The sequence below is a fragment of the Lysinibacillus sp. FW301-JW8 genome, from assembly GCF_058788755.1.
The window spans coordinates 1-49,214 of sequence record NZ_JBYTBB010000043.1 but is presented as its reverse complement, the minus strand read 5'-3'; the positions used below and the strand labels follow the sequence as shown (position 1 = coordinate 49,214).

The window sequence follows — 49,214 nt, the reverse complement described above, 5'->3', positions numbered from 1 at the left end:
TGGAACGGAAATCACCTTCATTTTAACTAAATATTCACAAAAAGTCCCTTGACTATTTAATTTTTCAACACTATGAAGCGACTAGAATCTACTAGTCGCTGTCATTGTTTATTTGGATTTCGTTCAATAAAATCAGTAATTTCATCCTTTAAATGATAAACCAATGTAAAATAATGATGCTCGTTCATGTCTCCCTTATCTCGCCATTTTTGCATTTCTTGATAATGAAAAGTCACAAAATAGCTGATGATTTCACGGCGCTCTATGCCCACTTTATCAGCCATCTCAACGATGGACAGGCCCTCTTTCCAATATTGATCATATACCTCTTGCGAAATACCAAGCACCCTACAAATAGCATTATAATCGTATTTCACGTGATAAACGACCTGACCCTCCTCACCATTCGCATGTTGTTGAATGACATTATTAGCATAGCCGACTGGTGCAAAGGACATTATAAGTATACTGATTAGCATTAAATTTTTTACTACTATTTTCATGCTAGACCTCCTTCACAATTTAGTGTGTGAGGTTTTAAAAATCATATTCCTTATTAGGATTTTTAAGTTGACTACTACCAATATTTAATATAATGAAAAACATCACGATCTATTTTCATCCCAAGCTTTTCATATAGCTTTTGAGCTTGTATATTATCAGTCGCTGTTTCTAAGGTTATATAACGCGCATCCTCATTTTTACAGTATGCATAACATTCCTCAATTAACCGCATTGCTACACCTTGCTTTCTCGCATGCTCTGTCACAAATAAATCATTTAATAGAAAGGCTTTTTTCATCGCAACTGATGAAAAAATAGGGAAAAGCTGGACAAAACCTACTGGCTGAGCATCTAAATACGCAAGAAAAATAATGGATTCCTCCTTCTGCAAACGCTCCTTTAAAAATTGCTCGGCTTGCTCTAAATCTGAAGGTTGATTATAAAATTCTCGATAGGCATTAAATAATGGGACTACCTCTTTAACTGTTGCAAGTGTTACTGTTTTCATTTCCATTGCAAATCTCTCCATTTCTTTTTATCAGTCTTTCTTGTATGATAATAAAAAACATTCTGACATATAAAAAGTGACAATAATAAATATTTCAACATGTCAAAAAGGAGCCTTATGAATGATTTTATTTTTTTCTTTACAGATAAAGAGGCAAAATATAAGCAAATTTATCAGCAAATCAAAACTTTAATTGAGCAAGGTAGCTTAAAAACAAACGATACTCTTCCTTCTATTCGTAGGCTGGCAGATACACTACAGGTGAGTCGCAATACGACCTTAACTGCCTACGAGCAACTTGTCGCAGAGGGATATATACGAGGAGAAGGACGAAAAGGATATTTTGTCAATGAATTTGAGCAGGTATTTTTTCATGAGGAGACACAACCAGGCATTCCCAATAAAAAGCAAGTCACTGGAAATATCATCATTGATTTTCGAGCAGGTGCTGTCGATCAACAGTATTTTCCGTTAAAGATTTGGCGACAAATGGCCAATCAAATATTACATGAGGAAGAATGCTATACATATGGGGATCCGTTTGGTGAACCTCGATTAAAGGAACAGCTTGTGGATTATTTATTACAATCTCGTGGTGTTCATGTTGATTCAGGGGACATTTTAATTGGTAGCAGCACACAGCAAATGTTAATTTATTTAGGCTTTTTATTAAAAGAGAATTTTGAAAGTATTATTTTAGAAGATCCTGGTTATAACGGAGCACGTGAAGCCTTTAAATTACATAACTTCAATATAGAGTCATTACCTGTTTTGGAAAATGGTGCACAGCTTCAGCATTTAACCCATTTACAGTCACGTCTAATTTATATTACCCCTTCCCATCATTTTCCCTATGGGGTTTCACTGAGCATCCAGCAGCGACAAACATTGATTCAGTGGGCTAAACAAATAGATGGCTATATTCTCGAGGATGATTATGACAGCGAATTTCGCTATACACAGCAGCCATTCCCTGCCCTTGCCTCTATTGATAAATCGCGTGTGATCTATATTGGCACATTTTCTAAATCCTTTTTACCAGCCGTTCGCTTAAGCTATATGGTGTTACCCAAATCATTTGTCTCTACATATAAAGAACGCTTTCAATATTTTGAGCATAACGCCTCTTCTCTTCATCAATTAACAATGGCAGCATTTATGGAAAAGGGCGAATGGACAAGGCATATTAAACGAATGCGGATTACCTATAAACAAAAGATCAATCTTCTTGTACGGGAGCTTCAACAACAATTTGGAGACAAAATTACAGTATTAGGTGCACAATCAGGACTCTATATTTTAGTGAAAGTACATACGCAACTTTCTGAGCGTCAACTCATAGAAAGCGCTGAACGATATGGCGTGAGGGTATATCCAACCAGTCCCTTTTTCCTTAAGCAAACAAGCATTGAGCCTATCATTCAACTAGGCTTTAGCAAATTGCAGCTAGATGAAGTTGTTTTAGGGGTGCAACTATTAAAAAAAGCTTGGTTAACATAATAAATAAGCCATAGCAACCATGTTATGGCTTATTTGTGTTTTCCTCATGATCTCGATAATCATAGGTTTCATTTGGTACATCCAATGTCACGCCGTTTATTTTGACAGTATCATCTTCTATCCATGAAATATCGGCTTCATTCTCCCGATATTGCCAATAAATCTTCTTTGACTTCTTATTTTCTTTATTAAACACTAATACATCCAAAACCGTATAGGACGTAGTGGCCCCTCCATCTGAAACATAAGCATTCACTGTATAGGTGCCATCAGGAGAAGTGGATTCCGCAATCAATTCCTGTTTAAACCTACTCCAATCAAAAAACAGCCAATAAACCCCGTAGCCTATAATGCTTACAATAAATAGGAACCAGACACTCAGTACAATTAGCACTTTTCTGTATACTTTTTTCTGCTCTACCCTCGCAGTCATATCTAAAAACATCTCCCCATTTTTTTTTTATTTAATAACGAAAATAAGGATGGATTTGTTTCCTTATTTTGATGAATTCCTAAAGTAGCGTGCTTAAAGCATTCTGTTCAATTTAGGACGTAGTAGGATGGAGCAGTTCACTATTCGAGCTGAGCAATTTTCGGATTGACCCGAGCATTTTTTGGATCGACCTGAGCGTTTTTCTTCTCAACCCGAGCAATTTTGATGTTGACCTGAGCAGTTTTCTTTCAACCCGAGCAAATTTTAGGTTGATCTGAGCGTTTTCTTCTCACCTCAAGCAAATATGGCTTTGACTTAAATATTTCTAAACAAAATAAAACCCTCACGCTCAAAAAGGTGAAGGTTCATACTCTTACTATGTATTATTTTTGGGCATATTTTTGCAGATGCTTCGGAACTTCACGTACGTCCATTAAAAATGGCATCATCAGAACTAAAGCAAATAAGTAAATCGCAACACCAATCGCCACTGCTGAGCTTTTTACCTCTTCGTCAATCACATACGGCATTGTTATATAAGGTACAAAGACTAATAATAAAATGGAAATGCGTGTCATAGAAGTTAGCATTTGCTTTTTCCCACAGTATGGACAGCCTATAAAGCGAGAAAATGATACAATTGACCGCATTGACTGTTTCCACGTCCATTTTTCCTTACATGTATTACATTTTGGCATATCATCTATCCCCTCCATTCACTAATTATGCCATAATTACCATTCTAGAAACATATAAAAAAGAATTTGCACAAGTTAAACCCTGTACAAATTCCCTATAAAGGTTAAAAATAATCGATAAATGTTGGAATACCGACAGGGAGTACTGTCTCTAACAGTGCAATGTCAATCGCATTGCCCTGTAAGCGTTCGATTTTTTCCAAATAGCTTGGTCGTTTATAGCCTAGTAGCATTGTGGCTAATGTTTGCACAGTTAGTTGAACAGCATTTTCGGACAGTGTTTCGCTGATCTTATCAACGGTAACCTTTCCTTCCTGCATCGTAATCACAAATGTGCCGTTATTCCACGCTACAATACGATCACTAACAGCCAATCGTAACTGAAAATCATTTCCCACAAATGGATAACGTAATAAAAATTCTTTGACATCTACGATACGTGCCATAAAATAAGGGGACACTTTTTGTATGATCTCACTATCCTCCAGTAAAAAAGCAACAGCTTCATTGCCAGTCGTTTTGCCATAAGCATTATAAATCATTGAGCTATGAGCAGAGACAAAATTCCATAAGCCTTTTCGTGCCTCTTCCTGTAAATAGACAATTTCATCAATGTAATAATTTTCCTCCATAATGCGATAAAACATATAGCCCTGTGGCACATCATCCTCATCATAATATACGGCTGCCTGAAGATTGACATCGCTATCAATAAACTTTTCTTCCCAAAAGTCTTCCTGAAACTTCTCATTCCAAGCAATACTATTGCGTACCATCACACCATGCGTTTTTTGGGCATAGCTTGCATAAATCGCTACAACATCCTCATGCTTTGGATCAACTCGACGTATCTTTCCATTTAATCCTGCATAATGTGGTAGCTGTGTATCCTTGACTTGAAATTCCACAATATCGCTCATAATTTCCCAGCCCTTTTTTCGGTAGTACGGGATTGAATATGGAAATAAATAGGATATATATTGCCCCTCATTTCGCATGCGCTGTAGACACTCCATAATCAGGCTCTCCATTAATCCATGTCTTGAATATTCTGGATATGTTCCGACAGCCGTGATTCCACCCATTTCGTAAATCCGACCATGAACATTGACCTCAAAAGGTAGGCTTAGAATTTGAGAGACAAGGTGTGTACCATCAAACCATCCAATTGCATGTCCTTCATCGAATTGCTTGCTCTTTGCATTGACAAATCGGCGATCCTTATGAATGGACATGGACATTTGAAACACATAATTGAGTAAATCTATAGATTGTGCCATTTCATCTAATCGAATTTCTCGCATGATTAAGCCTTTTCGTTGATTCATGATTCCCTCTCCTCATCAAATAACTCTGAAAAAATGGTTTCTGGTGCATTTAAAAAGCGCTTCGTAACAATGTAATGTATGGTTTCCTCATAACGGATAGACTTAATTTCCTCACCATCGAAACTGTAAATTGTTGCATTTGGATAGCCAAGTAAAATTGGTGAATGTGTAGCGATAATAAACTGTGCCTCATGCTCTAAATCCTTCATGATTTTAAGGAGACTTAGCTGCCTTGTTGGAGATAGTGCCGCTTCAGGCTCGTCTAATAAATAAATGGCCTTACCTTTAAAGCGATGTATAAATAACGATAAAAATGATTCCCCATGTGATTGATGGTGTAAAGACTTGTCACCATAAGCTGCATATTTGTTTGGATGCTCTAACGAATCAATATGACTGGCAAATTGATAAAACGTTTCAGAACGTAGGAAAAAGCCATTTGAAACCTTCGGCCACCAAGATAATCGAATATATTCCCCAAGTGAAGATTCCGCTTTATGTACCTCATATAAATTTTGTCGCCCACCACCTGCTGTATTAAAATCACAGCAATCAGCAATTGCCTCCAGTAGTGTTGATTTACCAGAGCCATTTTCACCAACAAAGAAGGTGACATTTGTAGGAAACTCAAGCTCCTGTAAATCCTGCAAGCTTGGAATGTTAAAGGGGTAAACATGCTTACCTTCGATGTTGTTCTGTAACACCTTACATGATTTTAAATACATTTCGTTTCCTCCCTTACTATTATTATAACGCGGTCACGCTACTCTGAAACCGACTTTTTTTCCAAATACAAGCTACAAACACCTAAAATAAATAATAAACTGATACCAATAAAGGAAATAGGTGACCATGAGAGCCTTGAATCAAATAACTGAAAGAAAAATGTGAATATTGGAACAAAGCATAAACTCATCATTACAATCAATGATGTACAATACTGAATGCCTATCTGTAATAAATACATCGGCAGCATGACACCCACTACTGTGACTGCAAGTATCCACGAAATATTTCCCGAGAAATATTTAAAAAATATGTCGAAAGCTGCAGAAAAAGATAATAAAATTATGCCATAATAGCGATTTGCTAAAATCATGGAAGTAGTCCAACCAGCCTCACTTAATCGCTTCGAATAGATTGTACAAAGAACTGCTCCAATCCCACAGCCAACACTTGCTATTAATGCCACAATGACAGGCAAAGTTAGGTCCATTTGAACAGCAGATTTCCCACTAATAACAGCTACTATTAGTATAGTACAAGCGATAAATGTTCCAAAAGCAATTACCCATTGTACCCGAGGAATGGATTCCTTAGCAAAAACAGCTACTATTAAGACAAACAACGGTCCTATGCCCATTTCAAGTGCACTTACAATCGCGGACTCAACGTTTTTTAAGGCAAAATAAAAGCCCATAAACGTTATCACAGTAGCAGCGTTCAACTTCACCACATCCGTAATATTTCCCTTCCATACATTCACTTGCCTTCGTTTTCGGGCAAAGAATGAGAAATAAATCGCTGTAATGAAAAAACTAATGCCCGTAAATAAAAAAGTTGGTACCTCCTGCACCTGCTTGGCATAGAACACCTGGCTCATTGATGTTAGAAGTGCTGACAGAACAAGTGCAATTAAACCTACTGTTGTTGCTTGCTTTTTTATCATTTCCACTATATTTCCCCCTTGAATAAATTCCAGTTCCTCTCCCCATTTTCCAAATAAAAAACTTCGTCTCCAATAAATATAGAGACGAAGTTATCCGCGGTACCACTCTGATTAGCTAGAAAGCTCACTTGACTATAACGGTAGCAGCCGTTTATGCCTACTTTCTTCAGCATAAAAAACTCCTGGATGAGTTCATAAATGGTTTGCGATGATTTTCACCTGCCATCATCTCTCTAAAACAAACTACATTCACTACTACTTCCAATCATTGTTAAATTATATTCGATACATCATAATTCATCTCATCCGTTTCGTCAAGTCTCTCTGAAGTATGTGCAATATTTTAAATACACCTTTATGTTGGATCATTATGACTCTAATAGATAGCATTTGATTCCAGTTATTGTGACTTATAGCAAATGTTCTACTTCCCAGCTGATTGTCATACATTGAGTAAAACCTTTTGAACCTTATTTTAAGATGGAATGTACCTGAAAAAAGAACAAGGGAGAAAAGTGATATGTTTGTAACTCATTTTTATGAAGGCAAGACATCTGTATTAAGTCAGCTTCTCGTCAATCTACCTACTGTTGAAGAAAATATTAAAATTAAAGGACGAAAAGCAAAAATAATTGAGGTTAATCAAATCAACAACAATAACTACCAAGTACGAGTCATTTTTGAAATTGTACCTAAAAAACAGCCTCTTAAAGAACTTGGGAAGAAAAAAAGATAGCCATTTATAGTTTAAGGCGTAACGCTATCGTTGATAAATCCAATGATAGCGTTTTAAATTTCTTATAAATGGGTATCAAAATAGTATGTTGCAAACTGTTCTCAATTCTTTTAAACCTCTTTGAGAAAAAAAGTTGACTTTTTAATTGATAACAATTATCATTATCAATAGATTATTTCTTTTCTCCAAATTGCTTAATTCAGAATCCCCCTCTTTTTTGAAATAAGCATGTATCAAACGGATATTCTTACATCAGACTAAGAATATCCGTTTTTAACTGTATTCTGTTTATTTTAATGGAATATTTACATAAACAAAGGAGCTGTTTTACATGGATTATCGTATTGAAAAAGACACTATGGGTGAAATTAAAGTACCTGCTGATAAAATTTGGGGTGCTCAAACACAGCGTAGTAAGGAAAACTTCCAAATTGGTACAGAGCAAATGCCAATCGAGCTAGTACAAGCGATGGCTATTTTAAAGAAAAGTGCTGCTATCGCGAACAATAAACTTGGAAAGCTGTCAGCTATTAAAACAAATGCTATTGTCCAAGCAGCTGATGAAATTTTAAATGGTCAATGGGACGATCAATTCCCACTTGTTGTATGGCAAACAGGTAGCGGTACACAGTCGAATATGAACGTCAATGAGGTTATTGCGCATCGAGCGAACCAGATTCTACAGGATGCTGGAGAGGCTGATCGTGTTCATCCTAATGATGATGTCAATAAATCACAAAGCTCAAATGATACATTCCCTACAGCCTTGCATATTGCAGCCGTATTAAAGGTTGAGGATTATTTATTACCACGTCTTCGTTTATTAAAAGCAACTTTAGAGGAAAAAGCTGAGCAATTTAAAGACATTATCAAAATTGGCCGTACACATTTACAGGATGCTACTCCCCTTACATTAGGACAAGAGATTAGCGGCTGGGCTGCAATGCTCTCAAAATCCGAGCATATGATTATCCAAAATATTGATTACATGAAAGAACTTGCGATTGGTGGTACAGCTGTAGGTACGGGCATAAACGCACACCCAGAATTTGGCGACCGAGTAGCATCAGAAATTAGTGAGCTAACGAATAGACACTTTACTTCTGCGGCAAATAAATTCCATGCACTAACAAGTCATGATGAAGCTGTCGTTGCCCATGGTGCCTTAAAAGCACTTGCAGCAGACTTAATGAAGATTGCCAATGATGTACGCTGGTTAGCAAGTGGGCCTCGCTCAGGAATTGGTGAAATTACCATTCCCGAAAACGAACCAGGCTCCTCAATTATGCCAGGTAAGGTCAATCCGACTCAAAGTGAAGCCATGACAATGGTTGTAACACAGGTCGTTGGAAACGATGCAACAATTGCCTTTGCCGCTTCACAAGGAAATTTCGAACTAAACGTCTTTAAACCTGTCATTATTTATAATTTCTTACAATCCACTCGTCTATTAGCAGATACAATGAAATCATTTAACGACCATTGTGCAATAGGCATTGAGCCAAATAAAGAAGTACTTGATTATAATTTACAAAATTCACTAATGCTTGTAACAGCATTAAACCCTTATATCGGCTATGAAAATGCAGCAAAAATTGCGAAGAAAGCACATAAAGAAGGGACAACCTTAAAAGAAGCAGCCATTGCCTCAGGATTACTAACAGAAGAACAGTTCGATGAATATGTAGATCCTGCGACAATGATTTATCCAAACGTAAAATGATGTAAGTGCAATGTCGTTATCGAAGTCGACCCACCATTGATATACCAATGATTTTAGAATCTCGCCTCATTTTGTATAATGCAAGATAATGCATATAAATGCTTTGTTTTGGGGCTAGGTGGGGCTAATAAAAATTAGGCGAGCGTGTGTATAGGAATGTATGAGTGAGAAAGATTGGGGCTAACCGCTTCAATCTTTTTTTAAATAAAAGGATTGATATAATAAACATTTAAATTTATAAGGGGACGGTTAAATGAATTTAAATCTTAATACAGAAGCAGTTTTTCATCATCTGACACCTCAAACATATATGTGAGGATGGAAACATGGATCATCATCAGTCTACTTCATAGAAAAGAATGATGGCAACATTAATGATGATTGGAATCGTAATACACGAAGGCTTGCCGGTGAGAATCATTTTTATTCTCGCAGAGCAGGTTCATTATATAGAACAGAACAAGATTGTCTTATTTTTTTAAGCCTTTAAATGGATATGACATTATACATAAAGGTATACATTTAACAAGTGCATTATACTTGAATGATCATTTTATAGACTACGAGTATTGGGATATATACAAAATCGGTGTAAAGATAAGTTCACAGGAAAAGAATACTTAAAAGAGGCAATTTTGAATATTCATGTACGTGATATTGAAGCAGGTTGGGATCGTCAATATGGAAATAATCGGAACTCCATAACTGAAGGTATCTTAGACAATCTAAAAAAATATCCAAACCAAGATGTAATACCAGTTGTAAAAAGATTCATCAAAAGAGAGTATTATTAAGCAAATTTAAGTTTGATTTCTATAAAAAAGTTTGGTTCATTTTCTATCAATTTTGTTCAACAATCGCTCCCTTTAGTTGAACAAAAAAGTTAGTATTTCAATCAATTTGCACTGGTAGTTGATTTAAAATTAATTTCACTACACTATCTTGTGACATATCACCAGTCAATTTCATTTCTCCAGCTACGCCAAGATAATCATTTGGATTCCACCAGGCACGTAAAGAATCCTCTCCGAATTCCATCTTTTTTTCCCTAGAGCTATGTCGTAATACTGTCTCCTCAAAAGATAAATCAAAATAAAAAACGTAAGCCTCTTGGTCATAGAACTGAATTAAGTTTTTTAGCATTTCACCGTAACGCTCTTTATATAAAATCCCTTCCACAATAATAAATTCACATTTATCTTTGCCATATTCCGCAATTTGGCGAATTAAATCAATGGAAAGATTCCCTTCTCTATCCTGAACCTTCAGCATTTCACGGCGAATAACATCCTGGGAAATCAATAGCGTTCCATTCCCCAAATAATTTTGAAGACTTATCCCAGTCGTTGTTTTTCCACTTCCTGAGTTTCCCCGTATGATAATTAGTTTTGACTCCATATTCCCCCCCCCCCCCCGCGGTCATTAATAACATCTCAGTAAATAAAAGCATATATCCAAAGTTTATTATTCCATTAAATGGCTTGATTATTGAATTGTCCCAATCCATCTTGTCAATATAATTGTATCAAACCTTTTTACAAATTATCGAACTTTATTACAAATGATCAATCTTTATGTTAAATCTACACCAAATCCATTTTGCTTTTTTCAACCAATATAAAAAGCAACCACATTTCTGCAGCTGCTTGATTATATATATTAATTATTAATAGCATGTTTTAAAAGAATAAATGATTAAGATTCAAATTTGACCGATTCAGGCTTACTCCTACAATGGATTTCAGCATTTCAACGATAGGACATGACGTTTGGACATTATTAACATTAAGACCACCTATCACGAAATGTTTTTTTACGGATTATTTAACTAAAACACCACGTTCGCCATCCATGTAACGCAAAATCAACACTACACCACAGAATATGTAAGATTTTTACGTTCTTTCATTGAAGTTTAACAACACTTATTTCTTTATGTACGGATGTCTGAAAAACAAAAATAACGGTAATGCCAATGATAAACCAACTGTAAACAAAGTTAATAGACATATCCACTTTTCTTTAATGTTATACTTTCTTGACTCATTAAACATAAAGATTATAAAAACAAAGCATGAAATAAAAAAGTCAACAGCGAAGAAGGTCGATATAGAGTTTGTAAATAATAAATCTATTAGTAACCCTAAATCAAACCCGTTTTCGTTTAAGAATTTCACCAAAAAATAATACGGAAATACTGTACCAATAATCGCAAATAGCAAGTACACTTTTCTCATTTAAAATAAACTCCCCCTACTCTACGATTTTCACAAAAATTATACTCCTTAATTAAACTCTTTTAGTTTAATAATACCTCATATAAAATAAATTTGGATAACAATTTCTATTTACCACTCAAGCCAATTATCTAACGATGGTTCATCATGCACTATTGATTGTGGAAGACTATCTCTTTCATTTAACCAGTTATAGAAAGCTACTGGAAGCTCTCTATCTGCCGTTTCTTCTATATGTGATATTTCTCATCTTATTATTAAACGCTCCATAGCCTTACTATACGCCCCTGCAAATACGGCTCTTTTGATATTTCTAGCAAACTTCAATATTATTAATGTTGGAGAAGTAAATGATTAAAATAATTATTTTAGAAAATTCATATGAAATGGGTGATGTTTTTTTAACTTCTGCGAGGCTATTAGAACATTGCAGATTAAATCCCTTTTTATGCAATTCAAGTAATTAAAGAAGTATATAAGAGTTTCACTAATGGTGATATTTCAAAAAAGAGTATTACACAAAAAATCTTCTTAGAAAATTTAGTTTTAAATTTTGGGGGATTGTGATTCTAGTTAAAGCAAAGGAGTAAGGGCTATGGAAAAATTGGAGTATCTCCTCCCAAAGAACAAGCATGATTCCAACAGAGTTACTCAATTAAAATATTTGGAAAGAAAAAAGCTAATCCCTTTAATACCAGAATTATTGACATGGATTCAAGATATTAACTGGCCTATAGCACCCGATGTTGCAGAGTTATTATTAATATACCCCAATGAAATTGTACCACATATCAAAAATGTACTTACAACCAATGATGATATATGGAAATATTGGTGCTTAGAATATTTAGTTAAAAAAATGCCATTAGAAAATAGGTTGAGATTAAAAGATGAATTAGTAAGGATGGCTAAACACCCCACTGTGGGTGAAAAGCTTGAAGAAGTTGATGAATTAGCAATTGAAATTATTAAAATGTCTTTAAATGAGAATGAATGATTTTCACCATTAAAATAATTAGAAAACGATCCAGGCTCAAAATTAATTGATTACCTGGTCATCATTTTTATTTACCTCGTCTAGTGGTCATTGTTCCATTCTGTAAATCTTTTAAATGTGATTCTTGAATAATTCCATCTTTAACCGCTTGCTAAACATTAAAAACTCATATTAAATAATTCTCATTCGGTTTATTGATCAGCATCTACAGGTATTCGCTATATCCTAAAATCTATAAGATTAATCATCAATAGGAGTTACGAGTTTAAGAGCTATAACAAACATACTTTTTCTTCACTTTATACTTTGTGCAAGCTCCACCATCTTCATCATAAACCTCTTTTCCTACCACAAGTTCTACATTCCTATTGCGATACTCATCATAATTAGTTATGGAAAGCGTGTGATCTCCTATCCAGTTTAACTGGATATTTGCTTTAGCATCTGCAAAGTATATTGTTTTTTCTTTATCGCTTTTTTCAAACTCAACAACATTTACAATCAGATTAACTCCACCTGCAGCTCCACCATAGTTTTCGTAATATGTTAATGCAGCGTACTTACCATCTGGCGAATTTCATATCTCCTGTATGTATAAACTCGTAATTAAAATAATCAAAAATTCTATAAGACGAAAACAATAAAATCCCTATTCCAAGACTGATTAACACCTTATTCAAATTCATCACTCCTTTTGGAAAGAAAACGTATAATAGTCAAATAAGTTCCGTTTTATAGCAGGCATGCCGCAATCTTTAGCAACTTGTACTTTCTTTTTGCACTCCACAAAAAAACACCTACCGAAGTAAGTGTTTTTCTACATTATATTCTTGTAACTCTTGAATAAACACCACTACTGTTGTAAATTCCAAACCCAAAATGTTGTAACAGTCCGCCTATAGTTGTGAAGTTGCAAGGTGCTGAAGTTGCTTACCAAAATTACCATATAAATACTTTAAAAGGAATATAATCCAAGATGATATCCCATAATAAATATAATTCGAATTACTCAATTTAATAGATTGTAGAAGGCTCCCACACTAAAAAATGAATAACAAAAGACCACTCATAAAAAGTGGTCCTATCAACCTAAATAGAGTTACAAGATTTTTCCGAGCTAATGGCGCCATTTTCTACTAAACGCCCGATACCCTCAGACGTAAAGTCCTTTAAGTCGTAAAAATAATTGGAATTAATTTACAGTTTTTTTCTCTCCATAAAAACACCCGCAGTAGCAAATGCTTATGTTATTCTTCATCCTTACTTTCATTTTGTCGGAACTCCACTTCTTTACGTTGTTGTTTCTTGCAACTGTCTCTTATCAATACGTGGTATTTCAAACACTATAATTTTGGAATCAATTAATGCTTGGAAACGAAAGTAACAACCACTTGACATTGTTCAAAAGTATTTGTTTTAGGTAAAAGTACAAGAAACATAATTCTTTTTACATATAGTATCAAAATGATAGAAAGGGTGTGCAGTGTGAGGAAAGAACATAAAAATTTTAAAAAGTTCAAGTTTAAATCAAATCCAAGTTGTCACTGTCGTTGTTGTGGTTTTTGTTGCCCTTGTCGTTGTAAGCCACCGTTTATACCTGAGCCACCAACTCCACCTTGTCATTTTTTAGTGTACGTTACAGACGCTGGTCAGTTAGCTACTCCTGATAATATGGTATCAGTGATTGATACAGCGACAAATACGATAGTCGCTACCATTCCAGTAGGAACAGCTCCACTAGAAGTAGCGATTACACCGAATGGAGCATTTGGCTATGTTCCAGCTCTCTTCTCGGATAATGTAACAGTTTTTAGTACTGCAACAAATACGGTAGTCGATACCATTCCAGTAGGATTTCAACCTCTTGGTGTAGCGATTTCACCAAATGGAACACTTGTTTATGTATCAAATCATGGGGCTGGAGCTAACTCTGTATCTGTCATAAATACAGCTACAAATGCCGTAACCGCTACTATTCCTGTAGGGCTCCAACCTCAGGGCATAGCTTTTACTCCAAATAGTGCGTTTGCTTACGTTGCAAACGAAAACTCAAATTCAGTGTCAGTTATAAATACAGCTACAAATGCTGTGGTTACTAATATTCCTGTAGGAACTCGCCCAAGATCAATTGTTTTCACACCGAGTGGACAATTTGCTTACGTTACAAATGAAAGTAGTAACAACGTATCTGTAATTGAAGTAGCAACAAATACGGTATTTACTACAATCGGTGTGGGGGCAGGACCTGTTGGAACAGCAATTACTCCTGATGGAACACTTGTTTACATTGTAAATAAAGGTAATAATACTGTATCTGTCATTAGTACAGCAACGAATTTGGTAATTGCTACAATTCCTGTAGGAGTATCTCCTGACCAAGTAACCATCTTGCCGGATGGAACACTTGCTTATGTCACTAATCAACTTGACAATACTGTGTCAGTCATAGATATAGAAACAAATACAGTTATTGATACAATTCCAGGGTTTAATGGTCCTACTGGTATAAAAACCGGAACAATCTGTCAATAAAAATAATTTTTTTATACAAAAGAGTAAAAAAATACGTTCTGTTTTGATTTCAAGGGACGTCTTGTTTTACTTGTATATATAATGATTTTGGGATAGCAGACGTATACATCCTGTAAAATATATTGCTACTATGCTATCCCAGACCTTACATAAAAAAGCCACACCTTTTTGGCTCATCACTAATATGTTTATAGATTTTTTCTATTTTTACCACATTTAATCAATATTCTTTAAAATAAAAAATACAAATTCATTCTATTATTACAATAATAGGTTTTATCGATATATTAATTACATAGATAGAAAGGAGAATTTATTGAATCAACTCTTAAAGATACTAGTAGAAAATTATTGGATGATTACAAAGTATAAACACGACCTAATAGATTAATTTTTTCATATCATAAGTGTTTTCTTCCTCATAACTGGAAATCCAATAAGGTTTTCACATTGCTTTTTTGGCTACTTCACTTTCATTAAATTAGCAATCAAAAGCAGTGTCGTGAGTGGTCATTAAACGCACGTATTACTCATTGGAACACCTTTTAGGTATTTGTCATATGTTATAGAAATGGTTTTCTACTTATAACAAAGGAGTATGCAACATATGAATGGATTTATGTACTTTGGCTATCCGCAAACCTATGCCTCATTTCCAACACCGCAATATTATCGGAATGAAGACATACAGTGCAAGGAAACTCAGGTATTGCTGAAAAATATTATGTACACGACAGCTGTGGAACCTAAATTTACCGAGCATTTAATCCAACACAGAGGGTTAATGATAGTCATCACGACGACTGTCGGCAAATTGGTAGGTACTTTAGATAATGTTTTCATTGATCATGTATCTCTTGTAGTTAATGGAAAATTGCATCACATCAGATTGTGTGAAATCGTTTATTTTGAAAAAGCAGAAGACAAATAAGTATGTAGTGAGTCTGTATTTATTATAAAAGTATTCGCTAATAAATGGTTATTAACAAACAAAATGAATAACTCATATAATCAAGAAAAAAGAGAACCCGAATATAACATCGATTTCTCCTTTTCTTGAATAACAGCTAGTTATGTTCCAGCCTGTTTAATTACTGCACAATATCTTTTTTTGTTTCAACACTGATCAAATTAGTTCGGGTATTCTGTTTCCCTATGTTATTATCCACTATTAGTTAATATACAATATTCTTAGATTTTCCTTAAAATACATTTAGGTCCTAGCCTTTTCTTATTTGGACATCATCAAAAGATCTTACTAACACAGATGATGTTACCTCTACTAATACAAAAGGTTAATCATTTCTATGTTCTTCTCCCATTATTCTCTAACAGCCAAAGGATTCATAGATAAACTATTTTTCGACTCTTTAAAAATTCGTTTCATATCCTTGAATCCTGAACCAGTAACTAAAAGAACTACATTCATATCCTGATTTATAAGCTTTTTTCTAAGATCCGATTCTAAGCCTGCCCATGCTGCCGCTGCTGAAGGCTCTACAAAAATGCCAGCCTTGGTAGCTAGTTTTTTTTGGGCATGTAAAATCTCTTCATCCGATATGGAAATACCCCAGCTATTTGTCTTACATAGATAATCAATAGCCATTTCTGCATTTGCAGGTGATTTAACAGAGATAGAATCTGCGATAGTATCTGTCTTCTCTAGGATTAAATCTCTTCTCTCCCTCCAACTTTTTACTATTGCATCACTCCCCTTTGCTTGCACTAAAATACAAAGTGGTAACTTATCAATAAGTCCCTCTTGTTTAAGGTCAATAAAGCCTTTGCAAACAGCGCTATAAATTACACCATCACCAGCTGGTATATAAATAATATCGGGTGCTTTGAAGCCTAATTGATTGTACAGTTCAATAGAAACTGTTTTTTTCCCTTCTATCGTAAAAGGATTATAAGCGGTATTTCTATTAATACCTCCAAATCTTTCTGTATACTCTAGTGATAGTTTATATGCATCGTCGTATGTTCCTTTCACAGGGATAACGCTCGCTCCAAAAAAAATGGACTGTGCTATTTTTTCTTTAGGTGCAGTTTCAGGTATAAATAAAACGGTTTTTAATCCATAGGCAGCAGAAATACAAGCCATTGCAGAACCAGCATTTCCTGTAGATGCAAGTACAATTTTCTGCTCATTATGAAATATAGCTTGTTCTGCAATTAATAACGATGCTCTATCTTTTAGTGACCCTGAAGGATTTAAACTGTCATTTTTAATAAAAAGATTGGGTAGTCCTATCTCTTTTCTTAATAAAGCAGGCTCTAGTAATGGGGTATTACCAACCTTTAAAGCAGACGAATTTTGAATGGCAATTGGAAGAAAGGAATCCGGTTCAGCCATTGAGTTTCTCTTAGTCTTTTTTTGAGGTTCAAATTTAACGGATAATATACCCTTTTGAAAACCATTATTCTTAACATTTTTACAAACAGGACATAGATAAACGATTCCTTCTGATTGAAATTCATATCCACATGAAACACAATCATATCGTATCACTTTAATTATCACTCCTCCGTATACTTCTACTATAAAAATTTCCTCATTATTTTAGAATGAGACCGATATTATTTTGCTTCGCTTTTTCAAAATACAATTTAGCTATTGTTATATCGAAAATAGCCATTCCCATTGGATGAAACATTATTGCTTGATTATCAGGAAATTTTTTCATTGCATTATGAAGAACGACATCAATAATGGATTTTGTATCCTCTTTATTCAAATTATATTCTTTATGCATTACCTCTATATCTGTATTTGCTCGACAGACCTCGTCCCAATCATCTACAATCATTGACTGGGTAAAATCAATAATACTAGGTTCATAATCACGAAGAGAAACATTCAGCAGTAGTGCGCCCTTTTTAGGTTCTTTATTTATATATCTCTTCTCTGAAACTGTACAAGTTATAAAGATTTCACTATGCTTATAAACTTCTTCCCACGAACTACAAATTTCTGTTTTCTCTAGCCAATTTGCAGGTATTTTCTCTGTAGAAATTCCAGCAATATCAAAAATATAAATTTTATTTATTTTTTCATTTAATAATTCCGTTACCATTTGATAATGTAACTGACCTATTGGACCAAATCCAATAATGCCGATATTAATTTCATTTAATTCTCTAGCCGCTTGAAATTCACGTATAATCAATCCCGAAACAGATGCTGTACGTATCCCACTTATTATTGCGGTATTTATAATGCATACTGGCTCTCCTGTATGAACATCGTTTAAAATCGTTATTGAGTGAGCTCTTGGAATAGCCTTTTTAATATTTTTCGGAAAACTTGCAATCCATTTTATACCTGTAGAAGAGATGTCACCACCAACATATGCTGGCATAGCTATGATACGGTCATTCGGATCTTTAAATTTCAAATAAGGTTTAATCGGTTGAGAAAAATCATCGTTTGCTAAGCATTCTACAGCGTATTTCAGATGAGAAATATTTTCACGCCAATTTATTGGAATCATTGATATATCTGTATTATTTAAATAGAGCATGGTATTTCCAACTCCTTTTGTACTATAAATTCATCACTGTATCCTTTTGATTATCGATCCATTTTACCCATTCATTATTATAAACAGTATCAACATATGGTGAACCACCATCGGGGCATAGAAACACTACATTTGGAACTTGGTTAAGTTTTTTACCTTTAAAATATTCACCAATTGCGTAATAGGATGCTCCTGAAGAACCACCTGCAAAAATAACAAATTTCTCAAAAAGCTCATAACATCCTTTTACTGCTTCGGCTTCTGGAACATATATTACTTCATCTATTAAAGCTTCCTTTAAAATATCAGGTGTCATACTTGACCCAATCCCAGGAATATAACGCTTGCCTGGAGGTTTTCCGAAAATAACTGAACCCTCCGTATCTACAGCAATAATTTTTATGGCAGGAAATTTCTCTTTTAATTTTCTTGAAACTCCTGCAATGGTGCCACAAGAACTAACACCAATAAACGCATAATCCAATTTGTCGAAACTTTCAGATATTTCAGATCCTAGACCGTAATAGTGAGCTCGTAAACAATCTATATTTCCATATTGATTGGTCCAAAATACATTATCATTATTAGTTTGAAAACGTTTAATTTCGTTAATTCTTGTTAAGAGGTACCCACCTGTTTCATCCCTCTCTGTAACTTTTATAACATCATGTGAAATTGTACGAAGCAATTTTTCATATGTTTGACTTATATTCATATCAATAATGGGAACAAACTTAATTTTTAAAAATTTACATATGGTAGCTAATGCTATAGCAAAATTTCCAGATGAGGATTCAATTACTGTTGTATTTTCATTAATATTTCCATTTTTAATGGCTTCTTTAATTACATAATAAGCTGGTCTCATTTTCACACTGCCCATTAGATTATAAAATTCTAATTTTGCAAATAAATTAATAGGATTTACACCTAGATTCACACATGGCGTTTTGCCAATATATTGATTAAGATAATCTAATTTTTTTAGCAAATTTTAATAATCTCCCTTCATATATAAAATAATAGAAGATACACAGCTTGTTCTCGTAATAAAATAAGTAGTTATAAACTCAAAATTGCTTCAACTGCAAAGTCCGTTCCTTTAGGTAAGGCTTTCACACCAACTGCTGCTCTTGCTGGATATGGTGTTGTAAAAAGTTTCTCCATTTCTTCATTAACTAATGAAAAATGAGCTAAATCAGTTAGATATATTGTTACCTTAACCACATTCGAAAGATTTCCTCCAGCAGCTTCCACAACAGATTTTAAATTATTAAATGCGCATTGAATCTGTTCCTTTACTCCACCTTCTATTACCTCCATTGTTTCAGGTACAATGGGTGCTTGAGCGGATAAAAAAACAAGATTATTTGAATGAATTGCCTGTGAATAGGTTCCGATTGGTTCTGGTGCATTTTTTGTATATATCTCTTTAATTGACATTTTTATACTCTCCATTCTCTCGTTAAGTTTTCAGTAATTACTTACTTACTCCAATTGCTATACTGTTACGTCCTAAACTAATTCTATTAGGCGAAAGTGCCTCTTCTAAAACTCCTATATTTTTTAACGAATCAGGGAAACACTTTCTTGTGAGAAGCATTCTACAACAATTTGCTATAGCAGGCGCCGTTTGAAACCCATATCCTCCCTGTCCCACTAACCAAAAGAAGCCTGATACATCTGCGTCCTCCCCTACAACCGGCGTCCTATCTGCCACAAAGGATCGCAAGCCTGCTAATGTATGATCAATCTTCTTGACATCTATATCAGTTAATACTTCAAGATTATTGGCAGCTATAGCGATATCTAAATCTGATGGTTTGGCATCACAAGGCGTTATTGGAATTTCATCACATGGACTTACGAATAATTTTCCAGAGTCGGGTCTAAAATAAAAAGATTCACTTAAATCTCCTACATACGGCCATTTATTGATATTAAATTCATCGATTGATAGATAAAAGACGCTTCTCTTCTTTGGTTCCAGGTTAATACTTCTAACTCCAGCTAAACCTGCTATCTGGTCTGCCCATGCACCTGCTGCATTTATAATCATCGGTGTAACAATATTACCTTGGGTAGTATCTATACTCCAAAGGTTGTTATGACGAGATATTGAATTCACACTACAATTGGTAATCAAGGCTCCACCTTTTTCTTTAAATCCATTGATATATCCTTGATGAACAGCATGGGTATCGATATCCATTGCGTCTTGTTCAAATATACCTGATGTATAGATATCTGTATTAATGACCGGAACAATATTACTTAGCTGATTACCCTCTAGCAGTCTCAAATTACTCACATCATTTTTCATTTCTTTATAATGTTGTTCTGCTAATATCTTCTGTTCCTTTGTTGCTAAAAAAATGGCTCCTCTCTCTCTTAATAAAGGTTTATCACTAAATCCTTTTGGAGGGTTAGTATAAAACTCAAGGCTATGCTTTGTTAATCCTCTTATTGTTTTATTACCATATGCTTGCATGTATATTGCCGCAGAACGTCCTGTGGAATGGTAAGCTAATTGAGTCTCTCTTTCTATCAGGATTACACTGGCCTCCTTAGCCAATTCATACGCTGCCGATGCACCTGCAATTCCCGCACCAATAATTAGATAATCTGTATATTTATCTGTCATCAACTATCATCCCTTTTGTGAATTACTAGTTTCCATGTTCATTTCTTTTGTTTTTTTAGAGAAAATATTAAATTTTACTTGAAAAATTGAATTTGTTAGAATCCCAGCGACTAATCCCCAGAAAGCAGCCCCTATACCCAAAAAGGAGATACCTGATATTGTAACTAGAAAAGTAATGAGCGCACTTTCTTTTTGAGTGCCTTCCATTGCGGAAGCAAGGCTTGAACTAAGTGAAGCAAATAGAGCTAAACCAGCAATAACCGCTATAAACTCACCAGGAAGTGCTTGAAAAATTGACGCCATTGCAGCACCAAACAAACCAAAGATTAAATAAAATAATCCACATGAAATACCTGCAACATATCTTTTATTTTTATCCTCATGAGCTTCTTTCCCAGTACAAATTGCCGCAGTAATTGCTGCTAAATTTATAGCATGAGAACCGAATGGTGCTAATAAAATTGAAAAAATTCCTGTTGTTGTAACTAATGGACTTATGGGTACATTATATCCATCCGCTCTTAAAACCCCTATACCAGGCGCATTTTGAGATGCCATTGTTACAATACATAATGGAATGCCAATTCCAATCAAAGCATCTAGCGAAAATGTGGGAACTGTAAAAATAGGGTTCACTAAAGATATATCAATACTTTCAGTCTTTAGATTTCCTGTAAAATAAGTAATCAATAACCCTAAAAATAATGTAATAACAACCGTATAACGTGGTGAAAACCTTTTAACAATTAAGAAACACAGTATCATCGGAAAAACTAATTCAGGTAGATTTTTCAAAGATGTAAAAACTTCAACTCCAAAGTTTAAAAGAATTCCAGCAAGCATAGCAGTTGTGATTGAATATGGAATTCGGTTCATTATTTTCTCAAATATCCCTGTCCATCCTAGCAAAGTAATAATTACTGCAGAAAAAATAAATGCTCCAATAGCATCTGTATAGGAATAAATTGACCAGCTTGAAACTAGTAGAACCACTCCTGGCGTGGACCACGCTGTTATAATTGGAGATTTAAACCAAACACTCAATAAAATACAGGTTAACCCACTACCTATAGAGATTGCCCATATCCACGAAGATAAATGAGAATCGCTTAAATGCGCAACTTTAGCAGCTTGGAAAACAATTACTAAAGGTCCAGCATAAGATACCATTGTAGCTATTAATCCGACAACTACAGCAGATATTGATAAATCTTCTTTTAACATTCCCATATTAAAGGAGTGTCTTGAATTCTTTAACACAAAGCAACCCTTCCTCCAGTATCTGTTTTCTATAAATTTATTTGCTTGATCACCTCTCTTTTCTTTGTTTTTTATACTAACACAACAAGTCTCCTCCAAAAACCAGTTTTTCCCACGTTCGTTTTTTTGTCAATTTTTAATGATTTTATTATTTTATTGGAAAATAAATCTATATTATTCCAAAAATATAAAAATAAAATATTTCTATAAACATCTTTATAATAGTTTTAATTTTAAAAACCACTTCCTAAAATAACCAAAATTCTATTAAAAACCTAATTTTTCTCAAATATCGAAAATTCCTATTTATTTGATTATTTAAAATTTTTAGATACAACATTTAATTTGTTATCAAGCGAAAATTTTATTGAACTAAAGTATTATTGTGTTTAAAAATGGTCTACATAAAAAAATAACTTTACCTTTTCGTCCTAAAGAATTTTTTTTATAATTAGTTGACAATAGTACTTCAATGCGATATGTTTTTTTATTTATTGCGACATTTATGAAATAATGAAGGCTAAAGAATATGATCGAAATGCTGAAAGAGTGATTCTATTGAAACCTAAAAACTCACAATACCGAAACATGCGAATAGCTTATGTAATAGCGATTATTATCACTATTTTTTTAGGGCTTGCCTCTAGAAAATGGAGTTTTTTCCTGCCACTGTTTGTAGCGCAAAACGCTGGGGACGTACTATGGGCTATAATGGGCTATTTTGGATTTCGATTTTTGCTAGTACGGAAGAGCACCCTCGTAGCTATTTTGCTCAGTTTTTTGTTTAGTTTCAGTATTGAATTTAGTCAGTTATATCAGGAAGATTGGATTAATCAGATTCGTGCAACAATGCTTGGGGCTTTAATACTTGGGAAAGGTTTTCTTACAGAGGATTTAATTCGGTATACAGCAGGGATAATATTCGTTGCTGTCTTAGATAAGATCTCACTTAAGTTCATACTTCATAATTATTGACTCAAGAACCAAAAATTGGCTGGTATGAACCTATTTGAATTCATTTCAGCCAATTAGCTTCTTAATTCTTACTTTTTGTACCTCTCATTCTAAATTGCATGTTTAATAAGTGCTATATATTTCTCCGATATACAGTGCGTAATCTGTATCTAGATTTTCTCTATTTTCAACAATAATTTTACCTTCATATAAGGATTCCCCTGTACGTACATCACCGATAAATAGCAAATGACCGTCAGAAGTACGATTCACTAAATATAGTTTACCATCTATAAGTTTGAAAAAAGGTTCCTCTTCATCATTAGCAATGCTTGGATATTCAAAGCTTAGAGGCTTTTCCCATTGATTTTTTTCGATATTATAACGATTCAGTACTAAGCTTTTAGCTGAGTGAACAGGAATAAATATATCTGCTCCATAAAGAACTGTCGACTCTAAATTTGATTTTAATTCAGCAGGAATTATCCATTCCTTTGCTTCATTAGTGAGATTGTTATAAAGATATATTTGTCTAGAGATTAATTTTGGGTCAGCACCTTCTATGATACCCCTATATTTTTCTACCATATATAGGAAATAATTTTCATTTTGAATTATATTGGGATCATTAAATAGACGGATACGTGACATACCTATATCTTCTGATTCTAATTTTGCAATTATTGAGTCATTTTCTAACTCCTTTGTTTTTTCATTAACTGTATATATATGCAGTTCTTCACCGCCTTCAATGAGGTAGCCCGCCGTTGCCAAAATTTTTATTTTTCCATTTTCCACATAAACGTTATTCACATTGACCGAGGCATAGCTTGCTTGAACTGGCGCATTGATTTCAAATGAAGTACTGTCATTTGTATTTTTATCTAGTATATCGATTTGTAGTGTTAAAAAATTACTTTGGTCCTCTTTCCAACCATTGGCTAGAACATTTGTGTAGATTAAACGAGCTTCATCTTCAAAGTACTTACTAGGGTACAATTCTTTTCCACGCATAAAATTACGGTGCTCTTGAATAAATTTTTGAAATAACAAAGGCTCATGCGAAACTATCAAACCCCCAAAAAATGACGAATTCATCCGATTTGTAGAACCGTTCTTTGATATGTACAACCATCGATTAATATTCCCACTTTGATAGCTTGCTTGAAGTATACGATTTTCGATTTCTTCCTTATTTCCGCTAATAGTTTCAATTTTAAAAGATACATCATTTTTAGAAGCCCATGCTAGTTGGACATAGTATGAACCAATCGCTACCACGATTGCTAAACTGATCAATATCGATTTCCAATATCTTTTCATTGTCATTCCCCCATTAGACTCTTATTTTATGTTTTAGCAAATAATTCGCTATCCAAATGGCGCTTCCTAAAACAATGATGCTCGTTACCAATTCCATGAAAAAGATTTCAAGTGTGTAAAAATAGTTACTATAAATACCATTCAATACTAACGGTACGATAAAGAATCCGAACGAGAGCAACCCATAAATAATTGAGAAGAAAATACCTTTTGAACCGTAACTCCGTTCAAATAAAATGGCAGTGAATAGAACGGCTACAAAAATTAGTCCAACTCCATATACTAAGATAAATTCAATAAAGGTGTTCGGATACAGCCAGCCCCATATTTCCAAGTTATAAATCTCATCAAAAAATGAGAAATACGTACGGAAATCTACTGGTACAATACTATTAGCAATTTGTATCTCGATTGAAATCGACAATAATTGTAAGGCAATTAACCCAAGGACCAAAAGCATAATTGCCGTCAATTTAGCAAAATAAATATTAATTCTTTCAGTTGGTAGCATCAATAATCTGTAAATAAACGTATTTTTTCCAAACCAATCTCGATACCAAATAAAGAAAACATAAATCATCAACATTGCGATACAAAAAAAGATTGGTATCACAAACCATTCAGAAAAAACAAATTGATGAAAGGAAAAAGTACCATATTCCTTAATATATTGACTCACCGATAGTTGATTTTCATACATTATTTGATCTGATCTATTCATATAAACTTTGGAGATGATAATCGCCCCAATGAACTGGCAGACAAATGTTAATCCTATTAAAACTAGATATAGTTTGAAAAAACGGCTTATTTCAAAATTTACAAGCTTTAAATAGTTTTTCATCCTCGATACACCTCCCGCATCACATCAACAACTGATTTTCCTTCATTCTCACGCATTTCCTCCACGCTAAATTCCTTTAATATTTCACCATTATCAATAAGTACTGCTTTATCAATTAAGTGTTCAATATCACTGATTTCATGGGTTGTGAGAATCACACCACGTTCTTCAATTAAATGGCTTGTAAACACTTCAGCAATCTGTTCACGGGAGAACATATCAATACCAGAGAATGGTTCATCCATCAATAAGTAATCCACATCCAGTGCTAAACCTAATAGCATATTGACTTTTGCTGTATTTCCCTTTGATAAATTGGCAATCCGTTCAGTTGGGTTTAGCTTAAAAAATTGTAACAGCTCCTCTGCCCTTTGCGGGTTCCAACTTTTATAAAAATCCGCCATGAACGTAAAAGCCTCACCAATTTTCATTTGTGGTAACATCGTGATCGAATCGGGAATAAAAGTAATTTTTTCAAAGCTATCCTTCCGAATTTTTTCCCCATCTATTAAAATTTCACCACTATTAATCGGCGTGAGTGCCATAATAGCTTTCATGATTGTCGTCTTTCCTACACCGTTTATACCAATTAAGCAAGTAATTTCACCCTTTTTAGCAGTAAAGGAAAGATCCTTTAAAACCTGTTTTCTGCCGTATTTTTTATTGATATTTTTCACTTCGATCATTTCGATTCCTCCGTTTCCCCACTTTCAGCCTCATACTTATCCTCAACTAGTTTCAACACTTCAGATAACGGTACATTAATGGATTTTATAGAACCTAAAAATAAATCAACTGCCTCGATAATTAATTCTTCACGGACACTTTTAAGGACCGCTTCATCTCTCGTAATACAGCTTGGCATATTTCCCTCAGTAAAAATCAATCCTTGTTCCTCCATTTCCTTATAAGCTCGTTGTGCGGTATTGGGATTAATTTTCAGCTGATTGGCCAGTTCCCTTCTTGAAGGAACTTCCTGACCAGGCTCAAAGAATCCCTTGGCAATTTGCTCTTTAAAATGCCGGATAACCTGTACATAAACCGGATCTCGATTATTAAACTTTACAGTCAATTAACTCAACTCCCTGCAAATTATACTTTTCGTATTAACCACTTAATACACATTATGCATAATGGTAGGTTATGCATTTTTCATAGAAAACTATGCACTAAATTCTTAACTATAGCTCCTAATAACGCACCACCTGTATTAAACACTTAATACACTATCACTAAAAAAATGTATTAAGCTGTTAATACACTTTTGAATGTATTATAGGCTTAATACACAAATTATGTCAACCAAATTTATGGGAATAATTAAATAGATAATCAATCGTATCGTTACAAAAACTTACAATATCGTGCTTTATAGGGAAACTAGATAATTGAAAAGCAAACATAAATATCACCCAAACTTCTTCAAAATAACCAACTTTTTAGTGAAAAATCCTTTTGGGTCTGTCCTGTGATTCTAAGTAATAATTCGTACTGATCATCTTTTAATTAAAACAATCCTTTCCATTTTGACTAATATAGTTGTCAAAAAGAAAATGATACATTACAATGAATTTGAGGTGGTTGAGATGAAAAGTAGATTGAAAGAGCTTCGTGCCAGAGATGGATTGAATCAGTCTGAACTAGCAAAACGAGCAAAGATATCAAGACAAACAGTTAGTTTAATTGAACGTGAAGAGTATATGCCATCCCTTTTAATAGCTGTAAGAATAGCAAAAGTTTTTCAAGAGTCGATTGAAAATATCTTTATTTTTGAGGAGGAGGAGTTTTAATGAAGAAGATTAGAGTACCGCTAACGACCCATTTTTCTTCCACATCATCATTTCTGTGGACGATTGCGATAAGTTTACCTATAAATTCATCTATTGGGCCCTTTATAGTATTTGAAAGGATATAGACATCCTGTTCCTCCCCGTCGCCACCAATTATTCCAGGTATATAACCATAATTTAATGGATAGATATTATCGAAATCATCCTTATAGCCAATTGGCCGATCTACTCTTACTTTCAATTTTTGAAAATTCATCAAACAATATATATCCTTTCTATACATGATGCTTAAGAATTTGCCTTAATTGCTGAACCTTAACCTATACAAAACCAGAGTAACCTATTGGGAATGAAAGCGTCTAATTTGAAAATAGGAGGGGTTGCTTTGAGGAAAATAATATTAGCATGTATGGTAATCCTTATTTTAGCTAGTTGCGGTACAGCTACAAATGACAAAAAAAACAAACTAAACTCTGCAACTATTGAAGGATATGTAACAGCAGTAGAAGATGGTAGATACTTAGTTGTTAGTAATGAACCGGTCTATTTACATAAATTTAATCCCCAATTTGTAAATGCATTATGGGTTTCCACCACTAAAAAATTAACAATAGGTGACTATGTGAAAGTATGGGCTGAGGCAATTAATGAATCTTATCCAGGTCAAACAGGGACAGATAAAATTGAAATTGTACCACTCAACTTAAATAGTACACTTTCTACAAATGAGGTCCTCGCTAAAGTAGCAGAGAGCCTTGAGTACAACCCAATTATCACCAATATAAAGTTTGATGCTAAAAAGAGCATATGGACCCTGCATTATAAAATAGATATTGCTGCTAATGATACTCTTGTCGGTATGGTTATTCAGGATCAAAAGCCGATCTCACTTGGACAGCCCATTTATGAGCAACCACCTCATCTAGCATTTGCTATAAACGAAGAAGAACAGCTCTCCTTATACCTCCAACAATATAGTTGGACATACACCGACATTAAAACAGGAGAGAAAAAGCAAACAGAACAAGAAACACCGCTGTCGCATATACAAGCATCCTTTAATGAAGCTATTACCCTTCAAAGACCAGAAAAGGTCAAACTTATTGCTAATGGCTCTGATATACTTCACAGTGAAATTGTGTTTTTGGATGAGCAAATGAATGAGGTTGAAAGGATAATAAATGAAGATGGCACATATCCAAAAGGCACGTATTATATGCAGGTAAAAGTCCAGTTCAAACAAGGGGCAGCGACTTATGTAGATACAATTCAATTTAAGTAATCCTCATTTAATCTACATATCCTAGGATTATACAAATTTTTAAAGGGAGACATATTTGCCTCCCTTTTCGATTCAAAATATTTCATCATGTATCAAGACTTCTGCCTCCGTCATTTTCCCAACGATCAATATCATCCCAACCTTCAGATGTACCTCCATCCCTAGAAAGGGAGCCATTTTGTGCTTTGGAAATCCTCGCTGACATGTTAAGCATCATCCTTTTATAGCATTTTATTTATACTATGTTTTGTACGATGTTTTCGTTCATATTCAAAAGGATCTTGCTACTATGCCGGCACAGGGTGGGTATGCTTTAGTCAGAAATTATAATAACATTCTCTGCCACATACTTCTGATCACCTGTCATGGATGTTTCAATTAAATCAAAGGTGACTTTTTGCTTCTGACAAAGGAATCTAAAATTATCCGGAAATCGATCTTTATCTAAAAAAATAGAGCTTAAATGAACGAAAACATGTGTTTTCTCATCGCTTTCAAGTAGGATACGTCCATAACCCTCTTCTTCTTTATACCATTCGACAATTCCTTCTCGTTTCAAATCACCACACTTCCTTCCTTTTTATCTAAATAATAGCTCATATCATTTATATAATTTTCGCCGTTTTCACATATCGTGGAATAAATCAGTGGACATGTATAATCTTCAAACCCCATATATAGCTGGTTTATATCTTCCATCTACCCATAATAATAGTATGGTAGTATTTGCCATCAGAAAGGCGTTTATCATTTTTTAAAATGTCCTCTACAGTAAAGCCAAGTTTTTCATAGAGTCTACTTGCTTTGTCATTTGTCTCTAAAACCTGTAAGGCTATTTTTTTAATTTCATTGGCATCTGCCCAATCTATCGATACTTGTAAGAGGTTTTTACCGATGCCATAGCCCCAAAATCCCTTAATGACACCTACACCAAATTCCACTTTATGCGCCAATCGTTTTAATGTTGATCCCTCGCATCTTGAAAATCCGATAATCCGGTTATCGACGACAGCTACTAAACATATATTGCTTGAGCTTTCTGTATCTATACGGATAATCTGTTCAAATCCGGCTGTATCGATAAAGGCTTCTCCCTGCTCGCGATCAAAATTTTCCGTTTCTCCATCTAGTTGTAGCCTTAGGTTTGATAATGCTTGGGCATCTTGAATAGTAGCTGATCTAATTGTATAACGAAGATCATTTATATAAAATTCCTGTTGTTCAATAAGCATCATCATTGAATCCTCTCTTTTATCAATTGTTAAAGAAGGTAATTGGTTGGATAGTGACAAACCGTTGATGCCAAATTGATTCGTGATGCTTGATAATTTGTTCAGCATTGAATACCCGACTATCTAAAGTACTATGTGCATCCTCTACTAAAATATTATTATGGTATCCATGGCTATAGGCACTACGCATAGTTGTATCAAGACAGTATTCAGTTTGTGCACCAGCAAAAATAAGCTGTTCAATTTTTTGTTCCTGTAAATATTGCGCTAATTCTGTTCGATAAAATGCATCCCATGATGTTTTTTGAATTACCTTATCCTTTGATTGTCGAAGAAGCCCTCGATATAGCTCCCAACCTGGCTTGCCAAACGCAAAATCATCCTCTTCATTTGAATCGGTATGCTGGATAAAAATAACTTTTACTTGGTTGGAACGAGCCCATGTTATTAAAGCATTTATATTTTCTAGCACTTTTTCTGACTCAAATAAGTAGTTTTGGCTATCTAAAAAGAATGCCTCCTGCATATCTACAATGACTAGTGCCTGCTTCATTCCATTCTCCTTTTTAAGCTTCTGACTTTAACGTTCTAATTGTACAGAAATCCATCGCTTATTAAAAGAAAATTATGAAAAACGAAAGCAACTTAACATTAACACAATGTTAGGTTGCTTTCGTGCTAAGTATGTATAAACCATCTAATATACCTTCCTTATTAGATGGTGTAATGATTCATTTAATATAATCTAACGTACGATAGACAGCGTGAACAGAATTGCTGAATGCTTGATGTTCCTCTTCGTTCAAGTGTAATTCAATAACACTTTCTATTCCATTCCCACCAAGAACAACTGGTACACCAATACAAGCATTGGTCACATGATATTCACCCTGTAAATAAGCAATCACGGGCATTACTTTTCGTTTATCTTTGATGATGGCTTCTATCATTTGGACAATTGATGCTGCTGGCGCATAATAAGCACTACCATTGCCAAGAAGTTCTACAATTTCGCCTCCACCCTTACGTGTCCGCTGCACTAATTGTTGGATTTGTACTTTGGGTAACATTTTTTCAAGCGGGATTCCACCGACATACGTATAGCGCACAAGCGGGACCATCTCATCTCCATGACCTCCCAAAACAAAGCTCGACACATCCTCTACTGCTAGTTGAAGAGCCTCTGCAATAAATGTATTAAAGCGAGCTGTATCTAAAATGCCTGACTGCCCCATAACACGATTTTTTGAAAAGCCAGTTGTTTCTAGACAAACAAAGGTCATGGCATCGACAGGATTACTCAACACAATAACGTAGCTGTTTGGGGCATAGCGCTTCACATTTTCACTAACAGAACGAATAATTGAGGCATTTGTTGTAATCAGATCCTCACGAGTCATTCCTGGTTTTCTAGCAATCCCTGCTGTAATTACAACAATATCTGCCTGGGCAATTTCCTCATATCGCGCTGTACCTGCAATATGCACATTAAACTTCTCAATTGGACCAGTCTGTAAAATATCTAGTGCCTTCCCCATAGCTGGTTTTTCTAAATCTGGAATATCGACTAAAACGATATCACCGATTTCTTTTTGAGCGACCATTAAAGCTACAGTGGCACCTGTATGACCAGCACCAATAATGGCGATCTTTGGTCGTTTAAATCCCATCCTCATCACTCCTTTACAGTGATGCATTATTTTATAGATACAGAGAGCATTCGTTTATTCACTTTGAACATCTGTAGAAGAATTTTGGGTAGTTTCTTTTACTTGAGCTTTGCTACGGGAGGATGTTTTAGGTACTCCTCTTTCCACCGTTTTTTCTATTTTTGGTTTTGCTTGGGGATGATCAATGATTGTTGTAAAAACATCGTCTGCTGCCCTCGGGATTACATGTGCACTTAATAATTTGCCAACGCGTGCAACTGCTGCTTTTCCTGCCTCTACTGCTGCCTGAACAGCCCCAACGTCTCCCTCGACAATAACAGTCACAATACCACCATCTATTAATTCATGCTTGACTAATTGAACATTCGAGGCCTTTAGCATAGCGTCTGCTGCCTCAATAGAGCCGACCATACCATATGTTTCAATCATACCAATCGCTTCTTTCATTGCTCTCACCTCACGATCCCTCTGTTGCATCAATTATGCCTACAATGATGGCATCAATTGGACAAATTGTTTCCTTTGAAAAGCTTCGAACAGCAGCACTGCCCATCGTTAAAATCACATCATCTCCAACACCCGCACCAAGTCGATCTGCCGCAACGATTTGCTCATCTCCAAGCTGTCCATCTGTTTTTTTAGGTTGTATAATGAGTAATTTCAATCCCTGAAGCCCTTCTTCTTTACGTGTTGCCCAAATATTCCCTACGACTGTACCTATACGCATGCATCATCATCCTTCATCTTTATACTGTATAGAAATCCCTAAAGTTACCACCGCATCCATTGCGAGTGCAGTAAATCTGGTGAATTGAGGAACAATAATTGTTTGTCCCTGATACGCTAATAAATCCTTTTCAGTAATTATTCTTTCATTAATTTCATTCGTCTGAACGGCAGTTGCTTTTTGAGAGGAATTATACGTAAGCTCTTCCGCATTATCTTTTAGTAAAGTACCTGTTGCACCAGATTTTAGGAAGCCAGCATTTGCTTCATCCGTATCAATATGCATCTCTAAACGATAGCGCTCTGAAACTCGTACTTTCACATGATGAAAAGTCACGGGTCGGATCCCTTGAGTTTTTATTGAAACATACTCTCCATCAAAAACGTTCAACCCGTCTGCTTCTCCTGGTGACATATGGATGTGCGCCTGGGCAATAATGACACCCTCATGCAAATATAAACTGCCTTTTGGGCCAACTAACGTACAGCTCGCTGATCCTTCAATATTGCCTGATTCTCTTATTGGCGGCTGAATGCCTAATGCAATAGCATCTGTATGGCTAACTTCAACCTGTGTTAAGGAACGAGCAGGACCTAAAACACGGACATTTGAAATACTGCCCTTTGGTCCAACAATTATTAATGTTTCATTAGCTGCGAACTGCCCTGGTTGTGACAGCATCTTTTTTGCTGTTAATTGTTCTCCCTTGCCAAAGAGATGCTCCACATGCTCTTGTTTCAAATGGATATGCCTTGCTGAAATACCGATGGGAATGTCGTATTGTGTAATAGGTGCTTCTTGCTTTGTTTGTAGTAATTCGGCAATGACCTCATTGACAATTTGCTCTACTGCTTGTTGATTCATCATTCCACCTCACTTCTAAGCCAACGGTAAAATCGCTTCTAACTCTGCATGTGGGCGTGGAATCACATGAACAGACAACAGTTCTCCTACACGCTGTGCAGCTGCCGCTCCTGCATCAGTTGCTGCTTTCACAGCACCTACATCACCACGTACAAGGACTGTAACAATCCCTCCACCCACATGTACCTTACCAATGATATTGACATTGGCAGCCTTTACCATTGCGTCTGCTGCCTCAATGGAGCCAACTAGCCCCTTTGTTTCAATCATTCCTAATGCTCCAAAATTATTCATACTTCAATTCCCCCTACGTTATCAAAATGCTTCAGCATCTTCTGGTAATGTTTGTCCACCATCAATAATAATGGATTGTCCTGTAATAAAACCTGCCTCCTTGCTGCTGAGGAATAGTGCTGCATAGGCAATATCCTCAACACTGCCCAATCCACCGAATGGAATAGCCTTTGCCATCTTCTGCAAATATTCCTCTCCAAGACCATCTAATCCTTCTGTTGCAATATTGCCTGGAAGAACTGCATTAACGGTAATATTATAGTGTGCTAATTCAAGTGCTGCAGTTCGCATAAAACCAAGCTGTGCCGCTTTACTTGCTGCATAATGTGTCCACCCTGCATATCCTGTCACTGGACCTGTAATGGAGGAGGTAATAATGACTCTTCCATAATCCGCTTTCTTTAAATAAGGAGCACATGCTTTCACAGCGAACATCGTTCCTCTTGCATTAACATTTAATACATGATCCCATTGGTCTGTGCTCATATCCTCTAGCTTGACAGATGGAAAAATGCCCGCATTTGAGCATAAAATATCGATGGCACCATATTTACTAGCAACCTCTTGTGCCATATTTTCCACAGATTCATAGCTTTCTACATCGACAGCCGCCCCTGAAGCAGAGTAGCCTTGCATCTGTAGTTCAGATGCTAATTTTGTCGCATGCTCTAAGCCTCTTGCAGCAATAACAACATGAGCACCTTGCTTTGCAAACACTGTCGCAATGCCTTTACCAATTCCTTTACTTCCACCAGTAACAATAACAACCTTCCCAGATAAATCTACTTTCAAATCCATCTCCCACCTTTTCAAATGATTGTGTGATTAAGTCGGTTTTTTAGCAATTTCCATCACTAAACCATTAACAGCATCTTCTGGGCGTAAAATAGTAGTAGAGGCAATCCATTGGTTAGCAGCTTTGGCCATTTTTGTACCAATTTCAATTGCTTCCCGAATTGCCTCCGTATCACCTTCAATAGCAATTGTTACAAGTGCTAAATCAATTGTTTCTTGTCGAAGCAATCTAATATTTGCTCCTTTTAACATGGCGTCTGCTATTTGAATAGAAATGGCAAGACCTCTCGTTTCCACAATACCAATCGATTTTGTCATGTAACAACACTCCTGCTAGTTTCTTAGAATACGAATGCCTTTCTCATGAATCAGATCAAGGGCAAGTGGTGTAATCTTTGTATGCAATGGAATTTTTAGCTGCTGCCCTTTGTATGATCTAATCATTTCCTCTGTAATAAAATCGGCTTGAATATCATAATGAATGAGATTTTCCTTATCCTTGATATAAGGTATAAGCTGTGAGAATAACTGAAACTCACAGCCAAATACCTGTAAATTTTTTATGTGCTGCAGAAGCATTTTCATGTAAGCATTTGGTTCCTTCGTTGTAAATACGACAGACATTTTATCATCAGGAACTAAAATAGCTGGCTCATCTTTCAGTAATAATTCAGTCAGGAACAAGGATGCCGGGGAATGGGGCAATCCTTGTGCACTGCTGACAATGAAAGACTGATCAACTTCAAGAAATACTATTGCATCATGAAACATTTGGGATGGGGTATCCGCATGCCACTCCTCCACTTGGAAATAGCTTTTTAATGTTTCAACCTGCCTATTTGAGATTGTTGTTTGGGGATGAACAATCAATACTCTTTTATTCGTGCTCACAATGGTAGTTACCACTTCTTGAATAAGGCGTTGTAATGCTTGCATATCCATTTATGTCACCCCATTTTCATGAGCTTTCCAGTTTGATCAGCAATGATAGATGCTGCATTGGCCTCATCTGTATCAATATGCATCTCTAGTCTGAAATTTGGTGACACACGAACAACTACGTTCATAATTTGAATTTGGCGAACCTCATTCGTAATTTCTACCTTCACAATTTCTTGATCCGTTACATTGAATGAAGCTGCCTCTGTTTCGGACATATGAATATGAGCCTGTGCAATAATAAGCCCGTTTTCTTTATGCAATATTCCATGTGTTCCTATTAAAGTAATCGGAGAAGATTTTTCTAAATCACCTGACATACGAATAGGTGGGGAAACACCTAGCTTTATTGCATCCGTTTGGCTTATTTCAATTTGTGTATCCTGACGGAATGGTCCTAATACCCGAACCTTATCAATTTGACCTCTAAGACCTTTTATAGTAATAACTTGCTCTGCAGCGAATTGGCCCGGTTGGGAAAGATCCTTCCACTTTTCTAGTTGTGCATTTGCGCCAAATAAATGAAAGAAATCCTCTTCACTGACATGACAATGGCGAGCTGATACAGCAATGGGGATCGCACCAGCTGCAGAATTAGACACAAGCGTTTGATGGTTTGTCATCTAAACACCTCCAATTCTTATTTCGGTAAAATGGCTAATAGTTCTGAATGCGGACGTGGAATCACATGCACTGATAATAACTCGCCAACGCGACGTGCTGCCTCAGAGCCTGCATCTGTTGCGGCCTTAACTGCTCCCACATCTCCCGTTACTAAAACTGTGACAATTCCTCCACCAACATGCACTTTACCTACAATATTAACGTTTGCAGCTTTCACCATAGCATCTGCTGCTTCAATAGATCCAATTAACCCTCTAGTTTCAATCATTCCTAATGCTCCATTAATTTCCACGCTCATTTAAAATTCCTCCTCTAGACACTTAATTTTGTAACGATTTCTTCTACTATTTTTTGAATCATAGTTGCATTCAATTGTGTTTCTTCTTTAACTTGAAATGAAGGGGATATTTCTTGTATATTTTTGGGATGTTGTGGCTTCGGTATCGAGAGTTCCTTGATGCCATAAGCAACTCGTTTTTTATTGATTAAATGACGAGCTGAAATATTATCACTTGTAATATTTCCACCATATGCCCCACAGCCTAATGTAAAGGAAGGCATTAAGCTTGTAGTACCGCCAGCAGCACCCACTGATGCCAATGTATTGACTAAAATTCTAGACACTGGCATTTGTGCAGCAAACTCTTTGACAAAGCGCTCATCTTGAGCATGAATTGCTAAACTATGCCCCCTACCGCCAACATCTAATAATTGTTGGCATATTGTTACCGCATCCTCATGAGATTTGGCGGTATACAGTCCTAAAATCGGCGATAGCTTTTCCATGGAAAATGGATATTCTTTTCCTATTAGATGCTCCTCAGCCACTAATACTCTTGTAGATGAAGGAACATCAATATTCGCCATTTTGGCGATAACTGTAGCTGGTTTGCCCACAATTTTGCTATTGAGTGTACGTGGGACAGGAGAAATAACTTTTGCTAATTTTTCCTTGTCTTCTCCTTTTAGAAGCACAGCTCCATTGTTAGCTAAAGCTGTCATTACTTGATCCTTTACATCTTGATGGACTACAATCGCCTGCTCCGTTGCACAGATAGTAGAATTATCAAACGACTTACTATCCATAATTTGCTGAACAGCGCGAGCTATATTTGCCGTGCGATCAATGTACGCAGGGACATTTCCTGGTCCAACACCATATGCAGGTTTACCTGAGCTATAGGCAGCCTTCACCAGTCCTGATCCTCCAGTCGCTAAAATTAACTGTACGTCTTTATGTTGCATTAATGCCTCTGTTCCTTTTAATGTTGGATGGGTAATCCATTGAATCAATCCCTCCGGAGCACCTGCACGAATAGCTGCCTGATGACATATTTTTAATGCCTCAATCGTACAGTTGACAGCTGTTGGATGGGGACTGAAGACAATTGCATTTTGAGCTTTCAGGGCAATTAGTGTTTTATAAATCGCGGTAGCAGTTGGATTTGTAACAGGTGATACTGCTGCAATAACCCCATATGGATAAGCAATTTCTATCTGCTGTGCCACATAATCCTCCTGTACAATACCGATTGTTTTTTCATCACGTATTGATTCATAGACACCTTTTGAAGCGAGCTCATTTTTTATTCTCTTATGCTCAATGACACCCATCTGCGTTTCTGTTACAGCTAGTATTGCCAGATGCTCTGCTTGCTCAAAGGCTTCTTGAGCGATTGCTTCGATAATTCGATCCACCTGTTCTTGCGAAAAGCTAGAAAACTTTTTTTGGGCACTAGATGCTGCTATAACAGCATCCCTTGCCTCTTGAATAGATAGTAAATCTTGATCCTTAATCATTCGACCACCCTCCCATCATGAAAACTTTTTAATGGCGATTAAGTCGTTTGTTGGAGACGGTGCTGATTTAGAGACAACGAATGCTTGCTGTTGATGTAAGCTATCCCAATTTTGCAGCTCCTGTGCAGATAAAGCCTCATATACACTAGTAGCAACGACAGGCTGTTGAGACGTATTCACGTTTGAATTCATCAGGTGAAATGACTGCCATTCTTGCAGCTCGCCTTGTGTTAGGCCTTGATAGCTACCATCCGATTGAGAAGTTTGTGAAATTTTCTCCATTACTAACTCAGTAATTTTTGCAATCAATTGATGGTCCATATAATCACTCCTTTTTTACAAACATAGCTACTAATGATTCATCATAGGATTCAATGATTTTCGTAGCATCTGGTAGATAATCTTTCGGATAAACTTCTTTTGGGATAATGCCGACGGAAAATAGCATGCCTGCGTTTTTTGCAAAAAGCATATCAGCATTGGAATCACCAATCATCACTGTCCGTTCAAGTGGCACATGATAGCGTTCCCTTGCCACATAAGCCAAGTCTGGAAATGGCTTGCTATAAACTGCTTGATCACTTCCTAAAACAAATTCAAATTGCTCTAGAATATCTAGCCGTTTAAGATGAATCTCCGCTCGATCAGTTAAATCGGCTGTGATAACGCCTAATTTTATCCCACTATTTTTTAAAGCCATTAATAGCTGTCGAATACCTGGTAGTTCTTTTACAGTTACATCCTCTTGCTGAGCAGTAGCTAAACTTGCTGCAGCTCTCGCTAATGTCACACCCTTACTCCACGCTATTCCTTCTTGGTAAAGTAAATAGGCGACAATCGTTTCTGCTTCTTGTATACTTCCAATGGCTAATGGACTTGTTGGATCGATGGAGCGACCATTGTCTTTTACACCTATATTTTTTAAAAACTCCTGCAATGTAAACCTAACTTTAAAATCCGAATTTTCAGTTAAATGAAGGTAAAAATTTGTGGCCCATGATATCCATAAAGAATCCATTTCAATAATGGTTCCATCCTTATCAAAAATAATCCACTCTACTTGATTCATTGGAGGACACATCCTTTTACTCTATTCTCTAATCGCTTCAATGGGTGCTCCAGTAACCTGACTTTCATGTGAAGTAGTCGCTTCTTTGGCAAAGCGTTCTTCTGGAGCATCTTCGTTAATTTGATGACGAGCCCAAATCCAATAGTAGATACTTGCAGCAGCAAAAACTGCTAACGACACGATGAAAAATGTAAAGTTGGCAAAGAAACTTGCAAAGATAGCAATAACTGCTAGCACTAAGGAAACAATTGGTGTAAATGGATATAATGGTGTTTTAAATGTTCTTACAAGATTTGGCTCTTTTTTACGTAAAATCAACACTGATAAATTCATCGTAATATAAGACACTAATGCCCCGAATGTAGAAATTAAAATGAGATCATCAGGATTGAATAAGATAACAAGTGCTAGACCAATAAAGCCTGGTAAAATAATTGCCATATAAGGCGTCTGACGCTTTTTATGCATCTTTGCTAAAATGCTTGGTAAATAACCTGCTCGAGATAAGGCATAAACTTGACGTGAGTAAGCTAAAATAACACCTGAGAAACTAGCAATTAATCCAACTAATCCTACAGAAGCTAAGATTTGAGCCAGCCAGTACGTATTACCAAACGCTGCTGCAATTGCTGCTGGAAGTGGATCTTCCGCTACAGTCATAACATCAATACCAGCAAGACCTATTGCCACAGTTGTCGTTAGAACGGACAATACTAATAATGTGATCATTCCAGAGATTAAGCCCTTTGGCATGTCCTTTTGTACATCTCTCGTCTCCTCAGATAGCATTGGCAGCATTTCAATGGCTAAAAATAACCACATAGCGTATGGTAAGGCAGACCAAACCCCTTTAAATCCACCAGGTATTAAATCACCATTTTCAGGGAATAAATGAGCCACATTAATTTGTGGTAATCCAACGAAATACATTAATACTAATAGTCCAAGCGCTATAAAGACAAGCACCATTTCAATTGTTGCATATTCTTTAATACCCATAATATGGACACCCATGAAGAGAGCATACATGAAAGCTGCTGCTACTACTGTCGGAACAGATGGGAATAAAAAGCTTATATAGCCGCCGATACCTATGGCAATAATCGGTGCTGCAATCACATACTGAAGCACAACTCCAATTCCTGTAATAAAACCAATATATCTTCCCATTGCACGTCTAGCAAAAGAGTATGGTCCACCTGCATACGGTAACATCGTCGATAATTCTGAGATTCCTAAGGTCATTGTTAAATACATAATAGCCATAAATATTGTAGCGATTAGCATCCCTAAGTAGCCAGATTGACTTAATCCAAAATTCCATCCAAAATAATTTCCAGAAATAACAATCCCAACACCAATTGTCCATAAGTGAATCGGTGTAAGGGCTTTCTTTAATACAATTATTTCACCCTTTTTAGAAGACATAGCATTCGCCACCTTTTCTCATTATTTAGATGTTACCGTACTCTACTTTTCTCCAAATATGCATTCACTAAAGCATCACTCTGTACTGTATAGTTTTCACCTAGTAATCTTGTTGTTTCATTATCGCGGCTACCTATCCAAGAAATAAGTTGTAGTCTTCTCATTAAAATAAATGTTGGAATCATTTCAATTTCGTCATCCGTTAAAATTCTGATTTTGCTATAGCCTTTTAACCAAGAAGCAATTAAATCATCCAGGTAAGGCATATGCTCTATAAAGCTTACTGACGTGGCTAAATCATATAAAAACCAACCAAATCCACAATCGTCAAAATCAATAACTTTTATTTCATCTCCACAAATTAATAAATTGGCTAGGCGTAGATCTGAGTGTATAAGCCCAAACCTTGTCTTGCTTTTACCGAATACTTCTAACTTCTTATTAATAATGAGAGATGCTTCTTCATATAAAGCTAGACGTGAAGGTGTTATACCAAGTCCATCCTGCCATCTAGCCCATTTCGGTGAGTCTCCTAAAATCGTGTCATAATCCCACGTCATGCGTTTAAAATCTTTATAATACCCATGCTGCTCAATTGTATGCTTATGGAACATCGCTGTTATCGTTCCTAATGTTTCAAATTGTTGAATTAAATCTTCTTCATTATTTTCATCGGGCGCATTTCCCTCCAAAAATGTAAATAATGTGCTATAATAGATTGTGTCATTTAATTCATGAGCATGTACGTAGTCACCGTCATCTGCTCGAATTGGTAATGATACATCGATGGGAGATTGCTCATGTAATGAGTTTAGCCAAGCAATCTCCGCTTCTATCTCTTCTTTCTTATGATAATTCGGTCGACTAATTCTCAAAATATACTTTTCACCTTGTCCATCCTCTACTAAATACGTAGAATTTTCGGAATAGTCTATCATTTTGCGGGATGCGCCTGCTAAACAGCCGAATTCCTTCAAGGCATTATGCGCTGCTTGATGAAAATTAGATAGTACAACCTCTAAGTCTAAGAAATCCATTTGTCCCATTTGAAAACCCCCTTGTTTACAAATCGCCAATCTTTCTACATTCAATAACGAGCAAACTTTACAAGCTGTGCAGCCTCTTTAATACCCGCTTCACATTTTTCAAGTAACTCATCACAATATGCTTTATCGCATAATAAGCCTGGTTTAAACTGAAGAACTCGTGTATCGAGCATTGAATAAATTGCCCATACCCCATGCTTGTACAAGGAGCTCATTACATGCTTTGCACCCTCAGGATGATTAAACTCTAACCCCATGACAACCCCTAATTGACGTATGCCAACAAAGAAATCTGGGTATTGCTGTTGGATACGCTCTAATCCTGAACGTAAATAACGTGCGACATATTCCACATTTTTGACCACTTCTGGTCGTTGAGAAATTTCTAATACCTTCATGGCAACAACACATCCAAGCTCAGCACCACCGAAAGTAGAAATATGAGCTAGTCCATCTTCTACCATCCAACCGCCAGCTCGCTCATTCACAACAGTAGCAGCAATTGGATAGATACCTCCACTTAAACCTTTAGCTGTCACGAGAATATCCGGTTTCACACCATAATGTTCAATACCCCAGAGCTTTCCAGTTCTCATTAACCCTGTTTGTACTTCGTCTGCAATATATAGTGCACCGTAGCGTTCACATAATGCCTTCACACCTGATAAATAATCAGCATTTGGCAATGGGAAACCATATGTCGCCGGAATTGTTTCGATAATAACGCTCGCTACATCTCCTTTGGAAAGCTCTCGCTCCATCGCCGCTAAATCATTAAACGGAACATGTGCAAATTCACTTGGATCACCTTCACTTAAAAAAGGCTTAGAATAGCGTTCATTCCCTAATGACACGGCTAAACCGCTATGTCCATGGTAGCCATTTTTAATCGAAATGGTTTTTTTACGTTTTGTAGCATAGCGAGCACATTTTAAGGCAACATCAATCGCTTCACTACCACCACTTGAGAAAATCGTATATTTTAAACCATCTGGCGTGCAGGCAGCTAATTTTTCAGCTAATTGTGCACGAGCTGTTGAAGGAAAATGATGATTACCAATATCGAAGTAATTTGTCCCTTCAATTAATGCGGCGATAACTTCTGGATTACGATGACCTAAATTATAAGTTCCGCCATTTAAATGGGCATTCATTAGTTTTTTGCCATCTACATCATAAAAGTAATAGCCTTCTCTTTTTCCGATGACGAGATCAACGCCATCTACTTGCCATTGCTTTGTTTTCCCTGGATTCCACCAGTCAATTGATTTCTGTAAGGTTGCTTGTTTATTCGCAAAATAATCCATGTTTTCCACCTTCCTATACGTTGACATCCTCCAAAATTTCACCTGCTATTAATAGTTCAACCTTTTTCTGGGCCAAGCGTTCTTGCCATTGTGTAGAACTTTTTTGATCTGTAATCACCATGGCAATATCTTCCAAATGACAAATGTGCGCAAATGTGGAGACTCCAAATTTCGTGTGATCCGCTAAAATAATCGTATTTTCAGCTCGCTCTATTAATTTCTTTGAAATCGCGGCACCAGTAATATCATAGTCTGTAATGCCATCATTTAAAGAAATTCCACCAGCAGCTACAAAGGCTTTATTTGCCTTTAATTGATTAAAAAATATATCAGCTAATGGACCACCCATAAATTTTTGTCGATGCTCATATTCACCTCCTGCAAAAAGCACCTTGCCCTGGAAGCATTCTGCGGCTAATGATAGAACCGGGAGAGAGTTTGTTACCACTATTACATTTGGTTTATCACTTAAATAACGAACGATTTCATAGGCTGTTGTACCATGACCAATAAAAATAATTTCTCCATCCTCCACAATACTCGCTGCAGCCTTGCATATCATTCTTTTCTCTAAGTTGTTGAGTGAAGTTTTCTGTTCAAATGTCCGTTCATACTTTTCTTTAGCTTTCACGGCACCTCCATAAACTTTGTGTAGGAGCCCTTCCTTCTCCAATCGGTCCATATCTCTACGTATAGTCTCACCTGATACGTTTAATAGTTGTTCGGCATCACTTACCTTCACTTTGCCTTCTAAATCTAAAATATCTAAAATTACTTTTTTGCGTTCCTCAAACGAAAGGGACATACACAATCACTCCAAACACATAGTAAAATCCAACAAAATCCACAAATTCAACATTCAAATTCTGTATTTATGTGGATTTGTTTTGAATTTTATAGAATAGTTAGACAATTGTCAATACTATAAATATTAAATTTATCTAAATTACGGTTATTTTTTCTCCTTAAAACTATATTTTTCTACAAAAATATAGTTCCCTAGTTGTTTTATGATAACTAGGGAACTTGTTTAGTTTCATTAAAATACAACATCAATCCAAATTAATCCAAACACTCTTCACTTCAGTATAATTTTGTAGAGCATACACGCCCATTTCCCTACCAATGCCCGATTGTTTATACCCTCCAAAAGGAGAAGCAGGGTCTGTCATATTATAGCAATTCACCCATACTGAACCTGCCTTTAATTTTGCGGCTAATGAATGCGCATGCTTTAAATTCTGTGTCCAAATGCCTGCTGCCAGCCCAAAATTCGACCTATTTGCTCTTTCTACTAATTCATCCAAACTATCATACTCCAGCACAACAACAACTGGTCCAAAGATTTCTTCTTGTGCAATTGTCATCGTATCAGAAACATTTGTAAAAATAGTAGGCTCCATATAATAGCCATTGTCAGCCGATTTACCACCACATGCTAATGTTGCTCCCTCCTCGACACCTATTTCAATATAGTTTTTAACACGATTTAGCTGTTTTTCTGAAACGAGTGCTCCCATTTGTGTTGCAAAATTTAAAGCATGACCCTGTTGAATTTTTGTAGCATAACTCACCATTTGTTTAATAATCTCCTCAGACTGGCTACGATGAACAAATACTCTTGAACCTGCACTACAAACTTCACCTTGATTGGCCATTATACCTGAAAGAACACCTGGAATTGCAGTACTTAAATCAGCATCCTGCAAAATAATATTAGGAGACTTTCCTCCAAGCTCTAATGTCACTCGTTTCATTGTGTCAGCTGCTTTTTTCATAATACCTTTTCCTACATCTGTAGAGCCGGTAAAGGCAATTTTATCGATTTTCTCATTTATCACTAATGCCTCTCCTGCAATTGGACCAAAGCCAGGCACAATATTAATAACACCTGGAGGAAAGCCTGCCTCTGTCACCAACTGGGCAAAATAAAGAGCAGACAACGGTGTTTGTTCTGCTGGCTTAAGGACAACAGTACACCCGGTTGCTAATGCAGGTGCAACTTTCCAGGAAACCATCATAAACGGAAAATTCCATGGAATGATCTGCCCCACTACACCTACTGGCTCATGTCTTGTATAATTTAGAAAATTCCCCGCTACAGGCAGGACTTGTCCCATATTCTTCGTTGCCCAGCCAGCAAAATATCTAAATTGCTCAACAGCATTTGGAATATCATTTCCCAACACCTCATTAATCGGCTTACCATTATCCATGGCATCAATCTGAGCGATTTCCATTTTATGCTCTTCCATTAAATCCGCTAGTTTTAGCATCATTAATGCTCTTTGAGCAGCATCCATTTTTGACCATGGTCCATGATCAAAAGCATCTCTTGCTGCTTCCACTGCTGCATCTATATCCTCCGCTTGGGCTTCATATACATCCGTTATTTTTTCTCCAGTGGAAGGATTTATGGTTTCGAAGGTTTTACCAGCTTTTGATTGAGTAAATTCTCCGTTAATATATAACCCCTTTGTTTCCTCTAAAAAAGCTTGCACTTTAGGTAATAATTCAATTGCCTGTGGTAATTTCATCTCTAGCATAGATAGACCTCCTTGTTAGATTGATTGATCTAAAATATTATAGATGTCCTGTCTAGACATTTTACGTGGATTCGGCACCATGTACTGCGCATCATGGAAGGCAATATCAACTAAAACATCGATTTGATCTTTGCTTACACCTATGGCACCCAACTTCTCAGGAATTCCCGCTTCTTTCGTTAGGTTCTTCACATAGGCAACAGCTGCTTTGGCTGCCTCTTCTACTGAAAGCCCTTCAATATTGACACGTAAGGCTTCAGCAATATCTTTAAATTTCTCAGGATTAGCAATCCAATTGTATTCTAGTAAATAAGGCAATAGAATAGCATTGACAATACCATGTGGAGCATCATACTGCGCACCGATAGCATGTGATATCCCATGCACCATTCCTAACCCTGAATTAGCCATTCCTAAGCCTGTAATAGAACTAGCTAATAACATGCCATGCATAGCCTCCGTATTTTCACTATGGGCAATCGCAGGTAATAATGATTTTCCAATTACTCTTACTGCATGTAAATTAAGTGCATCCGTAAAATGCGAGCTCCAAATAGATACATACCCCTCAATAGCATGTGTTAACGCATCCATCCCTGTAGAGGCTATTAGACCGCTTGGCATAGCACGTAATAAGCTTCCATCTAATATCGCCACTCTAGGGAATAAATCTTCTCCAAAAACTAATTTTTTTGTTTTCAATCCCTCTGTCTCATCCGTAATAACTGCTGCATTTCCACTTTCACTCCCTGTTCCTACCGTTGTTGGAACAGCAATTAACGGAAGTGCTTTTTCAGCATATTGATCGAAGCCATAATAGGCTGAAATAGAGCTCTCATTTGTTAGCATAATCGCTAAAGCCTTGGCACTATCAATTACACTACCTCCACCTACAGCGACTAAAGCTGATATCTCCTTTTTCCTATAGATATTGGCAGTTTCATCAATACTTGCAACATCTGGATTAGGTTTTACCTCGTCATATATCAAAACCTCAATATTTTCAGGGATTTCACCAAGTACATTTTTTAAAATACCCGAGTGCTTAATCCCTTGATCTGCTACCATCAAAATGCGATGAGCACCCATTTCTTGTAGAACAAGTCCTAATTTTTTTATAGAAGATACGCCCGTATAAATCTTCGTTTTGGCATTAAAAACTGTTTCCGAGTATGCATTCATCGTTAATCCTCCCTATCAAGTTAAATATCTCTCTGCAAAAACACTATAAAATTCAATAGCATCAAAAAATGCATTCATTTCAATATGTTCATTTGGCTGGTGTGCTAAATTTTCATTGCCAGGACCATAGATGATAATAGGTGCATTGGTAGCAGTTGAAAAAACAGAGCCATCTGTATAATAATTAACACCCTTTTCCAATAACGTCACATTGGATAACTCATTTTTCACCGCTTTCAATTGTGCTAATAATGCTTGACTGCCTGAGTAATCAATGGAATTTAAATCGTGAATCACATGGACCTTTGCATTGAAGTCATGAACTGTCTTTTGAATTTCCCCAATAATTTCTTTAATATCCTCTACTATTTCTTGATGAGATAGCAATGGTGTGGATCTAATATCTATACGTATAGCACAATAATCAGGTATTACATTGGTAGTAACACCCCCTTTTATCGTACTAATGACAAGTGTTGGTCGACCTAGTAAAGGATGATCTTCTACTGCTCTAAATGAATAAGTCTGTAAAGCGCTTATAATTTTATGCATATGCGTAATAGCATTTATACCATTTTGAGGCATTGAACCATGTGCTGTTTTACCGAAAGTTTCAATCTCTAACCACAAGACACCCTTATGTGCACAAAAAATCTCTCCGCTGCTCGGTTCAGCAATAATAATGGCACCTGCATTTTTTATAATATCAGTTTCAATGGCTTGTTTTGCACCTATGCAATCCACCTCCTCACCTGCTGTTCCTAAAAACAATAAATCTCCCTTTAAAGGAATCTTTTTTTCCTTTAACATAATCATTGCCTCTAGTAAAGCAGCTACTCCACCTTTCATATCTGTCGTTCCCCTGCCATACATTTTGCCATCAATGATTTCAGCCAAAAAAGGCTCGTAATCCCAAGGTACATCTCCAACAGGAACTGTATCCAGATGACCACTAAATAGCAATGATGCTTTTTTCTCCTTTGCATGGCTCAATAACTTTACAATGATGTTTGCTCTAGCATCATCTATCATTTGAATATCGACATCTAAGCCGTAGCTCGTACAATGCTCAGCTATTTTATGAGCAACTACCAGCTCATTAGCAGGTGGATTGACACTATTGATTTGAACTAAAGTTTGTAAAAATTGTGTCGCTCTTTCTTCATTGATCAAAATAACACCTCCCTTCCTAGACTGGTATCACAATAGATATGTAGCGGATGCTTTTACCCAAAATTGTCAAGAACAATCAAGCTACAAATCTAAAAATAAGTGAAAATTACAAAATTTTAGTGTATTATACTAGTAATCTCACCTTTCACTTACTATAGCATTGTATTTTTTGGCTAAGAGCCAAAAGAATGCTTCCATTTTTATATAAAATAAAATTACTACTGCGTTGCTCTAAGCATACATAATCACCTTTTCATCAATACATTTATGAGGTGATTAACTTGCGGATAAAAGATGTTATGATTTTACAAGAATTTACACATGCTAAGATTATCGCTGGAAAGGATTTATTGGAAAAGGAAGTAACAGGAGCTACTATCGTAGACGCACCAGATGGGTTTTCTTGGATTGAACGGGGAAATTTCATTCTTACAACAGGTTTTCCATTCTTAACAAACGAAAACAGTTTAGATGAAACATTAAAAAAATTAATTCTGACACTCTCTGAAAAAGGAGTCAGTGCCTTAGGAATTAAAATTGGTCGGCATATTCCGTCTATTTCCATAGACGTGCAGAATTTTGCAGAACAATATGAGATTGTTATTGTTGAGCTAGACAACCAAATTGCTTGGGCAGATATGATTATTCCGATTGTCAATCATATTAATAATGAACAAAGACTTGAATTAGAAAAAGTAAAGAATATCTATGAGGAATTCCAATATTTTTTATTATCAAAAACCGATTTTCAACAATTACCACTATTAATTGAAAAATTAACTTTCCAAAAGACTACTATTTATTTACATTCTATCGATAAGTTGTATAGCTCATTTGAATTAACGCCTGTTTATGAAGAAATCACTTCAGACATTATCCATATTATTAAAACAAAAAACCTAACGAAAGAAAGTTTTCAGGAGCTTCCCATCCAAGTGTATGTGAAGCCGATTTACGAAAACAGATATCTAGAAGGCTGTATTATTCTTTGGGATAGTCAAGATATTCACGCTCCATGGGAAAAAGTGGCCATCTCACAAGCCACTGCTATTCTATTAACTGAGCTACAAAAGATAAAAAGTATTATTTCACTTTCACAGCAAAATAGGAGCGGCTTTCTAGTAGATTTATTACATGGAAAATTTAATAGTACTGAGGAGATCATTCGTGTTTCGAGAGAGGTCAATTGGGATTTGACGGATCAACCGCATCAATTACTTTTAATCGAATTAAAATTCCCGGATTATAACAAACAAGATACACTTATCTTAACATCAAATTTTATCTTCTTATTAGAAAAATATACATTAACCAAGATAGGGTTTGATTCCAATAATTATTTAGTTATGCTGTTAGATGCGACAGCAGAAATTGATGTTGCCTTTATTTGTGAAAAAATTGATTACTTATTAGCCAAATATAATGTCAAAAACGCCTATTTCGGCGGAATTGGCAGGTTATATGATTTACAATCTATTGTAAAAAGCTACAACGAGGCATTAGTGTCATTACATTTTGCACAAGCGAAAAAAAATCAATTATCGAAGGTTATAAATTTTGAACAATTAAATTTCGAACGAATCCTTTTCTCCAGTCAGCCTATAAAAGAGGCTTCATTTCTTCAGCAGGAATACTTAATGCCATTAAAGGAATTTGATGAGAAAAAGACAGCTGAGCTCTATAATACACTGAAAGTATTTTTATTTAATAATGCCGATTTTAATAAAACAGCTGAGCAGCTATTCGTTCATAAAAATACAGTCCGTTATCGCCTTAGTTTAATTAAAGAAATCTCAAAGCTCAATCCTGAAAAATTACAGGATCAAATTTTGTTTTATATTGGCTTTTTACTAGAAGAGCTCCAACTGCCCACCTATCAATAGCTATAACAAAAACAGTCTATTTTTATCGATTACATAAAAATAGACTGTTATAGTTTTGAAAAACTAAATGGCCAAGGGACTCTTTGTGAACACTACTAAGTCAAATGAAGGTGATTTCCGTTCCAGGCTACTCGCTTTGCCGCTGACGC

The 49,214-nt window shown here is 35.9% G+C and carries 53 protein-coding genes, 2 pseudogenes and 1 other annotated feature; of the genes and pseudogenes, 11 read left to right on the top strand and 44 right to left on the bottom strand.

The annotated features are described in order from the left end of the window. Window positions 1-101: 101 nt before the first annotated feature. Complete coding sequence (locus tag AC3WOM_RS17150) at window positions 102-503, bottom strand: hypothetical protein (protein WP_492447709.1); 402 nt, start codon at window positions 501-503, stop codon at window positions 102-104. A gap of 74 nt (window positions 504-577) precedes the next feature. Beyond that, on the bottom strand, window positions 578-1,018 hold the full coding sequence (locus tag AC3WOM_RS17145) for a GNAT family N-acetyltransferase (RefSeq protein WP_492447708.1): 441 nt from the start codon (window positions 1,016-1,018) through the stop codon (window positions 578-580). Between the two features lie 111 nt (window positions 1,019-1,129). On the opposite strand from AC3WOM_RS17145, the gene pdxR reads away from it, so the two are divergent. Next, window positions 1,130-2,512 (top strand): MocR-like pyridoxine biosynthesis transcription factor PdxR, encoded by a 1,383-nt coding sequence (pdxR, locus tag AC3WOM_RS17140; protein WP_492447707.1) that lies wholly within the window; start codon window positions 1,130-1,132, stop codon window positions 2,510-2,512. Window positions 2,513-2,534: 22 nt separating this feature from the next. Here the strand turns inward: pdxR and AC3WOM_RS17135 are convergent, their stop codons facing one another. The 5 genes from AC3WOM_RS17135 to AC3WOM_RS17115 all read right to left on the bottom strand — a co-directional run bounded on the left by AC3WOM_RS17135 (window position 2,535) and on the right by AC3WOM_RS17115 (window position 6,640). Then, window positions 2,535-2,945 (bottom strand): DUF5412 domain-containing protein, encoded by a 411-nt coding sequence (locus tag AC3WOM_RS17135; protein WP_492447706.1) that lies wholly within the window; start codon window positions 2,943-2,945, stop codon window positions 2,535-2,537. Window positions 2,946-3,328: 383 nt separating this feature from the next. Next, window positions 3,329-3,643 carry a TIGR04104 family putative zinc finger protein gene (locus AC3WOM_RS17130; RefSeq protein WP_492447705.1) on the bottom strand — a complete coding sequence of 105 codons (315 nt, stop codon included), beginning with the start codon at window positions 3,641-3,643 and terminating at the stop codon, window positions 3,329-3,331. A gap of 104 nt (window positions 3,644-3,747) precedes the next feature. Next, window positions 3,748-4,971, bottom strand: a complete 1,224-nt coding sequence (locus tag AC3WOM_RS17125; protein WP_492447704.1) for a GNAT family N-acetyltransferase — start codon at window positions 4,969-4,971, stop codon at window positions 3,748-3,750. Further along, complete coding sequence (locus AC3WOM_RS17120; protein WP_427537993.1) at window positions 4,968-5,696, bottom strand: AAA family ATPase; 729 nt, start codon at window positions 5,694-5,696, stop codon at window positions 4,968-4,970. Before AC3WOM_RS17120 ends, AC3WOM_RS17125 begins: the two co-directional genes overlap by 4 nt. A gap of 38 nt (window positions 5,697-5,734) precedes the next feature. Further along, the gene (locus AC3WOM_RS17115; RefSeq protein WP_492447712.1) at window positions 5,735-6,640 is read right to left on the bottom strand and encodes an EamA family transporter; all 906 of its coding nucleotides are present in this window, start codon (window positions 6,638-6,640) and stop codon (window positions 5,735-5,737) included. A 77-nt stretch (window positions 6,641-6,717) separates the two neighbouring features. Next, window positions 6,718-6,918 (bottom strand) — a binding site (T-box leader). 242 nt (window positions 6,919-7,160) lie between these two features. Between AC3WOM_RS17115 and AC3WOM_RS17110 the strand changes: the two genes are divergently transcribed. From AC3WOM_RS17110 to AC3WOM_RS17100, 3 genes are all read left to right on the top strand, one after another. Then, complete coding sequence (locus AC3WOM_RS17110; RefSeq protein WP_492447703.1) at window positions 7,161-7,376, top strand: hypothetical protein; 216 nt, start codon at window positions 7,161-7,163, stop codon at window positions 7,374-7,376. Window positions 7,377-7,707: 331 nt separating this feature from the next. Beyond that, on the top strand, window positions 7,708-9,099 hold the full coding sequence (gene fumC, locus AC3WOM_RS17105; RefSeq protein ID WP_492447702.1) for a class II fumarate hydratase: 1,392 nt from the start codon (window positions 7,708-7,710) through the stop codon (window positions 9,097-9,099). A 635-nt stretch (window positions 9,100-9,734) separates the two neighbouring features. After that, the gene (locus tag AC3WOM_RS17100; RefSeq protein WP_427537984.1) at window positions 9,735-9,893 is read left to right on the top strand and encodes a hypothetical protein; all 159 of its coding nucleotides are present in this window, start codon (window positions 9,735-9,737) and stop codon (window positions 9,891-9,893) included. A 97-nt stretch (window positions 9,894-9,990) separates the two neighbouring features. Here AC3WOM_RS17100 and AC3WOM_RS17095 read toward each other — a convergent pair whose 3' ends face one another. Next, complete coding sequence (locus tag AC3WOM_RS17095) at window positions 9,991-10,497, bottom strand: kinase (RefSeq protein ID WP_492447701.1); 507 nt, start codon at window positions 10,495-10,497, stop codon at window positions 9,991-9,993. 527 nt (window positions 10,498-11,024) lie between these two features. Then, window positions 11,025-11,336, bottom strand: a complete 312-nt coding sequence (locus tag AC3WOM_RS17090) for a DUF2834 domain-containing protein (protein ID WP_427537978.1) — start codon at window positions 11,334-11,336, stop codon at window positions 11,025-11,027. 595 nt (window positions 11,337-11,931) lie between these two features. Here AC3WOM_RS17090 and AC3WOM_RS17085 point away from each other — a divergent pair. After that, window positions 11,932-12,333, top strand: a complete 402-nt coding sequence (locus tag AC3WOM_RS17085; RefSeq protein ID WP_492447700.1) for a DUF5071 domain-containing protein — start codon at window positions 11,932-11,934, stop codon at window positions 12,331-12,333. 265 nt (window positions 12,334-12,598) lie between these two features. On the opposite strand, the pseudogene AC3WOM_RS17080 reads toward AC3WOM_RS17085, so the two are convergent. Beyond that, window positions 12,599-12,898 (bottom strand): annotated as a pseudogene (locus AC3WOM_RS17080) (DUF5412 family protein); the annotation flags it as partial. Between the two features lie 1,007 nt (window positions 12,899-13,905). Here AC3WOM_RS17080 and AC3WOM_RS17075 point away from each other — a divergent pair. After that, window positions 13,906-14,865, top strand: a pseudogene (locus tag AC3WOM_RS17075) (beta-propeller fold lactonase family protein); the annotation flags it as partial. A 607-nt stretch (window positions 14,866-15,472) separates the two neighbouring features. Continuing rightward, window positions 15,473-15,796: a DUF2642 domain-containing protein gene (locus AC3WOM_RS17070; RefSeq protein WP_427537968.1), complete on the top strand. Its 324-nt coding sequence runs from the start codon at window positions 15,473-15,475 to the stop codon at window positions 15,794-15,796. 390 nt (window positions 15,797-16,186) lie between these two features. Here AC3WOM_RS17070 and thrC read toward each other — a convergent pair whose 3' ends face one another. The 6 genes from thrC to AC3WOM_RS17040 all read right to left on the bottom strand — a co-directional run bounded on the left by thrC (window position 16,187) and on the right by AC3WOM_RS17040 (window position 22,257). Then, window positions 16,187-17,221 (bottom strand): threonine synthase, encoded by a 1,035-nt coding sequence (gene thrC / locus AC3WOM_RS17065; protein WP_492447699.1) that lies wholly within the window; start codon window positions 17,219-17,221, stop codon window positions 16,187-16,189. Between the two features lie 202 nt (window positions 17,222-17,423). After that, window positions 17,424-18,389, bottom strand: a complete 966-nt coding sequence (locus tag AC3WOM_RS17060; protein WP_492447698.1) for a 2,3-diaminopropionate biosynthesis protein SbnB — start codon at window positions 18,387-18,389, stop codon at window positions 17,424-17,426. Window positions 18,390-18,411: 22 nt separating this feature from the next. Then, window positions 18,412-19,380 carry a 2,3-diaminopropionate biosynthesis protein SbnA gene (gene sbnA, locus AC3WOM_RS17055; protein WP_492447697.1) on the bottom strand — a complete coding sequence of 323 codons (969 nt, stop codon included), beginning with the start codon at window positions 19,378-19,380 and terminating at the stop codon, window positions 18,412-18,414. 71 nt (window positions 19,381-19,451) lie between these two features. Beyond that, window positions 19,452-19,832 (bottom strand): Rid family detoxifying hydrolase, encoded by a 381-nt coding sequence (locus AC3WOM_RS17050; RefSeq protein WP_427537956.1) that lies wholly within the window; start codon window positions 19,830-19,832, stop codon window positions 19,452-19,454. Between the two features lie 37 nt (window positions 19,833-19,869). After that, window positions 19,870-21,033 carry an NAD(P)/FAD-dependent oxidoreductase gene (locus AC3WOM_RS17045; protein ID WP_492447696.1) on the bottom strand — a complete coding sequence of 388 codons (1,164 nt, stop codon included), beginning with the start codon at window positions 21,031-21,033 and terminating at the stop codon, window positions 19,870-19,872. Window positions 21,034-21,039: 6 nt separating this feature from the next. Then, window positions 21,040-22,257: a benzoate/H(+) symporter BenE family transporter gene (locus tag AC3WOM_RS17040; RefSeq protein WP_492447695.1), complete on the bottom strand. Its 1,218-nt coding sequence runs from the start codon at window positions 22,255-22,257 to the stop codon at window positions 21,040-21,042. Between the two features lie 594 nt (window positions 22,258-22,851). On the opposite strand from AC3WOM_RS17040, the gene AC3WOM_RS17035 reads away from it, so the two are divergent. Beyond that, entirely contained in the window at window positions 22,852-23,268 is a 417-nt protein-coding gene (locus AC3WOM_RS17035) for a ribosomal maturation YjgA family protein (protein WP_492447694.1), read from the top strand. 102 nt (window positions 23,269-23,370) lie between these two features. Here AC3WOM_RS17035 and AC3WOM_RS17030 read toward each other — a convergent pair whose 3' ends face one another. The 4 genes from AC3WOM_RS17030 to AC3WOM_RS17015 are packed head-to-tail and all read right to left on the bottom strand — an operon-like array spanning window position 23,371 to window position 26,486. Next, window positions 23,371-24,570: a hypothetical protein gene (locus AC3WOM_RS17030; protein WP_492447693.1), complete on the bottom strand. Its 1,200-nt coding sequence runs from the start codon at window positions 24,568-24,570 to the stop codon at window positions 23,371-23,373. Between the two features lie 13 nt (window positions 24,571-24,583). After that, window positions 24,584-25,414: a hypothetical protein gene (locus AC3WOM_RS17025; RefSeq protein WP_427537944.1), complete on the bottom strand. Its 831-nt coding sequence runs from the start codon at window positions 25,412-25,414 to the stop codon at window positions 24,584-24,586. After that, entirely contained in the window at window positions 25,411-26,100 is a 690-nt protein-coding gene (locus AC3WOM_RS17020; RefSeq protein ID WP_427537942.1) for an ABC transporter ATP-binding protein, read from the bottom strand. Before AC3WOM_RS17020 ends, AC3WOM_RS17025 begins: the two co-directional genes overlap by 4 nt. Further along, a complete protein-coding gene (locus AC3WOM_RS17015) occupies window positions 26,097-26,486 on the bottom strand; it encodes a GntR family transcriptional regulator (protein ID WP_427537939.1) in 390 nt (129 codons plus the stop codon). Before AC3WOM_RS17015 ends, AC3WOM_RS17020 begins: the two co-directional genes overlap by 4 nt. A gap of 514 nt (window positions 26,487-27,000) precedes the next feature. Here AC3WOM_RS17015 and AC3WOM_RS17010 point away from each other — a divergent pair. Continuing rightward, on the top strand, window positions 27,001-27,204 hold the full coding sequence (locus AC3WOM_RS17010) for a helix-turn-helix transcriptional regulator (protein WP_492447692.1): 204 nt from the start codon (window positions 27,001-27,003) through the stop codon (window positions 27,202-27,204). On the opposite strand, the gene AC3WOM_RS17005 is transcribed toward AC3WOM_RS17010, so the two are convergent. Then, window positions 27,179-27,460: a hypothetical protein gene (locus tag AC3WOM_RS17005; protein WP_492447711.1), complete on the bottom strand. Its 282-nt coding sequence runs from the start codon at window positions 27,458-27,460 to the stop codon at window positions 27,179-27,181. The two genes, AC3WOM_RS17010 and AC3WOM_RS17005, sit on opposite strands and share 26 nt — an antisense overlap. A 129-nt stretch (window positions 27,461-27,589) precedes the next feature. Between AC3WOM_RS17005 and AC3WOM_RS17000 the strand changes: the two genes are divergently transcribed. After that, on the top strand, window positions 27,590-28,486 hold the full coding sequence (locus tag AC3WOM_RS17000; RefSeq protein ID WP_492447691.1) for a DUF3221 domain-containing protein: 897 nt from the start codon (window positions 27,590-27,592) through the stop codon (window positions 28,484-28,486). A gap of 313 nt (window positions 28,487-28,799) precedes the next feature. Here the strand turns inward: AC3WOM_RS17000 and AC3WOM_RS16995 are convergent, their stop codons facing one another. From AC3WOM_RS16995 to AC3WOM_RS16885, 23 genes are all read right to left on the bottom strand, one after another. Beyond that, on the bottom strand, window positions 28,800-29,045 hold the full coding sequence (locus AC3WOM_RS16995; protein ID WP_492447690.1) for a cold-shock protein: 246 nt from the start codon (window positions 29,043-29,045) through the stop codon (window positions 28,800-28,802). A 127-nt stretch (window positions 29,046-29,172) separates the two neighbouring features. After that, window positions 29,173-29,718, bottom strand: a complete 546-nt coding sequence (locus tag AC3WOM_RS16990) for a GNAT family N-acetyltransferase (protein ID WP_492447710.1) — start codon at window positions 29,716-29,718, stop codon at window positions 29,173-29,175. 22 nt (window positions 29,719-29,740) lie between these two features. Beyond that, complete coding sequence (locus AC3WOM_RS16985) at window positions 29,741-30,271, bottom strand: cysteine hydrolase family protein (protein WP_492447689.1); 531 nt, start codon at window positions 30,269-30,271, stop codon at window positions 29,741-29,743. A gap of 178 nt (window positions 30,272-30,449) precedes the next feature. Continuing rightward, window positions 30,450-31,388 carry a malate dehydrogenase gene (gene mdh / locus AC3WOM_RS16980; protein WP_492447688.1) on the bottom strand — a complete coding sequence of 313 codons (939 nt, stop codon included), beginning with the start codon at window positions 31,386-31,388 and terminating at the stop codon, window positions 30,450-30,452. A 54-nt stretch (window positions 31,389-31,442) separates the two neighbouring features. Then, window positions 31,443-31,835 (bottom strand): BMC domain-containing protein, encoded by a 393-nt coding sequence (locus AC3WOM_RS16975; protein ID WP_427537924.1) that lies wholly within the window; start codon window positions 31,833-31,835, stop codon window positions 31,443-31,445. 10 nt (window positions 31,836-31,845) lie between these two features. Then, on the bottom strand, window positions 31,846-32,115 hold the full coding sequence (locus AC3WOM_RS16970; RefSeq protein WP_427537921.1) for a EutN/CcmL family microcompartment protein: 270 nt from the start codon (window positions 32,113-32,115) through the stop codon (window positions 31,846-31,848). Window positions 32,116-32,121: 6 nt separating this feature from the next. Continuing rightward, window positions 32,122-32,982 carry a phosphate propanoyltransferase gene (locus tag AC3WOM_RS16965; RefSeq protein ID WP_427537918.1) on the bottom strand — a complete coding sequence of 287 codons (861 nt, stop codon included), beginning with the start codon at window positions 32,980-32,982 and terminating at the stop codon, window positions 32,122-32,124. A gap of 12 nt (window positions 32,983-32,994) precedes the next feature. Next, the gene (locus AC3WOM_RS16960; protein ID WP_427537915.1) at window positions 32,995-33,273 is read right to left on the bottom strand and encodes a BMC domain-containing protein; all 279 of its coding nucleotides are present in this window, start codon (window positions 33,271-33,273) and stop codon (window positions 32,995-32,997) included. A gap of 21 nt (window positions 33,274-33,294) precedes the next feature. After that, window positions 33,295-34,065 (bottom strand): 3-oxoacyl-ACP reductase FabG, encoded by a 771-nt coding sequence (gene fabG / locus AC3WOM_RS16955; RefSeq protein ID WP_427537913.1) that lies wholly within the window; start codon window positions 34,063-34,065, stop codon window positions 33,295-33,297. A 33-nt stretch (window positions 34,066-34,098) separates the two neighbouring features. Continuing rightward, window positions 34,099-34,386: a BMC domain-containing protein gene (locus AC3WOM_RS16950; protein ID WP_427537910.1), complete on the bottom strand. Its 288-nt coding sequence runs from the start codon at window positions 34,384-34,386 to the stop codon at window positions 34,099-34,101. A gap of 15 nt (window positions 34,387-34,401) precedes the next feature. Continuing rightward, a complete protein-coding gene (locus tag AC3WOM_RS16945) occupies window positions 34,402-35,010 on the bottom strand; it encodes a hypothetical protein (protein WP_427537907.1) in 609 nt (202 codons plus the stop codon). A 5-nt stretch (window positions 35,011-35,015) separates the two neighbouring features. Next, entirely contained in the window at window positions 35,016-35,630 is a 615-nt protein-coding gene (gene pduL, locus AC3WOM_RS16940) for a phosphate propanoyltransferase (RefSeq protein ID WP_492447687.1), read from the bottom strand. A 17-nt stretch (window positions 35,631-35,647) separates the two neighbouring features. After that, complete coding sequence (locus AC3WOM_RS16935) at window positions 35,648-35,929, bottom strand: BMC domain-containing protein (protein ID WP_053995836.1); 282 nt, start codon at window positions 35,927-35,929, stop codon at window positions 35,648-35,650. Between the two features lie 14 nt (window positions 35,930-35,943). Continuing rightward, window positions 35,944-37,431 (bottom strand): aldehyde dehydrogenase family protein, encoded by a 1,488-nt coding sequence (locus AC3WOM_RS16930; protein ID WP_492447686.1) that lies wholly within the window; start codon window positions 37,429-37,431, stop codon window positions 35,944-35,946. Between the two features lie 15 nt (window positions 37,432-37,446). Then, window positions 37,447-37,752 (bottom strand): hypothetical protein, encoded by a 306-nt coding sequence (locus AC3WOM_RS16925; protein ID WP_492447685.1) that lies wholly within the window; start codon window positions 37,750-37,752, stop codon window positions 37,447-37,449. Window positions 37,753-37,756: 4 nt separating this feature from the next. Next, window positions 37,757-38,500 (bottom strand): HAD family hydrolase, encoded by a 744-nt coding sequence (locus AC3WOM_RS16920; RefSeq protein ID WP_492447684.1) that lies wholly within the window; start codon window positions 38,498-38,500, stop codon window positions 37,757-37,759. Window positions 38,501-38,521: 21 nt separating this feature from the next. Continuing rightward, window positions 38,522-39,928, bottom strand: coding sequence for an ethanolamine permease (gene eat, locus AC3WOM_RS16915; RefSeq protein ID WP_427537891.1), 1,407 nt, complete (start codon window positions 39,926-39,928; stop codon window positions 38,522-38,524). Between the two features lie 32 nt (window positions 39,929-39,960). After that, entirely contained in the window at window positions 39,961-40,974 is a 1,014-nt protein-coding gene (locus AC3WOM_RS16910) for a phosphotransferase enzyme family protein (RefSeq protein ID WP_492447683.1), read from the bottom strand. 41 nt (window positions 40,975-41,015) lie between these two features. Then, entirely contained in the window at window positions 41,016-42,281 is a 1,266-nt protein-coding gene (locus AC3WOM_RS16905) for a class-III pyridoxal-phosphate-dependent aminotransferase (RefSeq protein ID WP_427537885.1), read from the bottom strand. 13 nt (window positions 42,282-42,294) lie between these two features. After that, window positions 42,295-43,086, bottom strand: a complete 792-nt coding sequence (locus tag AC3WOM_RS16900) for a DeoR/GlpR family DNA-binding transcription regulator (RefSeq protein WP_492447682.1) — start codon at window positions 43,084-43,086, stop codon at window positions 42,295-42,297. Between the two features lie 247 nt (window positions 43,087-43,333). Beyond that, window positions 43,334-44,818 carry an aldehyde dehydrogenase family protein gene (locus AC3WOM_RS16895; RefSeq protein WP_427538384.1) on the bottom strand — a complete coding sequence of 495 codons (1,485 nt, stop codon included), beginning with the start codon at window positions 44,816-44,818 and terminating at the stop codon, window positions 43,334-43,336. Between the two features lie 24 nt (window positions 44,819-44,842). Continuing rightward, window positions 44,843-46,009, bottom strand: a complete 1,167-nt coding sequence (locus AC3WOM_RS16890; protein WP_427537879.1) for an iron-containing alcohol dehydrogenase — start codon at window positions 46,007-46,009, stop codon at window positions 44,843-44,845. 15 nt (window positions 46,010-46,024) lie between these two features. Continuing rightward, a complete protein-coding gene (locus AC3WOM_RS16885) occupies window positions 46,025-47,182 on the bottom strand; it encodes a M20 family metallopeptidase (protein WP_427537876.1) in 1,158 nt (385 codons plus the stop codon). Window positions 47,183-47,463: 281 nt separating this feature from the next. Here AC3WOM_RS16885 and AC3WOM_RS16880 point away from each other — a divergent pair, with 281 nt between their 5' ends. Further along, window positions 47,464-49,065 carry a PucR family transcriptional regulator gene (locus AC3WOM_RS16880; RefSeq protein WP_492447681.1) on the top strand — a complete coding sequence of 534 codons (1,602 nt, stop codon included), beginning with the start codon at window positions 47,464-47,466 and terminating at the stop codon, window positions 49,063-49,065. The last annotated feature ends 149 nt before the right edge of the window (window positions 49,066-49,214 follow it).

Bases quoted from the DNA above. Each gene is read 5' to 3' on its own strand.
- AC3WOM_RS17085 (WP_492447700.1), top strand. From the start codon at position 11,932: ATGGAAAAATTGGAGTATCTCCTCCCAAAGAACAAGCATGATTCCAAC.
- AC3WOM_RS17030 (WP_492447693.1), bottom strand. From the start codon at position 24,570: ATGAAAAGATATTGGAAATCGATATTGATCAGTTTAGCAATCGTGGTA.
- AC3WOM_RS16900 (WP_492447682.1), bottom strand. From the start codon at position 43,086: ATGTCCCTTTCGTTTGAGGAACGCAAAAAAGTAATTTTAGATATTTTA.
- AC3WOM_RS16970 (WP_427537921.1), bottom strand. From the start codon at position 32,115: ATGCGTATAGGTACAGTCGTAGGGAATATTTGGGCAACACGTAAAGAA.
- AC3WOM_RS16925 (WP_492447685.1), bottom strand. From the start codon at position 37,752: ATGGACCATCAATTGATTGCAAAAATTACTGAGTTAGTAATGGAGAAA.
- mdh (WP_492447688.1), bottom strand. From the start codon at position 31,388: ATGGGATTTAAACGACCAAAGATCGCCATTATTGGTGCTGGTCATACA.
- AC3WOM_RS16945 (WP_427537907.1), bottom strand. From the start codon at position 35,010: ATGGATATGCAAGCATTACAACGCCTTATTCAAGAAGTGGTAACTACC.
- AC3WOM_RS17095 (WP_492447701.1), bottom strand. From the start codon at position 10,497: ATGGAGTCAAAACTAATTATCATACGGGGAAACTCAGGAAGTGGAAAA.
- AC3WOM_RS16910 (WP_492447683.1), bottom strand. From the start codon at position 40,974: ATGGGACAAATGGATTTCTTAGACTTAGAGGTTGTACTATCTAATTTT.
- AC3WOM_RS17060 (WP_492447698.1), bottom strand. From the start codon at position 18,389: ATGCTCTATTTAAATAATACAGATATATCAATGATTCCAATAAATTGG.
- AC3WOM_RS16905 (WP_427537885.1), bottom strand. From the start codon at position 42,281: ATGGATTATTTTGCGAATAAACAAGCAACCTTACAGAAATCAATTGAC.
- AC3WOM_RS17050 (WP_427537956.1), bottom strand. From the start codon at position 19,832: ATGTCAATTAAAGAGATATATACAAAAAATGCACCAGAACCAATCGGA.
- AC3WOM_RS16930 (WP_492447686.1), bottom strand. From the start codon at position 37,431: ATGATTAAGGATCAAGATTTACTATCTATTCAAGAGGCAAGGGATGCT.
- AC3WOM_RS17125 (WP_492447704.1), bottom strand. From the start codon at position 4,971: ATGAATCAACGAAAAGGCTTAATCATGCGAGAAATTCGATTAGATGAA.
- AC3WOM_RS17090 (WP_427537978.1), bottom strand. From the start codon at position 11,336: ATGAGAAAAGTGTACTTGCTATTTGCGATTATTGGTACAGTATTTCCG.
- fumC (WP_492447702.1), top strand. From the start codon at position 7,708: ATGGATTATCGTATTGAAAAAGACACTATGGGTGAAATTAAAGTACCT.
- AC3WOM_RS16950 (WP_427537910.1), bottom strand. From the start codon at position 34,386: ATGACAAAATCGATTGGTATTGTGGAAACGAGAGGTCTTGCCATTTCT.
- AC3WOM_RS17135 (WP_492447706.1), bottom strand. From the start codon at position 2,945: ATGACTGCGAGGGTAGAGCAGAAAAAAGTATACAGAAAAGTGCTAATT.
- AC3WOM_RS17110 (WP_492447703.1), top strand. From the start codon at position 7,161: ATGTTTGTAACTCATTTTTATGAAGGCAAGACATCTGTATTAAGTCAG.
- AC3WOM_RS17005 (WP_492447711.1), bottom strand. From the start codon at position 27,460: ATGAATTTTCAAAAATTGAAAGTAAGAGTAGATCGGCCAATTGGCTAT.
- pduL (WP_492447687.1), bottom strand. From the start codon at position 35,630: ATGACAAACCATCAAACGCTTGTGTCTAATTCTGCAGCTGGTGCGATC.
- AC3WOM_RS16990 (WP_492447710.1), bottom strand. From the start codon at position 29,718: ATGCTTATTGAACAACAGGAATTTTATATAAATGATCTTCGTTATACA.
- AC3WOM_RS16895 (WP_427538384.1), bottom strand. From the start codon at position 44,818: ATGAAATTACCACAGGCAATTGAATTATTACCTAAAGTGCAAGCTTTT.
- eat (WP_427537891.1), bottom strand. From the start codon at position 39,928: ATGTCTTCTAAAAAGGGTGAAATAATTGTATTAAAGAAAGCCCTTACA.
- AC3WOM_RS17070 (WP_427537968.1), top strand. From the start codon at position 15,473: ATGAATGGATTTATGTACTTTGGCTATCCGCAAACCTATGCCTCATTT.
- AC3WOM_RS17010 (WP_492447692.1), top strand. From the start codon at position 27,001: ATGAAAAGTAGATTGAAAGAGCTTCGTGCCAGAGATGGATTGAATCAG.
- thrC (WP_492447699.1), bottom strand. From the start codon at position 17,221: ATGGCTGAACCGGATTCCTTTCTTCCAATTGCCATTCAAAATTCGTCT.
- AC3WOM_RS16960 (WP_427537915.1), bottom strand. From the start codon at position 33,273: ATGAATAATTTTGGAGCATTAGGAATGATTGAAACAAAGGGGCTAGTT.
- AC3WOM_RS17045 (WP_492447696.1), bottom strand. From the start codon at position 21,033: ATGACAGATAAATATACAGATTATCTAATTATTGGTGCGGGAATTGCA.
- AC3WOM_RS17040 (WP_492447695.1), bottom strand. From the start codon at position 22,257: ATGTTAAAAGAAGATTTATCAATATCTGCTGTAGTTGTCGGATTAATA.
- pdxR (WP_492447707.1), top strand. From the start codon at position 1,130: ATGAATGATTTTATTTTTTTCTTTACAGATAAAGAGGCAAAATATAAG.
- AC3WOM_RS17120 (WP_427537993.1), bottom strand. From the start codon at position 5,696: ATGTATTTAAAATCATGTAAGGTGTTACAGAACAACATCGAAGGTAAG.
- AC3WOM_RS16920 (WP_492447684.1), bottom strand. From the start codon at position 38,500: ATGAATCAAGTAGAGTGGATTATTTTTGATAAGGATGGAACCATTATT.
- AC3WOM_RS17145 (WP_492447708.1), bottom strand. From the start codon at position 1,018: ATGGAAATGAAAACAGTAACACTTGCAACAGTTAAAGAGGTAGTCCCA.
- AC3WOM_RS17130 (WP_492447705.1), bottom strand. From the start codon at position 3,643: ATGCCAAAATGTAATACATGTAAGGAAAAATGGACGTGGAAACAGTCA.
- AC3WOM_RS16975 (WP_427537924.1), bottom strand. From the start codon at position 31,835: ATGAAAGAAGCGATTGGTATGATTGAAACATATGGTATGGTCGGCTCT.
- AC3WOM_RS16935 (WP_053995836.1), bottom strand. From the start codon at position 35,929: ATGAGCGTGGAAATTAATGGAGCATTAGGAATGATTGAAACTAGAGGG.
- AC3WOM_RS17115 (WP_492447712.1), bottom strand. From the start codon at position 6,640: ATGATAAAAAAGCAAGCAACAACAGTAGGTTTAATTGCACTTGTTCTG.
- AC3WOM_RS17025 (WP_427537944.1), bottom strand. From the start codon at position 25,414: ATGAAAAACTATTTAAAGCTTGTAAATTTTGAAATAAGCCGTTTTTTC.
- AC3WOM_RS16985 (WP_492447689.1), bottom strand. From the start codon at position 30,271: ATGAAGCAGGCACTAGTCATTGTAGATATGCAGGAGGCATTCTTTTTA.
- AC3WOM_RS16890 (WP_427537879.1), bottom strand. From the start codon at position 46,009: ATGAATGCATACTCGGAAACAGTTTTTAATGCCAAAACGAAGATTTAT.
- AC3WOM_RS16965 (WP_427537918.1), bottom strand. From the start codon at position 32,982: ATGATGAATCAACAAGCAGTAGAGCAAATTGTCAATGAGGTCATTGCC.
- AC3WOM_RS17150 (WP_492447709.1), bottom strand. From the start codon at position 503: ATGAAAATAGTAGTAAAAAATTTAATGCTAATCAGTATACTTATAATG.
- AC3WOM_RS17020 (WP_427537942.1), bottom strand. From the start codon at position 26,100: ATGATCGAAGTGAAAAATATCAATAAAAAATACGGCAGAAAACAGGTT.